Genomic DNA, 55,158 nt, shown 5'->3' with positions numbered 1-55,158 from the left:
CTTTGCGCCGAGAACCTACCCTATTTCACGCGCTCCCCTGCGGCGCGAACGCCTTGTCTCACGAGTTCAACCAAGCCTTTCCCTGGTCAGGCTAACCCTGTCACGATTCGTTCCGTTTGCAAGCAACCGTCCTCATCTAGTCAGGCTAAGCCTTTCAAGGGAAGGGTCTTGTCCCTTCGGGTCACGGTAGGGCTTTCTTCGCTATGCGTCTGAAGCGACGCGCTGCGCCTCACTGCGTTCGTTGCTTTCTCCGCTTCGCTGCGCCTCGTCGTGCCTCCTCGTAGCCTTACTGTGTTCATCGAAGAGCGAGTAAGGGGCGTTTTCTTATGCGCCGATTTTCCTTTCAACTCGCCTCACATTATGGCGCGCGCAGGCTGTAAACCGTGACCTATCAGAACCTCGATAACAAGGGTGAAATGCACGCTGTCGCGCCCTTGTTATCGAGAACCATGAAAGGTCATCGGACAGCCAAGCGGCTCCATAAAAGTGATACTCAAACAGAAAGGAAACTCCCGATGGCGCAACAAAATTCCCCCCAAACTCGCTCTAACGTGAACTCAGCAACCAGCGTTTCGCCGCTGGGCCACGAAAGCTCACCAAAAAATGATAGCTCTAAAGGCTTCACCGTAGCAGTGGGGAGTGAGATCAGTCCAAAACAACTTGCGGCCTACGGTTTCCAAATGAACAACTTTCAGTTCTTCCCGTCGAGTATTCAGAAAGTGGAATCACTATTGAATACGCGCATGGCTTGTTCTCGAATTAAGGCTGCTCGTTTTAGGGTTGAAGATAAATCTTACTTTGGCCAAAGAATCTATTACATCACAAGTGTTTAATTAAAGGCAGGGTGCATCAATGAAATCATTACGACATTATATCGACGAAAGAATGACTCAGTTATTCAATGAAAATGGGGCTTTCTTTGCGTTTTCAAAGAGTCAATATGACGAACAAAAAGAAGAGGGCTTTCAATATGTTTCACTTGGTGCGGGCTTAGTCGTGCCAAAACAAAATGCAAAAAAGGTGGTCGATGGTCTAGATAATATTACCGAAGAAGGAATCAAACTAGACATTGAGAAAAATGGTAGATACGCCATTATAAAAAGGGAGTTGTTCAATTTGGAATGCATTTATAGTGGTGATATCAGTGATTGTGTTGATTCAATGAAAAGATATGGGTTTTCTCAGGATGAAGTGAACGAAGTTTTCAATCGAGTGAGATTGGAAGAAGAACTAGATTAAAAATAGCCTCAATATATCGGCTAAATGAATATTGAGGCTAAGCTCATCAATTATATAAGACAGGATAATCGAATGAACGTTAGCTATGTTAACTCAGCTCCAAAAGAAATTAAAGCACAAAATTATACATGCACAGCTATTCCCTTTGAAATTGGGGAATTAATGTTAACTTCTGGAGTGTATCATCATTTGAAAAACAATATCGGTGCTAGCTTGGATATTTTTATTTACCGACACAAAAATGGAGACTGGGGCGAAGTGAGTATGGAAGAAAGAACGTTGAATGATGAGGCGACTAGAAACGGTGGACGGATAATGTCTGTTTACACAATCTGTAGTAAGAAGGTGTGGATTATCACAGAGGCAGACAGAACCCTGACTACTGTATTGTTCCCGATAGAATATTGATGAATTAAGGATAGCTACTATAATAGAGGTCAAACACGACCTCTTTTTTATTATGAAAAAATACTTCACTCTATTATTAGTCTTGCCCAGTGTGGTGTCTGCATTTTGCTTTGATGAAGCAGGGCAGCGATATAATGTTGATCCAGATTTGCTCAAGGCCATTGCGATGCAAGAAAGCTCACTAAATCCCAATGCAACTAATATAAACAGAAACCAGCATGGTGAAATAGTCAGTCGTGATTATGGGCTGATGCAGATTAACTCAGAATGGTTTTCCACACTGGCTCAATTTGAAGTGAACGAACTTACCGTTATGGAGCCGTGTTATAATGTTAACTTGGGGGCGTGGGTTTTATCCTCTAATTTTTCGACTCATGGGTATAACTGGAATAGCGTTGGTGCTTATAATGCTGGGTTCAAAGAATCCTCTCAAGCAGCGCGAGATCGTTACATCATCGAAATAAAAAATAACTACCAAGAAATCAAAGCCAGTAATAACCAATCTAACCAAGATAGAAACCGTGTTTTCATACGGCGTTCTCTAATTGACTAGCACCCGCAGAAGTCGCTGACGACTTCTGTTGTCACCCCCAAATCTTTCATCCTTCAGTCGCCATCATGAGCGGCTTTTTTTTGTCTCGCGCCTCCCCAGGTTCACGTTTGAGTTTATCGATCGAATCCTAACGTTTCGCGCAGTCGGTTGGATTGGAGTAGCACCACACACCACGGCGCATTGAAATCAATGCGAATGGTTGTCTGTTGAAAATATAAAATCATTTAAAACAGAGTCTTAGCTAAGTTCAAGCTAAGAAAAACAGCCTTTTAAAAATTTTCAATATCTCAACTAATTAGCCGATTTAATTGGAATTAAAAAATATGTAATATCAATAAAATGATATTGACGCCTTTTGTTATATGGCTTGGTGGAAGGTTTCAATGGCTTCTTAATGGGTTGTAATTGAATGTTGATTTATCCATTTCTTAGTAAAGGCTGTGAGCGATTTTGTGAGCATTGATTCAATGAGATGTTATTGGTATATTATTGTCATTCATTGGAGTTGTCAGGAGAGAATAATGGCTCGTTCTTACCCTTTGCAAAGCTCTTTACAAGGAAAGTTAGAGCAAGATTTTAAAAAGTTTCGAGACAGAGAGCGGTTAAGTGATGCCGAAGCGGCACGTCAACTTTTGACCTTGGCACTGCGTATTAAGCTTAATGACAGTGACGACGATAGGCCGTCTAACCGTGAGTTGATGGAAGAGATGTATCGTCGTATTCGGCAGATCCAAGGGACGAGTAATTTGACGCATACCCAAAGTTTTGATGGCGCGGCTTTTTATAAAAATAAGCAAGAAGCAGGAGAGATGCGTAATTTAGTGACAGCCGATGTCAATAATAAGGTGGACGCTTTTCTTGAAGGCGAAAAAAAAGGATAGTCCGTTAGGACTATCCTTTTTATTATGGCTATCTCTCTAATTCACGGTCGATGGTTTTCTCTGTTGAGCCATGTTTTTTATTATCAAAGTCTAATTCTTGTTGCTTAGGATAGGCATGAGGCTCGAATTGTTCTAATGCTTTACTGTCTTTTTCTTTACTGTATTTTTCTATATTCTCCTCTTTGATTGGGTGCGAGTTATCGATGGGTGACTCTGACTGATGCAATTCATGTTTGTTGTTTAGAACATGGTGATGGTATTTGTCTATGCAGGATTGGATTTCACTGTTGATGTTTTCAGGAGCAATGAAGTTAATATCCCTTCCTGAGAAGTTCGCCATGATTTTTTCAATGTTGTTGGGGTTTAAATCGATGTTTCCTTGGCTCAGTGCAATAATGACATTTTGACGTAATTCATCACTGGATAGATTCTGAATGTCATTTTTGTGGTTCACATTAATAATGTCATATTTCCCTTTAAAATGTTGGTTAATAATAAATGATTGTTCAATTGAGGTGCTGATAATGGTCGTGTGTAAATCATTACCTTGATGGAAATGAGTCATGTTCTTGGATTTTGTCCCTAATGTTCTCGGGTTGATGTCAAGTTTGTTGTCCTTATTTCCTTGATGATCCAAATACGTCACTTCAATCGCTTTAGTTTGTCCTTCCTTATTATGAATATTGGTTATCATGGCTGGGTGAAAACTTTTATCCTCCGATGAATAAACGGCTTGATGAAAGAGGACTTGTTCACTTTTCGGGTTTTCTATACCCAATTTATTGAGATAGGTTTGGGCAAGAGTACCTGTAATGGGCTGGCTGCTTTGTACATATTCTTTGGCTCTTTCCTCAAATTGAGCAATATGCCTTGGTGTGGATTGACGTAACTTCTCGTGCTTGCTGTTCTCCTCCAATTGATATTTTTCTGGCTCGTTTAGCATATTATGAGCTTCATTCATTGCCTCTTTGTACGTAATTTCTTTATGACTCATCATCAGGTTAATTAGCGAGCCTTTTTCGCCAGTGGTGTAGTCTTTAAAATAGCCTCGATACTCCCCTGTGAGTGATACTTTTATGGCTGACTTTCCAATGACAAACGTTAAGTAATCACGGTCGGATTTGGAGTGATTGGGCTTACCCAGTAATTGTGTGGCTAAGCTTTCGGTGTATTTAGGGAGCGTGTTATTGATGTGCTCTCTAAATAACTGGTAATCAAAATCACCATTTTGATTTTGGTAACGACGGTCTTCATGAGGCAGGGCGTGATGATTAAAATAGGTGGTCGTTTGTGGTGGTGTCTGATTTAACGTTTCCATAGCGCTGGCTTTGTTGTCCTCCTTTGAAAGCCAGGTTCTGACCATGCGCTGAGTGTTATCTGTGTAGATCCTGGCGTGTTGTTTGGCCCGGGTTAAGTCAATCCCAACTCGGCGAAAACTGGTCAATTGTCCCTTTGAACGAATGGTGGTGATGACATGGTCATAGGTCGCCCCTTGCGCCATATCGGCGGTCCGAGTGTAGGCATAATCCCAATGGCCATCTTTGAGCTGATTTGGGGTGATATCCAGCCGGTTCCCCTCTTTCGACAGCGCGGTGATGCCTTCATTGGAGGCGTGTTGGATTTGATACTCCACATTGGCTTTGAGCCCTCGCTTTTTATCGGTAAAGCGTGTGACGATTTTATCGCCCGTTGACAAGGGCTTTTCTGATGTTGAAAAGAGCGTGGTGAACTTATGGTCTTTGTTATGGGGTAAAAAGGCTTTCTCGATACCGGTGTCATGGTTTTTGACCATGACCACGCCATGCTCTGAATCTACCTTGGTGATGGTGCCGTACTCCCCTGGTTTGGTGCTTAAAATCAGCCCTTTTTGATAGGGCATCATGGTGGAGAGTTCTTCCTTGCTTGAGTTGGTTGAACGAAGGCGAGTCGTGAGAATGTTTTCTTTGCCTAGCTCCTGATTTTCTATCAGACCTTCACGGATATGCTCTGTGATTTGGTCGCGTTCTTCGTTGGTGTACGCGATGATGAGCGTGTGATCACGCGTCTCAGGGGTGCGCCCCAGATAATCTTGCGCGGCAACGTAGGGGAGCTTGGCTGTGGCGATTAACTGTGCCTTGGCTTTGTCCTTTGCGTTGTCATCCAGTGTTGAAATCACATGTTGATTCAGTCCCTGAGTATCTGCGCTTTGTTTAGAGAGTTTGTCTAACGCACTGTCTGGTTGTTTGTCTAGCACGTTCTGAGCGGCCCCTAGGAGGGGCTTGGTTTGCTGACGTATCATATCGGTCATGTAAGCGATATCGATGTTGCTGTGATTCATCACCAGCTCAAACGGCTTACCGGCACTTTGTGATAAGAGCTGCTCTCTATCCCCGAGTAGGGCCGATTTGGATTGGCTTTGCAGGATCAGTTCGCTGAACGCCTTGGCTTGATGGTTACTGACCATGGAGCTTTCATCAAGAAAGAATAAAGTGCCCTTGTAGTCCTGCGCTGTCGTTTCTCCTCGTCGAAGGTCGGTCAGCAAACTTTCTAGGGTTTGCGCTCTGACCCCTTTGTTTTCTAACTCACTGACCGCCGCGTGTGTCGGGGCCAGTCCGATGACTTTCTGCTCAGGCAGTTGATTGGCTTCTTTAATGGATTGAATCAAATCAATGTTGGATTCAAGCATGGTGGATTTCCCTGTACCGGCTAACCCTTGCACCGCCACAAAACTGTCTTTGGTGGTCGAGATAAGGGTGACCGCTTCCTTTTGGCCTTGTGTCAAACGGGGCTGTGTATCGAGGTAGCGTTCAACCTGGCGTGAAGTGGCAAAAGGGGCGTGTTGGTCTTTGCCTTGGTCAATGTTACTTAAGATGTGTTTTTCCGTCTCAAGCGCTGCTTGAGTGGTCCAGCGTGTGCCGTCGCTGTATTCCGCGGACAGCGCATCACTGCGTTTATCGAGCTCTGCTTCAATTTGTGCTTTGACGATCGGCTGGTTGGCTTCTTCGAAGGCGTAGCGAATGGCTTCAATGACAAGCGCCTTTTGCGTAAAAGCGGCTTCTCGCTCAGAGAGGTGATGTAAAGCAAAGTTCACCGCTTTTTCTTGAAGGGACAGGTTCTGCTCTTTGGCAAGGAAGTGCAGGGCTTGCTCAATATCATGGCGAAGGGTGGTTTCCGTTGCGTTAGAGAGATACCGGTCATTGATGCCTTGCGTTTCTATCACGCGCTCAACGGCAGAGAGTTTGACTTCGCTTTTCTCGAGTGTGGATTGGGCTTTATCCACGTTGTCGGTGAAGACATCGATGCGTCCACTCTTTTCTGTTAAGTCATGAAAGAGCTCTTTTGAGAGCGTGAACGCTTTGCCTGAAATCAATGTATGGGCTCTCGGCTCGATATGACTGACCGATTGCACGTAGTCGTATTTCAGTGGCGCGTCTTTCAGCTTGTCTAGGGTTAAGGTTTTTGACTGGCCTTGCACATCGGTCATGGTTAGGGCGTCTTTGGTGATTTCTGTGATCACGTAACGCTCGTGGGCGTCTAAACCGGAAGGAAAGTGCTTGCCCGTCGTGGTAACGCGCTCGCCCTGACTGATTTGCAACGCTTCGGGTTTGAATACTTGCACATTGAGGGCTTTAAATTCGGCGGAGGACGGGGAAAGCATGGTTTCCTGCCCATCGTTTTTGCTGAGGACGTACAAGCGGTTTTGGGCGACGTCAGATTTTGAAACGATCCAATCTTGAGGTTTGCCATCCTGCCAGTGGCGAAGCGTCATCCCGGGCTTGTAGTGTTGTGCGAGCTCTTGTTGTGGTTTGGATAGGTAGTGAGGTTGCTGCGTCAACAGGGTGATGCCGGTTCGAGTCAGTTGGCCATCGCTGCGCATCGATGCGCGAATGGCATCGGTTAGCCGGCGTTGCTCGACGTTCGACGTGACTAAGACCTGAGCTTCCTCCTTGTTCGGTAAGTGGGTATAGGCGCTGGCTAACGTGTTGGTGTCGGCCTCATGCAAGGCCACTTTGCTGTCGCTGTGTTTCGTGTCGACCCAGGAGTGGGACACCACGTTGCCTTTGCCGTATAGGTCGATGGCGTTAGACGCTTTAAAACCTTGGCGGCTGGAGGTGTGACTCAGCAATATCAATTTGCTGCCAGATTGCTTGGCTTTATCGCTTAATGCCAGCAATTCACCGGCACTCATTTTGTGGGCGCTATCAACCAGCAAGACATCTTTGTTGGTCATGGGCGCTTCGGAGTGAAGCAAACCCTGAACAGAGTGACGCTGCTCAGGGATAAACAGGTGTTTTATCCATGTGGCGACTGTGTGACTTTGTCGTTCGATGGTTTGGCTATGGCGCTGTTTCTCTTTCGCGTTTTGTGAGATGAGGTGGACGCGTTTCCCCGCATGGTTGCCCACGTTGAGTAGGTTTTGTGCGATTTGCTCACTGTTGCCAAAGACCTTCACCACGTGGAACTGTTTGGTGGATTCAAAGATGTCGGCGACTTTTTCACGGTTGCTTTGAGTGAGGTTCAGTTTGTCGAGTGTTTTGTCATCCACTGGCGTGCGCATGTTGTGGGTGCGTCCCTTGGTGATGTCCATCAAGGCGTGTTCATTATCGATCATCGCTTTGGTGGTGTACTGACCTTTTTCCGCGAGTGGGATAAGCGCTCCCTCTTTGACCCATTGGTCTGCCACGACTTTGAGATCAATCGCATTGGCTTGACCGCCCCCTTTGGTGAACTCTGAGCCCGCAAGTTCAATGATTTTTTCTAGCTTCAACGCCGTGTTGTATTGTCCAAGGTGTTCGACGGCGCGATGAAACGCCTCTTTGGCCACCTGCTCTGGGTTGTGTTCGTGTTTAGCGACGTTTAATGCGTTTTGAGCCAGTTCTTCGGGCTGATAGCCTTTGTCTCTCACGGTGTTTTGCCAGCGAGCGTTCAGCGAGGCATCACTCTCATAGGTTTTGGATTTTCGGGTATCCAGGGCCGCGGTGTCTTTCGCCGCGCGTGAGTCAAAACCTAAATCCAAGGTTTGTTGGTTGATTTGTTGCGAACGCGTGGAGAAGCCTTCTGTCACGGCCTGAGGCACTCCTTCAATATCAAATTGGCCCTGACCTAGGCTGCGCATTTGGAAGTTCAGGGTTTGGCAGTCTTTGGCCAGCTGACTTTGGTACAACATGCCATAGTATTTTTGGAAGTTGTAAATGCGCTCACTCGATCCATTGATGACCCCGCCTTTTTGTTTGATGGTCGACGCGAGGGTACGTAACTGGCCTTCTTGATCGCGTGTCATGTTTGACGCTAAGGCATGAGAGTGGATCTGAGGCTCGTTTTCACGGCTGGTTTTATGGCGTACTACCGCAAAGGCCATGTTTTCGGTGTTGATGAACTCACGCTCGCCGCTTTCGTTGATCGCCGTGACTTGAGCCACGTCCTTTTCGATTTGACTGAGGACGTACTTAACGGCGTTATCGTGCGCTTCAATGAGGCGTGTGTCGCCACCGACCAAAGCGATGGTGCTGACGCCTTTGGGGGCGGAAAAGGTCAGGTCGAGCCCGCATTTATGGTCGTTTCGCTTGCCTTTGATGGTGTCACCGCCCAGGTTGCCGGACAGGACGGACTCTAAGGTATCTTGCTCTACTGGCTTGCCTAGCAATCCGGCATCGATGGCCAGCTTGCCATGCCAGAAGGTACTTTGGCCTTGGCTTTTTTCTTTGAGGTAGTAGTTGTCGTTGGCATCTTTCTCCAGTGACGTATCGGGTAGCGCTTGGGTGTTTTCTTCGTTTAGGTAGTAATCCGCAGCTTTTGAGGCGGATTTTAGTGGGCTGATGGACATCATGGTGGTGTTTTCCTTGTGTTGGACATCACCCAAAGTAGCGAGGGGGCTTTGGTACGGGCAGCCAACGCTCAAACACTGAAGGGTTGAGCGCTCAGAAAAGGGGGCCAGACTTGAATGTGGTGGCTACTTTGGGTGAAGAGTCAATGACGTGGAACGTGCTGTTCAGAGGTTTCACTTTCGACCGTCAATCTGCAAGTTCTCCGATATCAGTGTGTTGAGCGATAGCGGCTTCTTCCAGTTGACGCTGCGCTTCTTCTCGACCAGAAGAGGGGGCAGCGGGTTGAGTCGTCGACTCTGGCTCACTACGTTGGGCATGCTTCTTCAGTTGATGGATGGTGTTACCTTTCAAAGCCGCATTCATTTGAGAGGCTTCAATTTTCATTTCATCTTCACTTTCAAATTGCGACGCCTGGATAGCGCGTAAGGCATTTTGCTCTGACTCAGGCAGGGCCATTCCTGGTACCACTGTTTCGAGATACACGGCTTTTTCATACGCTTCTAACATACCAGGGGAAGGCGTGAACTCACGCTTGATGAAAGGTTCTGCGATGTTTCTCATTTGGTCATAGATGAGGTCGAGCTTTGTGATATAGGAAGACCCAGGCACACGTAGATAGCATTCCAGATCATCGAGCGCCTGAAGCTCACTTGGAATGACGATACGTTGAGTGCGGGTTTCGTGGCCAAGTGAGACGCCATCTCTCAGTTCGTTGGCACCATAGGAAATATTCTCTTTCGAGAGCTCAATTTCCTGCTCGCCCAAATCTTTTGATGAGATTTCTGCCATCGCATTGGACGGTGAGCGGAAATAGAATCGGGTATTGAGTAAGTCGTGGATGACTTCCGCTGCGTTCTTGCCATAGGTCTTGGTTAATTGTGCGTAAGATTGAAGACCAATCACGTAACAGCCGCCAAATTTACGCACTTCCGAAATGATTTCCCCCAGTTCTGGCAACTTATGCAGACTGGGCATTTCATCCATGATGACCCAGATACGACGATCTGGATTTTCTTCTAATCCTAAGATGGCGTTGGATGCGATGGCCAACCAACTTGAAATGAGCGGTCGTAAAGAGGCGTGTTGGCGAGCCGCACTGGATAAGAATAAAAAGCCGCGTTGATTCTCATCTTGTATCCAGTTTGTAATCGAAAACTTTTGGCGCGCTGGCTGGCCATCTTTGCCGATTTGGTTCAATCCATCAAGAAAGCGTAGGCTTTTGATGTAGGTAGCCAGAACGGATTTGATAGAAATCGCTGTTTTCTGGATCTTGTCAGAGACGAGCGAAGCGGCTTCGGTGCCTTTTAAATAGCTGCCTATCTCTTCAAGCTCTGACGTGAGCATGAGGTTAAGTAAACGTTCAGTGGTTCGCTCGCCGCTTTTGTCATTTCTCATGCGGTAGCCGGTACTGGCGAAAATGGTTCGCGCAGAATCGACCCAGAACGGATCCCCTTCACCGTGCTGGGGTATCAATGCGTTGGCCATGTTGTCAAAGTCAGGGGCATCGATGGCGTCACACCAGATATCCCAGTCAGCGCAGCGTGCATCAAAAGGGTTGAGGATGATATCTTGGCTTGGGTCATAGAATTTACCGACAAACGTGCAACCTTTGTCGTAAATGATCGCCTTATCGCCACGTTTGCGTATCCAACGCAGCAGTTTTCGAATGGCCACGGATTTACCCGCCCCGGTCGTTCCTTTGATGCCTAAGTGTTGCACTTCAAAATCTTGTTTGAATAGGGCAATGTCATCAATCACAAAATCGGACAACTTACCGTTGCCATTGCCGCGCTTTTTCTTCTCCTTTGCCCGTTTCTTTAAGTCGTTGCTCATTGTTTTGGGGTCGACCAGTTGATAGCCACGAATGTGTTTGTCCTCACTTTTTTTCTCACCTTGTGCTTTGAAATAGCGAGTGGCCAAGATGAACAGGGCTAAACCGGCAAAGAGCGCGATGAGAAAGTTGATTTGCACCTGGTGAATCACAGAATCATAGAGCGTGCTGAGTTCCGTATTGTTCAGTTGCTGGCCCAGCGTACTGACGTAACGTTGGCCATTCCAAAACGTCGTGACAGTGGTGCTTTCTTGCATACCAAAGCCTTGGTATAAGTGATTTCGGGCGGTGTAGAAGAGCGCCCACCCTGCATTGTCAGGGGCTCTTAACCAGGTCAGGAGTAAAGTCAAAGCCGCAACGGCATACGTCATGTATCGGCCAAGTTTACTGTGTACCTGGAAGAACATGTGAATGGCGTGGAAGGTGATCTGTCCACCGCGAGTAATATGATTACTTGTGTGTTGAGAACTCATAAACGAATCCTATTTGCTATTCAATAACGAAAAAGCGCCTAAATAGGCGCTTTCGGATAGTGGTTGTGTTGTGATGGTGAAGAGGCAACACAGCCACCATAAAGGTGGCTGATGGGTAGGTAGAATGATCAGGTTATTTGGGACCAAACGAACTTCATTTGAGCCTGTACTAGGAAAAAGTTCGCTTTAACCGCCTAGTATTTAAAGGATTTAAATTGAAGCTGCTTTGGTATCGGGTCAAAGCATGGGTATGTCGTCTGAAGGCCATACAATACTAATCCATTTATGGACCCCATAAACGCCCCAGCATAGTTATCTCTGCGATACTTTTCTGGATCGTTATTGGCCACCTTCTCTAAGGTTGACCAAATCAGTTCCTTCAAAAAGTCAGGGTGGCGCTTCGGATTCATGATCATGGTGTCTCTCATGCAAAACCACGTTGGCGCGTTCATCTGGCGCTGCATGTTGACGCTGTCATAAATGCCGTTGTGTAGGCCCGTGAGGTAGGCGTCTAGTTTGAGTTTTTCTGGCGTATCTGCCTCATCAATATGTAAGAGAAAGTAGGGTAGCTTACTTATGTCTGCTTTGTCTTTGATGTCTATGGGTAATAGGTCGTCCCGCTGATATTGAGTGTTAAGCTCTGTTAAAAGCTGAGTCAGTGCTGGAGAATGTGCCCAAGTGGGTAGACTGAGGCACACAGTGAGTAATGTCATCAAAAGTCGCTTCATAGTTCTTTCCTACTGATCATATTTACACTGTTTATTTTAACAGCATTTAAAGAGTGCATAAAGCTTTTTATGCACCCTGATTAATATATTTACGTGGTCGATGTTTTGTCGGAAGACAAGCTGGACATCTTCATTTCGTTGCCTTCAGATAAGTCAAGTTCATCTTTGGATTGATAGCGAGCGTAAGACTCGGACACACTTTCCGCAGAGCTGGAATTATCGGGCAGATCTGAATGGTGCTCCTGTATTGTTGGTTCATTGTTCAAGGATGCGAGCGAGCTGGAGTCCTCTTGGGATTGATTGACTTGAGATTGAGGTTCTTCATTCCCCATTGCCAGGGAAGAGGTATTGTCCAAGTTTCGCTCTTGGTGGACGGCTTCTTGTGATGCCCAGTGAGAGTGTTGGTCAATTGGTACTGTTTGTTCGTCAGGCTTTGCTGTCGCGATTGTGTCTGGAGGGGTACTGCCTTCCAGTGAGTGGTGGTGAGCATGTTGAGTGCTCATCGCCCTATCATGTGGGCTCGGCATCGCATCACCGTATCTATCCATGCTCATTCCAGTGTCAGTGGTTTCATTTCTATTCGGCATTCGAGAAAGGGAAATATCCCCCATGCTTTCGGCGACCGTTATCGGCTTTTCCGTAGAGGAAAACGCTGGGCTACTTTCGTTTATCTTGTCCGCGTTTTCAGCTATCGAGGAAGCGATAGCGGGTATCGAAGCGCTTTCTAAAATGAGATTGTTGTTGGCAGGGCTAGGCGAGCCCGTTTTTGGGGCAACCTCGTCGTGAAGCTTAGGAGAAACCAGCGTCTCCGGTACTTGCTTAGATTGATGGGTAGCTTGTTCCTGTTGCTTTTGGGCTTGATTGGACACCTCGTTGAAACTCTGGTCATCAAACAGTTCCCAAGACTGACGCTCGGCCATGTTGGTGTCTCTGTCTAGGTTGGTTTTGGCCTGGCTTATCACTTGCCCCGCCTCCATTAAATAGCTCTGGCTATCGCTCATTTCTGGGGCCATATGCTGTGTTGGTTTGCTGACGTGATACTCATCTTTTAGCTGATTTGCTGACTGGCTTTGTGATGAACCCACGCCGGTTAGTTCTTTAAACGCTTCGGTTTGAATATATTTGCCATAGCGGTCTTTGACCTCCTGAAGGTCTTCGGGTTGATGGGCGGTCATCAGACGCTGAATATCATTAGGGTTATCCATATTTTCTTCCAAGAAGTTCTGGAAGCCCATGATGTGGTTGGCCGTAAAGGAGGCCGAGTCGTTTTCCATTCTCGATAGAGCGTGACTGTAGGCCAGCATATCCGATTCGCTCTTAGTAGCTTGCGCCGCGAGCTGTTTTCCTTCGTTGTAGTTAATCGCGAAGTCGTTCGCGTACTGCTCAATCTCGCTTCGATTGTCTTTGTTGTCGGTCTGCTCTGCCGCACGAGTAATCGTGTTTGCCCCCTGGGTGTATTGGGCGGTCGCTTGGTCAAGTACTTGCTGGTTTTCGTTTACCGTCTTACTGTATGATTCTCTGTCGTCGTTCGACCAGTTGACGCCCGCATTCGCGTTAAGGAATTGCATGATGCCCATTCCACCTTTGCCAGCACCACCATGCTTACCTCCAAAGCCTATCCCCCCGCCTACACTCATGGTGCGCAAGTAAGATTGTGACTGGTCTTCTGTCCAGCCGGTGGCTTGTGACACGCTCTTAATGGCCGATTGGATATCGCTCATCCCTTCGCTGACTTGTGCTTCAGTGCCTGTAGTATGACCGCTTCCATAAGACAGTGAACGGTTTTTGGTTTCTCCCCATCGGTCAGTTTGAGCCATGCCTGTGCTGATGTTGTTGCCGAGGCTCATCGACTGCTGAGCGAGCGATTGTTCAGTGCGACTCAAATTATCTTGGATACCCTCCTGGATAGACTGTTGCGCCGTGGTCTGGAAGGTCGATTGCGTGATGGTTGGGGTCGCATTAAACGTGCGATGGCCATCAGCGTGGTCGGTAGTGACAGACCCGTCGGCGTTTTGGGTATAGCGGTGGCCCGTATTGGTTAACGTGTTGTCATCGAACTTGTTGGCGGAGGTATTGTTGTAGCTGTGGCTATCCATCTGAAGGTTGCCAAAGTCTACGTTACCACTCGAGGCGGCGGCAGACGCCCGGGCGTTGGTGGAGTTTATCATACCGGCAAGCTGGTAATTCATGCTGGACATGACGGCGCTTCCTCCTTTCAGGATGCCGCCTGCAATGGCAGGCACGCTCATCATCATCAGCCCGGTCATGTACGAAAAGCGGCTGTGCAGCTCTTCCATCGGGTTGGCATTCGACAAAGCCAGTCCACCAAAGCGACCTGCTACGGTGTCACTCATTTGCTCTAAGCCCCAAAGCTGAATGGCATTGAGGATGGCAAACAAGCTTGGCCAGGTCGCCAGATAAGCAAAGGTTTTGGCGTAGTTGGACAATACGGTCCATGTGAGCCCGGGGAGCATCGCCGCACCGGCAATGAAGAAAGCCAGGCTACTGAACATTAGGAACATGATGGTGTGAAGCATCGGCAAATACTCTCGGGCCATTAACCCGAGTGACGCCCACATGGACGTCGTATGCAGTTTGTTGGTGGTGTAGGCGTAATTCATCGCGGTTTGAGCGGGGTCTGCCGAGTCGATGTCGTAACGAATCGCGTTCATCACCATGTTTTGTTTGATGATGTTTGACGCATTGATACTGACGCCGACAAATTTAGAGTAACTGCGCTGTAGGGACTGCTCCGTTTGAGATTTGTAAAGCTGGGCGTTTTTGCCCCACAGGTGTTGGGCCAGAAGGTTCAGGTCCTCGCCCGCGGCATCTTCAAAGGCTTTTTTGACGACAGGATACGCCTCGGCGCAGGTCTTAAACGCATTATCAATGTACATCCCTCTCAGTGGGCTTTGGCGAACGCCATCGAGGAAGGTGAAGATGTCCTCTGCCCCAAACAGTTCGTCCCACGAGTACTTGTTGTTGATTTGGATGTCCATAAAGATGCAGTTTTCAAAGTAATCATCCCACTGTTTTTGCAGCTCAGCGGTGCGCACATTGGCGTGGCGAGACAATTGAAAGAGCTCAGAGCCAAAGAGCATCCCCGTCCGGCCATAGCGCTCATCGTCGGAGGTAGTGAAGATGCCTTCGACACCTTCCGTGATGCCAACCATCATCCCACTGAAGAACCAGGTGGGCAGGGCCACAAGGTAAGGCACATTGTCAACGTTATACACGCGCCCGGGCTCGGTTTTATCGACAATGAGCATGGTGCCTTTCATGTTGATGAGCATGAGAGGGACTAAGCTGTAGACGGCCATCCATTTACCGATTTCGCGATGGTCACGTTTGAGCATGAAAATAAAGGTGGTCGCGACCAGCCCGAGCATGATGCAAATTTGTAGGTAATCGGCAAAGGTTTGGGTTTTGAAAAAGGTGGCAATGGCATTGAACACCTTCTGGGCCACAGGCCCAGCGGTGTAGGTGTAGTATTCGAAAACCATGGGTTACTCCTGGTATTCCTGATGTTGAGGAAGCAGTTTGGACAAGCCTTTTCTGCCAGAGAGCTGTTTTTCCTTCTCTGCGGCGATGAGGCTATTTTGTGCATTGATGTTATTGAGGGCCTCGGTCGTCAGGCCGTGCATAAACTGTCTGGCTCTGGCGATGTCCGTTTTAATGGCCTCGATATTCTCTAGACTGCTGTTGGACGCGGACAGAGAGTGTTCAACCACACTCAATGTGTTGGTCAGGTATCGGTTCAGCATTTCGATGGCCAGCATGTTGGCGTACGCGGGGGTGTTAGGCGTTTGGCCCACCACGGCGTTGTCGAACAGAAACTTCAAAATGGGCGTTTGTACCAATTCGATGAAGCCTTTTTGTTTGGCGCTGAGTGACTGGTCGCCCAGCACGACTCGCCATAGGTCATCGAGCTCTTTCTGAAGACGCACTTTGAAGGCACTGTTTGCTGGGATGGTTTGTTCAGTGATGGAGAGTGTCAAACAACCCTCAGCGGAAGTGTCCCCACACGTATAGCGGCGTATTTTTCCGCCGTTAAGTAGGGCATCCACCATGTTGTTGTCATCTTTAAGCAGGCTGGCGTAGAACGCGGGTTTGCCATCTTTGTCGTAGACAAACGTGCCAGAAAGGCTCATGGCAAACTGCGCTAAATCCGGGTCACTCTTAAAGTAACTGTTCTTCATGATGGCGGACCACGCAATGTTGTGACTGCGCATGGTCATCTCATTAAGGGCGGGGTCCGTGTTGGCCGCATCAAGCTGGCCATTGACCGTCGCATCGTTATTACATTTGGACTGCGCTTCCACCCAATCAGAAAAGGCGTTGCTTTGTGTTCCAAGCGTCGCGCAGACATGTTTTTTAGTGGCTGGCGCAGCAAAGGCGGCGAGTCCACCGACAGTTGCTTGCGCTGCCTCACAGGAGCTGATGGATTGATTGAGCCATTTATCGGCTTTGGCTTGCAGCTTGTCCATGTTTTGTTTGAGCTGGGGAGCCCAGGTTTGAAGGGCCAGGTCAACAATAAACGGTGGCGCGTTATGAATGATCGCTTTACCAAATTTAGACAGCTCATCGGAACTGATGTAGGAAAAGCCGCCCATGAATAAGTCAATACCGCTACAGCCGGCTCCTATCTTTGGGACGGTGACGTTGGCCAACGATGCATTGACGACATTGGTACGCAGAAATAGTGAGCCTCCACTGTAGTAGTTGGCGCTTTGGCCTTGATAAGCAATGGGGTTGGTGACGTTGGCGTTATAGCCTGAATTGTCGAAAAATTGCTGAAGAGAACTCCCTGTTCCTGCCTGTGTTTGCCCGATGGATAGGAGCCCCGTGAGAGATAAAGCGACGGTGGCTTTGGTTCGGTTAGAGGTCATTGCAGTGCCCCCCTGACTTCTGGGTCATATAGAGCGTTAGACAGTGCTTGATAGAAGGTCGGGTAATCAATAAAGCCTGATGAGATGCGGGCAAATTTACGGCTGTTGACGTTAATCAGAAATGTGGCGGGCACCACATTGCTGCCGTTTGGTCCCTTCATGAACGTTTGGTGAATCTCTTGGGTTGCTGGATGGGAATGTCGAAGCCAGGAATGCCGTCGCCATCGAGCGTGAACCCATAAACAGGCAATGACAGTTCGCTCGCAGCCCTTATGACAGAAGGGGCAAACTGATGACAGTATGAGCAGCTACCTTGGAAAATGAACACAACGGCGTAATTGTCCGTCATTTTTGCAAAGGATGTGGCGGTGAAAAAGCAGAGTAAGAATAGCGTAATACGGTGCATGTGATGACCTCATTGTTCAGTAATTGGAGTCTTTAAAGTCGGTGGCCACGTTATAAAAGCGGCTGAGGAGTTTGGTTTGGGAGATGAAGCCATAAGCGAGGGGTTTCATTTCTCCAGAGTTTGGATTAACCAGTAAAATGGCCGGTGTAAACGCGGCGGTGATCTTGCCCTGGTTGCTTCGGTTTTCTCGGATGCCTGGTGCAAAGACCTCATCATTACTGATGCCCAATAAGTCCAGTTGATAGCGGTCGGCAAATTGCTGAATGGAGGGCGCGAGCTGAGTGGCGAGCGCGTCCTCTCCCTCATACACGAAAAACAAACCCCAGCCGTTTCTCATCATTTCACGAACCTTGTTTTCTTGCTTCGCCTCGATGGCGGCTAAGTAGGTTTTGCGGGCCGCTTGTTCGGTTGGGTGGTCCTTGGTGTATGACAATTCTGGATTCTCAACAAGTAGCTTTTTAAACGTCATGGCCGTGATGTCGGTTTGAGACGTAATGTAGCGATTGAGCTCCATAAAACGCTGAAGTTTTTCATTGTTATCAGGGTCAATGAAGGTTGCGGCTTTGGCTTCGTTCCATTGTTTGTGAAACCAGGCCATTTGCTCCGTCGCGCTCATGACTTTGGTTGTCGTTGTAGCGGGAGTAGCGGGAGGGGCAGGCGGTTTTGGTTTGATGGGTTTAGGTTCTTTGGGTTCGTTATAAAAACGCCACCCGGGCGGTGTGCTATCAGCTAGTGCTGGCAGCGGCATGGTCAGTAACGACGAAAGCACCAAGGCGACAATCGCCGCCAGTGGTGCTGCTGTATAGGAATCCATGATATTTCTCCACTGGTGTTAACCACCCACTGCGCTTTGGATGCGCTGTTTGATGATGTTGGGATCGGGGAGGTTGATGTTGTCGTGCAGTTCTGGGTAGAACTCGGTGAAGTCAATGTGGTCAAAGTTGATGTCAGACAATTCTTCCGGTGTCAAAGGGGCACAGGTCGGGTTTTCGGCTGAGCCGAGCGTTTTTCCTAACTGATTGAGCGCGCCTTGCTGCTGGATGATTTTTCCCAGTTTACTGTCGTAGGCACAGTAGGATTTTTTCTTTCTAATGCAGACACCGAGTATCTTTTCAGCGCAATACTCACCAACATAGATAGTGAGACCTTTTTCTTTGGCTTTGCCTACCGCTTTGTCTTCTTCTGAGCATTGCGCTAACCCAATGTCGGTTCCCCAGCCTCCATCTTTGCAGCAGTCTGCGATGCCCACTGGTTTTTTCGAGCATTGCATGGGTTTGCCTGTGAATATCTTTGGTGGGTCTCCAAGTCCTTTAGCTGCCTCACCCAGTCCAGCAAGGGCTGCCGCTGATCTATCAAATTCATCATTACGCTTTGGAGTGCTATCGTAACAATCACCATCCAAGCAGAAAGATTGTTCACCACACTGCAACGTCACTTGGCGACAGGTCTTTTCGGTGCATATTTTGGTAATTTTTTCTTCTATACAGACGCCATTTTGCTGCAAGCTGCATTCTCTCGCCCCTTCTCTGCATTCAGAAAATTGCCCACAATTGTCGGGGAGTTCGCAAAGGTGGTTAATTTCGTATTTCCAGCAGGGTAGCGTCATAGGAACACCATTGATGGTTCGTGTACCACCTGGTTCGACGCAGGTTTCGGAGATGGCTTTGCATTCCGATATGAGGGTGCATTGTGTTTCCCAGGAAACGTCATTTTTAACACAGTTTGCACCGGATAATGCATAACCAGAGGTACATTGAGGTATGGCTGGAGTAGATTCAGTGACGTACCCACAGATGGTGTACATCTCGACATAGTTTCTCTCACCCAGTTCCCTTTTACTTTGTAAGGGCCCTTTCCATTTTCCGCTGCCGTGGTGGACACCATCCCAAAGATAGATAGTGACAGGAACGGTATCTCTCCCGTATCGGCGCTGAACGTAGTTGTATCTGCCGTCAAAACGACACTCTACGACAGGGCGAGTACAGTAATATCCCTTCAGTGTCCAACCAGAATTGCATTTGTAACCCGCTGGCCTGACGTCAGGCGTAAAGGAAGGGACTTTGCTGCACGGAACTGGGGTGTTCGTCGGGGCGTGACAAATCTTGTCGTAGTCGTCAAATAAGCACTGTTCACCAGAATCGCAATTGACGTATTTGTTTGATACATCATGGCTGATTTCATAGGCGTTTTCCTGTCCAATTAATGCGTACCGCATCTGCTGATCATTCTTAAAGTCGGGCCTCTATTTGTTGGTATTGGCTTGAATGCCTTGAGCCAGTTCATCGTTGGCCATAGCTTCGGCTTTCTTGTCCTCCATGTTGCCATCATTGAGGCTTGTTTCTGATGGATTGGCGACTTTGCTTTGGCAACTTGCATCTTTGCAGTAGTCATTAATGTTCAGGGGGATACTGTTCGGTGTGAGCATGGATTGAGAGGTTTGTTTTGCCCAGTTCGCCGTATCGTTAAAGGATTGTTCTTGGTTGGCCATTGCCTTTACACACAATAGTCCAAGCATGCTCACCAGAATGATGTTTTTCATCGTTGAAGCCTCTTATTGACTAGGCGAGCATTTTCTCCTGCGTCACCTCCTTCAAGGATGTTGAGGGCTTGATAAAGCGAGATATTGCCGTAAACAACGTCATAGTCGTTGGCACTGCAAGGCTGCTTAGGCAGGCAATGGCCATCACGAACAGAGACGAACGCGGGTACGCGCTGAATGTTGAATTGCTGGAACCATTCAGGACTGATGGCAAAGCCTGATTCAATCGGCTGTTTACTATTTTGCCCGATTAGGTGACTAATTCGGCTTGTCGTTGCTGGAAAGCCTTGAGGCAAAACACCACGGATCACGAGCGGAATTTGTGCGTGGGCACTTTGCCTTAAAAGTTGTTTCAAGGCTGTGTCAGGCATGGTCAAGGAGACGAATACCATGATGCCTTTCGGCGCTCGATTCGGGTTTTTTGTCGGTTTCGGTGTGCCAAGTAGCTCTGTGATGGCGTTGGGCTTTACGAGCGCTTGAACGGTGGTGCCTGTCTGGGTGGCGACATGTTGCTGCTGGCGTGCTCGATTCCAGACTTCGTCAAATTGCTCAGTGGGTTTAATTTGTGTCATCGCCTGTTCACGTTTGGCGAGTGCTTTGAGTTCATCTTCTGTGTAGGAGAGAGCGGGTGTGCTTAGCCAAAAGGCCAGCACAAATAGTAAAGCTTTTGGCATGGGGTAACCTATTGTCGTTGTTAGCACGGTGCTCGCGATGGTGTGAGCACCGCAAGGGAGGTTATGGGTTGGTATGGTTTTTGGCGCTGGTAAAGGGCTCAATGGAGGCAAGCCCAGTCAGTGTTTTTCCATTGGCGAAGGTGACGGTCGCGAAGGTGACGGTCCATTGATGGTTATGGTACTCCCAGTTAGCGCCGCTCAGTTGGGGTTCGGTGAGGACAATCTTGCTTCCCAGCGACTGGCGAATCCAATACCCAAGGTATGAAGTCCATGATTGCGGTTTGACGTAATCCACATAGAGGACATAGTGAGCGGGGTCGCCAGGTTTTATCGGTGCTCGATACTTGTACAGTCGTTTTGAGGGCGCAGCACTGGATACACCGACAGCGAAAGGAAAAAGTAACCGGCAGGCGGCGGCCAGTATGAGACCCAGTAGATAGTACGACGTCAATAGTCGGTAGACGTTGTCGGTCGTGTACGTCGCGGATTCTTCAATGGGAATGGCTTTGACCTCGGAACCAGGACACAAGTGTTGCTGGCCGATCACCTCATTTCTATCGATAGAGGTATGGTTTTCACATTCATAGACACGGATATAGCCTTTAGGTGCAGTGCCAAGCCAAGCTGCTTGTGCGACCCAACTGACCACGGTTTGGGTTGCCCAGGGAACGCCGCCCAACGCGGTGGCGAGGGCCGCCAACCAAAAGCACGCTACCGCGGCTTGAGTGGTGAGCAGATGAAAGAGCGAGTGGAACAGGTTTCTGGCGCTTTGCCAGGATGGGTAGGGATAGAATCGGTCCATGGGATGAATCCTTATGTTGGGTTGAGAATGGTTGGTTCACGCTTTGCTCCGCTATTTCTGAGCGGAGTCGGTATCAAATGGTGCGATTTGGGAGGCCTGGCTGGCTTTGTTTTTGAGTATCTTGTTAAGACAAAACGCCATGCCCACGATAAGAAGTATCTTAATGGTCACCGCCAGTGATCCTTCCCACATGGTTATTAATCCCTGCTGCCATTGCTCGGTGCTATTGCTTTGAAGCTTGAGCCAGTGCTCAGAGAGCACAAGGTAGACCCAAAAGACAAAAACGAGGCATTGCGTGGTCATCGCAGCAAAGACTAGGCCGAACAAGAAGAGTAAACCTTGAAAGGCTTGGTGAATGTGTGTCCATCTGAGTGCCATGATGCTGAGCTCCTTGCTATTCGAAAAGGGATAGAGGCCATGCAAGAGACAACCAAGATTTATCGCGGTTTTGAAGGTGGTGAACGAGTTGGTCTGCATTGACGCTATATCCACAGTCGTACAGGGACATCGGTTCCTTTAGGGTGGGGGCTTCTGATGAGTTCGCTTTGTTGGCCATGCGTGTCTCAAAGCAGCGCTTAATAAACGTCTCAGCGGTCGAAGCTTGCTCAGGGTGGCTATCAATCCATTCATTGACTTCATGGCGTTGATGGTCCTTTAGCGTTTGTAAGAACTGGGAGGCTTGGCCGAGTAGTAAAGCCCCAAAGATGACAGAAAGAAGCAAAGTAAACTTACAGAATTTTCGAAGAGCCATGGGTGTTATCCTTAATTAATTTCCACGCAAGGCGTGGTACTCCTTTTCTCTCTACAAGCGCGATGCGCTTATAGCAGTCAAAAGCGAGCTTTGTTGAAAAAAGAAAGAGGGTGCGGGGTGTACCGTGGAGCGTTAAAGACCAGCCGATAAGCTGATTTAGTGTTTTTCAGTGACGGGAAAATGGGCGTATGGTTTGCCTATTGACATCGAGAACACATTCAAGGCAAGCGCTAGGGTAAAGCCGACAGCTGCTTGAACAATGTTGTCATATTGTTCCAATCCGGCCACGAAGGCAGTGGCAAAGAGGAGTGCGGTGCCAATGGCTTCGAGTCTCGGCTTTCTTACCGCTTTAACTCTATGGCCAAAAAGCCTCGGCGCGATGTTCTGAGCGATTAGAAAGAGTAGTGTGAACACTCCCCAAGTCAGCCAGTCAATGTGTTTTTGGTCTATCTGAAGGAGCAGTAAAACCGATGCGGCGGTCAAGACTGTTTGAATGCCTAAAGAGTGAAAAGCGGTAAGCCGGTGCATTTTCATGGGGTGATTTTCCTTATCTGTTTACAAAAATACGCAGTTGCGTTTTCGCCACTGGACGTAACCAAAGTTGTCGCCCGTTACGGGGTTGTCATGGCCAGACTCCCAAAGTGTGGTTGTGGTCGTATAGGGGTGGCACCAACCAGCATCAGGGATGGGGGCTGACATTTGGTATCGGTAGCGAGATTTGGGCAGGATGGGCATAGGCGTCTGGTAACAAACGGCTCCATCTTCGCCGCGACTTTCGAAAATCATGCCTTGCCGGTGCAGTTTGTAATTCAACCTCTCCATAATGAGCGTGGCGGCTTGAATGGGCGTGTCGCGATAATTGGTGGTGCCTGTCAAAGGATAGGCGCTGCCTTGCGACCCCATACACCAAAAAAGTGCATCGAGTGGCAATGCGCTGTTTGTTGATGTCAACATGGCTTCGGGTACACAGGCCATTTGCGCAAATAAATTACCAAACAGGAGACTTTCTGGGTTGAGGACCAGTGACAGTTCATCGTCATCCCAGAGTGGGTCAATCTCGGTCATATACGCGATGTCAAAGTTATCGGTAGCCATGCAGGCGGTGGATTGAATGAGTTGTAACCACCAAATGACGGGGTATTTATACCAGTGCGCTTGATAGAACCCGCCGTCGCTGCTGTCACCGTCGCGTGAGGTCACTCGACCTCCAATTTTCTGTTCGTTCGCCCCGCCCATTTGAATACCCATGTTGACCATACAATAAGGAACGCGAGTAACGTCAGTCAGTGCATAAGGTTCCCAGTAGCCAATGTTTAAGCCGATTTGTAAAAAGATGGGTGGGGGCTTAGGGCAAAACGAAATCGGCATGGAAGGGTTGGGCGTATCTGGATAGCTGGATGGAAACACCGGCACGGAGCCGATGGTCATGGGAAACAAACAACTCCAGCAAATGTCGGTAATGGGATTGATAAACTGACTCACGCAAGCCGCGCTTTTTGCGTAGGTGTTTGCACTGAAACACAGCAATAAAGGCAGGAGCCAGGTGACTTTACACTTTCCTGTTGGGCGCATAAGTGTTCCTTGTTATGTGACATTGTCACTCTGTGGGGTATTGAGAGACATCGACCTCATCGATACGCCAGCGAATACCTTCTTGATAAGCGAGGGAAGGGACATGCTGAATGTGGAGCTTGTCGATGAGGTGGCCTTGTTGATCAAAATAGATGCGGGTTTCAATCGCCTTGGCCATGGTGTCGAGATTGCCACCGGTTAGGATGACTTTGACCGGCTTTTCATGAGTAAAGCTTTGAGCGAAGGCTCGTTGCTTTGGGTCTCTTGCATCCAGGAAAAGCAGCACTTTCGACAGTTCGACTTTTGGGAAGAGGTCCCTGATTTCTTCTGGCCAGGTGGCGGTATCAAAAGGGTTGATCGTTTGTCCTTTTGCCGCGAATAATCGTCCGGTATTTGGGTCGCGAATATCGGTCGGGAAGGTCACGCTCGGATTGACAAAAAAGGTGTTGGGTGAGGTAGTCGTTCCAATGTTGAGAGGGGTAGGGTTACTCACCTTGTGTCTGACTCGCGACTGAAATTCTTCCTGCATATCCGCTAGCTTTCCAGACTGCTCAAAGCCCTTTAAACGGGCGTCAATCCATTTGAGCATATCGACTTCACCAATTGGGAATGTGGTGCCGTGCAAGCCAAAGTTTTTAGCCTGAATTGGGCTTGCTATAATGCAAAGCGCCAGAGTGGCGCCTTGCATTAGGCTATGTAATGTGGGATTCAAATTCACGGATTTCATCTCCATAGAAATGCATGGATGTGCGGTCAATGGCTTCCATTAATGGGACGCCCAGATTGACCAAGTTTTCACAATATTCATATTCATTCGGCTCGGTGGAATACATGGCCCGTTTGATGGGGTCAGCAAAGAATCGGTGCCAGGATACGTGCCCCCCTGCTTTGATTCGAAGACAGCTGTAACCAGCGATTGAGGACTTATCGAAGCGCTTAATTAATTCCTTTTCTAGTGGCGAGAAGGCGTTAGGGTTTTCCATGAGGTACTTATCAAAGCCTTCGCCTTGGCGCATAACAACATGAATATCGGAGTTGTTGTAACAAGCCTTGGCTTCTTCGTTGGCAAAGAAATCATCAATCCCTTGAGTCACGGTACAAAACGAGCCGCCAAACTTACGAGCGGTGCGATAGCCAGTGTTAATGAATTCCTGGGCTTGCTTATTGCTGCCAGAAAGTAGGCTCCATGCTTCTTCGATGATGCACATCTTAGGCATGGAACGTGTGCCCGATAGGTACATTTGTTGGTTGATGGTCACGATGAGCGCGAAGATGACACTGCGTAGCACCCCCGGGGCAAAACCGTCGAGCTCTAACGTGGTGAAATGCACATCCGGATCGAGTAACGAGGGTTTGTTAAACAGTTCGCCATGAATGCCGTTTACGCAGTATTTATCGAGCTGCACAGCGATATCTCGAATTCGCGTATCGTTGAACTCTTTGTATCGGGTGTATAGCTCTTCCTGAACATTATCGACGAGCGTTTTGGTTTTGTGTTTGTCCCAAGCAGCCACGATGGCGTCACCAAGAATGTTTTGCTGATAACTGGTCAAGGGTTCATAGGGAGAAGCGATGGTGGCAAACAGGGCGGTAATGTTGTCTAGCGCCTCGGCCATTGGGTTAACTTCGCTGCCGTCATCATCTTGAAAAACACCGCCTTGTTCAATTTTTCCGAGGTGGGTAAACGGGTTGAGGAAGATGTTTTTGTGCGTCATGTAGGTGCCACCGAGCATGAGCGTCAGCTTTTTATAACTGGACCCTTTATCCAGTATCCACACTTTGCCCCCCATGGCGTAAGTGCCCCGGGCGATTTCCTGAACCAGGAAGCTTTTTCCCGCCCCTGAGCCGCCGGTTAAGGCAATGTTCTGGTTGTCACTGCCACAGGTAAACGGATCAAAGAAAGAGATTTGCTGGCGCATCGTGGGCAGCAATATACCAGGCCTCAGTCGTTTGAAGTCGAGAACCAGTGGAAAGAAATTGACGAGATTGGAGCTTTTGACCTTGCGAACGCGACCGGCTTTCACGGCGTCTGACCAAAATCCGTCACTCATCATAAAAGGTAAAACTGAGAGCAACGATTGTGATTGAAGCATGTTCATCTTGATGATGCTCAGCCCTGCCCCCTCAAACGCCGTGGAAGCGGCTTGTACATCTTGACGCTGCTTCGCTTCGCTGGTGAATAACGTCAATGTCAGTGCCATCGAGGTGATGCAAAACTCTTTGGCGTTCATGCCCGTTTGAATCTCTTTGCGCTCGGACAGTTCTTCTTTAGCGGTAGGCGCAAAGATAACCATTTTGGATTCGACGGTTTTGGTTAAGTCATTAATTTTGCTGTTGTTGGCCGCTTCCTCTTTACCGGTCGGTTCACATCGGAAATTGAGGGTCAGCATATGAGGGCAGATTAATGAGCGACTGATGTTGCGTATAGAGGTGAAGCACTCAGGTAGACCGTAAAGACGAAAATCTTTAGGGAGTTTAGAGAGTCCCATGCTGACCACGCGACCGTGTACATCCTGACCATTCTGCGCGGTGTGTCGAATGGCGAGGTGGTCTCGTCTGAACAAACATTCGGTATCCGGTGACATGGCCTGAAGGTGCAGTGAATCTAGCGGGTTATAATCTCTGACTAACGGACGATCTTGTTTCGGATTGAAATTCATGATGTCGCCCACGTGCGTCAGTAAATCTTCTGGGGCCACGGCCATAAAATCAAACCCAAGCTGGACCAAGGCAGTTTCAATCTCGCAGCGCACATCGCGCAGTGCTTCTAAGTTTGAGCTGGTTGTTGACACAAAGAAATAGGCGTCGTAATCGCGCAGGTCGAAGTGGGTGTTTTTTTGGTTGTGAAAGTAGCCATGTTGCGCCGCATAGTGGGCATACTTAGCGTCTCTTTCGGCCATCTCGGCAAGCACCCCGCCACGCTCTGCCATCTTTTCTTTGTTCGCTTCGATGTAATGACCGACGCGGTTATGACCCATAAGTTGGAGTTGATAGTCCCACTTTTTGCCTTGTGGCAAGGTCATGACTAATCGGTTGAGCGAAACGATGAGTTGGTCGTTCGCACCACCCAGCACACTGAGGCGAAGGCCAAACCCGCGAGAGCCTTTGTTTTCAAAAAAGCCTTCGGTGAAATCGTACTTGCGATAAGGCAATTCCGTGTGGAGGTGATTCTGATGTTTCTTTGCGTCAGCAAAGATGGACGCCAGCCCCTCTTTGGACTGGCGAAATGATGAAAGCAGCATGGTTTAATCCTTTTTTATGGATTGAACCGGTTTTCCGGTCCAATGACTGTCATCGAGAACGAAGTAAATATCTATCGTGTCGACGTAGTGGCTAGAGTCCGTGGTGGTGAATGGAAAAATGGTAATGGATTTGACTTCATCTTGAGAACGTGCAGGCTGACCATGCCTGTCGCGCCGAGGGAGCGTGATGAACGCGTTGGGGGCCGCTTCAGAATAACTGATGGGGCTAGTAGAGGTGGTTGGGTTGGCGTACGAGTCAATATTGATTCGTATCTCGTTCATGCTGGTACAGCCTGATACACCACCCACTTTGTCACAGCTGAAATCTTCTCCAAGACCGGCGGCGCATCCCGTTAGCAGCAAGCTAAAGGCTAAGAGAGGTAACGTTCTTAACATGGTTCGTTTCCTAAAGGGTTAGCAAAAGGGCGCGTAGAGTGTGTGGCCGTCTTTAAAGCTGACAGACTGAACCTCTTGTTTGTTGAGCGCTCTTTTTTGTTGGTATGTCAGTTCACTACTGAGGAATTGACAGAAAATATGCTTACTGACAGGAGTGGGTAAGCAAGTGAAAGTGGTTAACTCGGCCAGAGAGCTCAGAGAAACCAGTTCAGGTTGAAAATCGGGCGGATAGAGTTTGTCTGTGTTGGCAAACTTTATCCAAGCCACCGACTTCTTGCTGAGCAAGCTAAGGAGGTAGTCATCTCGGCTGTTCATGGGAAAAGAACAGTGGATGCGCTTACCACAAGCAATGTCGGTTTTAAGGAAGTCTTCCAGGGAGGAAGATTGGGAAGCGAGGAACAGGTCAGACTCGTCCACGGCTTGAGTGTTTTTTAACATAGGTTTTTGCCTCTTGTGTTGCAAAAGGAAAGTCGGACTCTCGCCCTCTGACGTTTTTAAGCACTGACGCCGCTGCGCTTTGTCTGCTTCACACTGCCTCTACAAGCTGCGCTTATAGCAGTCAGCGCGAACCTTTGTTATTTATTGAAGGCTGCCAAATTGGGAAGGGGATAAGCCTTCTTGTACCATTTTTTCGGCCAGTGGATTGACCTTAGAGGCGGCTGCAGGGAGGTTAGCACCACCAAGAACGCCAATAAGCTGGCTGCCTGGTGTACTTTGGGCGGCTTGTTCTTCTCGTTTCACTTTGGCTTCATAGTCATCCGCTAAAAGTGGGTCGAGAGGAAATCCTTCAAGGAATACAATGTTGACGACGGCGCCAGGATTGACCTCGACAATAGGATGGTAAAGTTCAGCCAATTTGATGTAGTAATCGGCGAGTTTACTGCCTACGCTGGAGGTGGCATTACCAAGCAAGTTAATCAAAGCATCGCTGCCGTTCACCGTTTGTGAAGGACCAAGGGCCGTTGGGGTGGTGGTTTGAGACAAGGCTTGCCCTGTTTCACCTATTCCCGTCAAGATGCCCGAAATGCCCGCCATTTCAACAATGTCACCATTTTTCAAAATAGTTGTCCCTCGGATGCCGTTGCGGCCAAAGTTAAAGGCGGTGGCTTTCACTGGGATGTCGAGTATCCCACCATCAGGCTGAATACAGCTCATTCGGTGTGTGCGGACGATTCCGCGACTGGATGAGATTTCACCGTAGGTCGAACCGGTGATGGTACAGTCATTCAGTTTAGACTTCTCGCCGTTGGGTAGAATGCCCTGGTTGACGGTTTGAAAAACGATAGGAGCGGTATCCCCTTGGCCTGATACCCCAGCATTCGCATCGGCACCACCGGTGACGACCGCAGTGACAAAGGTGCCAGTGGGAACGTAATTATCAATCGTTCGCTTGGCTCTCGCTTCTTCCTCCGTTGCATCCCATCGAAATTCGCTGACTTCAAACGTTGCTGTGTTCACTACTTGATTCTCGCGCTGATAGTCGAACTCATTTTGTTGTGGGTTGTCATTGGAGTACTGAGCGTTAGGAGGAGGTGGAAGCCTTCGGTCGTAGTCGCCGAACTGTTCGCCGCGTCCGTTGACTGACGGTGGGTTGTCGGTCCCGCTCTCTAGCTGTGACTTGAGTTGCTTTTTGAGTGCGTCTACCTCACTTAAGCTACGCTGCAATTCTGATTTCAAACCGTCGAACTGAGATTCTGTATTACGCTTCTGTTCACTTTGAATACTATCAAAGCCACTTTTAATCGACCCTTCCAGTGACGAAATGTCGCCGCCGAGCGTTTTTAGTGATTTACGCAGCGCATCAATTTCCAGTTGTTGTTGACTTAACGCGCTCTGGTTGTCTTTCGCGGTAAAGGTACTGTCAACCACCTGGCCAAACTGAACGGGTGTGGGGGCGTCCTCGCTTTCTTCAACGGTTTGGCTTGGGTTGAGCATAAACCAAAGAGTGACACCGCCGCCGACCAGAATCGCGAGCCCAAGATGGGTGATCAGGCCGTTAAGCCGGTTCGATTGCGCATTCACTGCCGCGCCTTGTTCAAAGTCACCTTGCGGCTCACTGAATTTACCGGCAAATTTTGCAATCAGGTTGCTGATGGGATTATTTGACATGGCCAACGCCTCCCCCAGTGATGAGATAAAGCGTGGTGGACTCACCTGGTGCCAGCACCAAGCTATCCAGTGACGCACTCCTGGCCGCGTAACTATAAAATTGTGACCTGGTTAGCGTCTTGGTTTGGCTTGTTTGGTTGGTAACTTGGTAGATGATCCCTGAATAGTCTTTGCCAGAAAAGACCACTTGAGGTGTGAGCGGAAGTGGCCCTGTATCTTCGGGTAGTGTGTCCGGATCGACATAATGAACTCGAAAACCAGGCACTGGCGTTTTATCGCGTTTCCAAAGCATCATGGCTTTGGTGAACTCGGTCAGCGCTTCAGGATAATCAAACTGGCGTTCAAAAATTGATTTCTGATCGAGATGCGCCTGTGCATACGTCAATTCAACGATTTGTCCAGGTGTTGCCTTAGGGTTGATAAGTAGCGCAAACAAGCGTCCTTTCTCTGTTGTGACTTGAGCGGTAAACGGCGCTTGTATATTGACCTTGATGGCTACAGAGCCCGTTTTATCTTTGGCGTTGTTTTGGTTGGTGCAAAAACCCGTTGGGCAGATGATAGAAATGATGCGATCTGACTTCACGCGAATTTTATTGACATCCAAACTCGATAGCGGCATTGAGATGGTGTCGCCATCTTCAAATGTATACGTAGATTGCTTGGTGTTGTTGGCGGTGGCCAACATGGGAACAAGTAGTCCCACCAGAGCGATTAGCCTTAGTGTCATGGGGTTGACTCCACTTGTAGGATTGAACGAACAGAAATTTCACCCACATAGTTCATGGAAACAACGTATGTGGTGGGTTCTGGATCGAGTGGGCGACTGCCGACGTGCTTTTGTAGAACGCCACTAAAGCGAACCTCTAAACGGCTGAGCGCAATCGCTACCTCTTCAACATCGAAGCGACTAGAGATGTTTTCTGCTTTGATGTACTCGGCTTCACGGAGCAAGGTGGGTTGAACGTTTGGCCAGTCTTCCTCTGTCACATAGTCCAGAAGTATTGAGTATTTACGGTGGACACTGGCGGGCGTGACGTTCAGTTTTAGGTTAAGAAAGTATTCTCCCATTTGTTCGAGATAACTTTCATCGACAGTTGCATCCGAAATGGTGAATGCCTTTGATAGGGTCGGCGGTGTCATTGTGCGACTTTTGTGTATCACCAGCTGATAAACAGTTACGCCGAGTCCTAAGTTCACAATGAGCATAACGAGAAAGCCAATTAAAAGCCCAGCGTTGAGTAGGCTTTTAAGTTTGAGCTTTTCTTTTTCAATGTAAGAGTCCAAGAAAACCTCCTAGAAAATCCAGTAGCGCTTTTGAGCAGCTGGGGTTCGATGGAAATAAGTTCGGCTTAACCAAGCTTCAGCCCACCAATAAAAAGTCAGGGCGATGATGTTGTCGCCGTATTCCACTTTGACGTAACGAAGGCCACCAAACCAAGCAAACGCGAGGGCCATTCCTAGCAGGGGAGCGCTCTGCCAGTAACAAAACCCAAACAAGACGGCTGCTGGAATGATTTCGTCTCGCGGAAAGCCCGCGAGACGTTTGCCTTTGTTCAAATGGCTGGGTACACCAAAGAAAAGGCGAGGGTCGTCCATTAGGCCAGTCCTACCAATGGCGCGCCCACTGCCCACAAAATGTTGCCGCCCACAAAGCCGCCTGCTGCGCCATACCAGTTTCGAGTGGTAAAACCAGTAATAATCGCGCCAATTAACCCCGTACTCAGCATGGCGGTTTCCACCATCGAGTCCTTACCTGCGCTTTCCTTGATGGCGGTTTTACCTGTCGCAAAAATGTCAGCGGCAATAACCGGTTGCGTGGTGAGTAGAGCTGAAAATAGGGCCAGAAGCAGGCAGAATCCAACCCGTTGTTGTGTCGATGTCATGAGTGTTTCCTCTTTAAAGTGAATAATGCAAAACAACAAACGCAAAACAGCGCCAGAAGGCGCTGCTTTGAGAAAATCGTTTCGCGGTGGATAAAATGAGATTGGCTACCCGATGAGCATCAGGTAAAGGTGAATTCGTTAGTGAGAGTCTGGAGACTCGTTGTGGCCATGGCTTGGCATTAAGTGGCTTTCTATCAGCATATCTAGGCGAGATAGCTTTGCATCATCATCGATATAACCCATGTGTTTTAGTGGGTCAAGCTCAGGAGCGAGTGAACGACAGTTACTCAGGGCTTTTTCAATCTTACTCCGCTTTCGGGAAGCGCTGAGAGAGTGAGCATGCTTGTGCGGTTTGGTGCTCCATACCCGACCCGTCGTGGTGGCGTCTGTCAGTGAACGGCGCGGTCTGCTCGGCTCACAGTGACTCGAAGAAGCTGATGCTTGAAGATTTTGAGCATTTTTCTGCTGCTGGACGACGGCTTTAAGTTCATCAATCGATTTCTCTTTGAGGAGTCTTGACGTTTCTTTGCTTGATAGTCCGCAGCGCTGCAATTTTGTCCGATACAGACTAAGCAAGCACTCTTCGTTTTTGCTGTTCTGTGTTTGTACATTTTGGTTCAACATTCTTTTTATCCTTACCAACAGTTGATGTCCTATCACATTAATTTGGTCGGACGTTCCAAAGCCCCTGCCTCGTTTGCTAAACGTGGGGTGTGGTTGACGAATTATTGTGGGCATTCGTCGTTATAGACCTGAAGTATCACGCTCTACGTTTACCAACGTTGAGGTGTGAAGGGTCTATAGCCATGGCCATGTTGTTAAAGCGTGCGACCAAATTTGAGGTGCACGAAGCCCTACGCCGAAGCGCAAAGGCATGGAATATAAGGAAATTGAATTGCTGTTGATGTGGTAAGAAACCTTGTATCTAGCACGTCAGTGAGTTGAGACGGTCTTCAAAGAGTGCTGCGGGACACAAGAACTTCTTAGCCAAAATACGGTTCTCTGGTGTGCAGAGTAGTTGGCAAGTTCTTTATATGGGGAAACTGATACACACAAGAAAGGTTTTGAGGGCGCAATTATCCTGTGTAATTAAGCCTGGGAACACAGGAACGCCGCATAAGAATAGCGGTGTGCATCAAGTAAGATTTTAAAGAGCCAACTGAGACGTATATCGTCATAGCCCATCAAGGGGCTTTATATTTTGTGCGGGAATGTATTTGAAGAGTCGAGGCAATGCAATAATGCAATTAGTTGCTTGATTTATGAGATATTTGTCTTCGCTAAATGCAGGAAGTCGACTATTTTTCGTTTTTTCATATGGTTAGAATGAAGGTTCTAATTTTGAGACATTGTTTCAGAATTTTTCATTAAATCATTGATTTGTGATTTATTTCACAATCAGTGTGTCCTATCACTTTCATCTGGTCGGACAACCAGAACCCTTGCCTCGTCTGCCAAACGTAGGGCGTGGTTGACGAATTATTGTGGGCATTCGTCGTTATAGACCTGAAATATCACTCTCTACGTTTACCAACGTTGAGAGGAGAAGGGTCTATAGCCATGGCCAAGTTGTCAAAGAGCGATTTTAATCAGCAGGTCCAATTGTTGGACCTAACGCGATAAAAAATTTTTACTGCGGTAATTTTGTTTTCCCAAGCCAATAATCACGTTCGGTTTCTGGCATGGAATAAAATGCATTTAATACGTGGCGAGCATGTTTTCTTTTTGAACGGCCATATTTCAGGCTATCTCGCTCTAGTCCTTTATTGACATCCGGGTCTAACTCAAAGTGAATGCCAACGCTTTTCTTTTCTGTCACGCATACCCCTTGGTTTTCCGTCAAATGCATGATCGTTTGATCAGTATGTTAAATATACTAGATGTGATAGTTCTCATCAATATGTTTGTATAGTTTATGAATAAGAAAATATAGATCTAATTTGAGACTATTTGAGGCAACTAAAATTAACTCAATTTTTTAATAATGCCTTCTGATACCGTTGGTCAAAAAATTCAGACACTTAGGAAAAAAATGAAAATGTCTCAAGCTCAGCTTGCTGACAAAATTGGAGTGGCTCCGGTAACAGTATCTAAATGGGAGATTGATACATCCAAGCCAAAAGGACCAAGTTTATTGCGCCTGTCTCAACTGTTTAATGTGCCAATTGATGCATTAGTCAATGACGTCTCGCCTCTAAACCAATCGAGGGAACAGGTCGAAATACCTTTCTATCCAGATATTGAGGTTTCCGCCGGTGGAGGATGTATTTGTGAGCATGAAGTCAAAGAAAGCTATCTGATAGATAAGGCATTTATTGACACACCTAAAACAACGATTGCAATGCGTGTTCATGGGGATTCCATGGTTCCAGTGTTCCAAGATGATGCTGTTGTCTTTATCGACATGGAGAAAAACAACGTTTCTGACGGGAAAGTTTATGTAGTCGTGCATGATGGGTTAACTCGGATGAAACTGTTGGAAAAAATACCCAACGGCCTTCGACTCAAGAGTTACAACCCGACATACCCCCCAGAAGACATATTTTTTGACCAAGAAACTATAAAAGTTGTGGGCCAAATCGTTGCACAAATACAAAAGTATTGATTTTTTTTCTTTTGTATATATTGGCTTTTGTGCTTTTAAAAAGCCGTTCATCATGTATAATTACCGTAGTTCTGATACCAAAGTGCATTACATAGCACGCTACTACATAGTTTTCTATGTAGTGTATTTTTCAGAGCTAAGAATGTGTTAGACCCTCAATCTAACTACATAGCATTCGCAAATAAGCCGCTTATCCGTCGTGAGCGGCTTTTTTGTACCTGAAATTCAAGAACTTGATCTTTTTGCGATCTTTATATAGATTACATAGTGAACGTTTGGCTTGAGACCCCAAACATTTTTCAATACGACGGAAATCATTATGAACGCATACCTTAGAGGCTTGCTGAGAGCCTATATACATAGATACATACTCTCTTTGAAACACGATACGCGATCCAGCGTCGTCGAGCTTTCGATTCGGAGAAGTATGTGTCATGACCTTCTCTAGTTTAGATTCCTACACTGACGACATTAGAGAGCAAAAGAAGCTCAAAAATGCCGAGTATCGGGCCAAGCGTAAAGCGCATAAGCGTAGCCTTATCGATATTCATCACTCCGTTGTCACTGTTGAGCAAAAGAAACTTCCTAACTTTGAATTTGGTTTTAAGGCAAGGCGCTTGTTCCCGAACGGGGAGTGGACGTACTTACCTGAAGAGTTTGGACGCATTTTTAAGGCATTAGAAGAGTTCATTGATAACCCCAATCGATTCCCAGCTCTTAACGCCTGGGCTGGTTCAGCTATCAATAATATTCAATGCCGTCGTTTGATCGCGAAAGTATTGGCTTGCATACTACCGAATACTGACCTTATTGGTGGGCGCGTGGGGTTGCCTACTGAAGCTGGGCTACAGACGCTTAGCTATAATCAGTTCCAGGAAGACTACGCTTTACGTTGGGGTGAGTATATCTCTCCAAAGTCCTTTGGTAAGGTAGTTCGCTATCTTAAATTGGCTGGGTACTACTCTTCAGAACGCATCAATGTTTGTGTTGATTCGAGTGAGGGGACCGTTCGCAGTGCAGCAGCTTATAAACAGTTCACAGAACGTTTCTTTACTGACCTTAAGATTGTTCGCTACAAGAATATTGCAGACCTCATTCTGGCCACTCGTGAGCGACAAGAAAAGAAAGGACTACGTTTCACCTGGATGAGCTTTAGAACGATAGCGTCAGGGATCCAAGAAATGTTTAACGCCTCTACACTGAATCGCTTTGCTGATACTACGGCCAGACTATTCCTTAGTAAGCAACTGCAACCCCGCCTCCTTCCAGACTAACGCATATCAATGTATCCGCGAGAGCGGAGGTTTTCGCACGCTTGAATAAAATAATTGACTGTTTTTTGTACAGTTATTCAACGGTGTCCTTCAAATGTCAGCGCGTTATTGGCTTATTTGAGAGCTAGGAGGTCGTGTTTGGCCGATGTTTTTCAAAAGGTAGTGTTAAAAAATAGATTTAAAATATCGTGTAATTAGGGTTAAGTCTTATTGAAAATAAATACTTAAATAAATAATGAACTAAATACTAAAGAATAATCAGGGTTCGCGCTGACTGCTATAAGCTTTGCTTGTAGAGGCAGTGTGAAGCAGACAGAGCGAAGCGGCGTCAGTTTCCACCAACAATACTCGCGTTAAGAGACAATATCATGATACCTCCCATAAATGGCCATTAGCTCTACAGATCACAAAAGTAATCAGGCCATTTATGGGCCCCAAACGTTACTAAACAGCACAGCGATAAACACTGTGATCGTGATATGACCGATCGCACTAGGGGCGCAAGCGCCCAATTCTAGCAGGAGGAAGGGCAAGTTTTATGCCCGTTTTTAATCAAATTCTCAACTGAACCATATTACTTGTGGGGAGCCTGTATCTTACTCGCTGCGCGAGCGCGTTCTAGCATTCGTCGCGCAACTCCTCATAGAGAATTATTCTTTGGATAGAGAAGCTTAGCTCCTTGAATTACTGTGGAATAGTCTTGAACTTTCCGAGTGTATGGCTCGTTTGGTTGAACTGGTTCTGAGATCACGACCATAGTAAACACAATGTTAGAGTCTGAACTATATTTTGCGATTTGCACATCGTATGGATGGACGCTGATACGCCAATGTTTTGATGAGGTTTGGCACTCATAGGTCGCTATATAATTATTGGCCTTGGCATCGGGGTAGAACCGAGTGAATCGCTGATCCATCTTGATGGGACTATGGAATTTTAGCTGACCTCCATTGTGCTCACAATACGCCTTTGCATCAGAGATTGGTTTGGTCATATGAGTTTGATTCGCCAACGTAACGTAAGAACGAAAATTAATGAAATCAGATTCAGGAAACGAGTGTTCTAGTTCTTCAGACAAAAGTTTATCCTGTTCGAAGACCTCCATGCCGAATAAGGTCTGATCTAAACGGTGCTTCATGAACGAATAAGGAGTGGAGTAGCTGGAAAGCTCCGCTTTGTCCGGTGCTACTGCCATGTTGCTACTACAGCCCATAAGAACGATGGGCAAGACGCTGACTGCTGACGTTAATTTTGTTCCTAACATATCTCTGTATTCTTCTTTGTTTTTAAATGACTGTCTGTTATTACACATAGTTTGCTGCTGAATTTTGCATGCAAAATTGCTAGCTTTCATCCCAATGATGCCTTTTTGAGATGTAACCTTGGATTGGTTGATGTCACACCATTAAAACTGCGAAGCACTATGAAAGACACTATTACTTTGTTTCATTACACCCGAGCTTACCCGAGTAGAATAGCAGTCCAAGGGCTTGTTGCTCGAAGTCCGTTGGAGGTCAGGGCCGATTTCTTGCGTGACCATAAACTGCCTACTCAGATCGTCGAAAAATTCAATTCAGTGTGGAGTTTGGAGAGCGATGACGCTCCAGAAAAGATATCGCCTTCTATCTACTTTGTTGCCTCAAGACCAAGAGAGGGTTGTGCTGGTATCAGACCGTTGATCGGAATGTATGGAGGAGAAGCGATACATATGTGGGGTATTGCGCACATTTCCCCGAAAAGTTCATTCTCCGTATAGATGTTCACACGAAGATTGGGGAAATATTGCACATCAAAAGTTTAACTAGCTATTTTTAAAGAGAAAAATCAGGGCTGTCAGTGCTGCTCTTTCTTAGGTTGGTAGCTCTTTCTTTAACTGCGTCTAGGTTGATTTCAGATGGAAAGTACCTTAATACTCTTTGATAACAGTGCTTTCTTTGTTCATTCGTAGCTGTTGGCCAACTGCCGTATCGATAACCATCAACGATCTTATATGCTGCTGTTTTCCCTTTTCCTGTTTTGATCAGAACCCCAACACCCTCCCATGCCCCCAGAAGAGCTGCCGCCTGAGATTGATGGGTCGGTGATCCTATTCCCTTTAAGAGCCTAGATTTGGGCAGGGGCGTATCTATTGCCCAGCAAAGGAGTGTATTAAAAAGTAGCCTATGAGCAAGCGTATGTGGAAGCATTGCTTGATTGGGGGCCCTTTCTTTATTTGCAGGAATGATCGGGTATGAGAGTTCACCTGACCAGTCCGACGAGGCACTCCACCAAAGTGAACTGTACAGCAGGGGCTCCCTAGAGCCATATCTAACCATTTTATCTTTCGGACGTATGCTGAACCAACTTCTCGTAATCAATGGAGTGGCATTCGCCAAGGTTCTCGTAGCACCACTGCCGATTCTTGCTGGTATCTGCTTTTTTGCCAAGCCACCAAGAAACATCGATTCCTGCACGTCGATAGTCATTCGTTCTTTCCTCTAGCTCTTCAGGCGTGATTGCACTTAACTGAACTTCGTGGGCCACAACCCAGCCATTGGGGAAGATGAAAGCCACATCAATGATCCTTTTAATTGAGTCAACAGGACACTCAATCTCCACTTTTGCACTTTGGTACTCTTTCAGATCTTCGGCTAAGTCTTTAGCCAGTAGCTCTTTAAAGTACAGGTGTTCTGGACTCTCTGGGTGATGCTTATATTCACTCTTGCATTCATTGGACAGGTGCATAAAGTGAATTTTCGGGACACTGGAGTGCGAGTTTCCCCGAATGACCATTTCTTCTTTACAGTAGCGGCAGATAATCTGCCCCCTCTTGAATGACTCTCTCGGAGAGTCATAATCCAGAATATTTACCCGCCTGTTGTTTTCCGTGTCATGTCCAATGAATGGCATATTCTACTTACTCTGTAGTGTATTCTGGGGTTAAGACCTCAGGTGTGGGTAGTGCCGCAGCCAAGCAATCAGATATATCGAGAACATTCTTTGCTCGTGTTGCCGCCACATACAGTAAGCGGCCTTCTTCCTCACTGTATTTACTGTGTCCCTGGCCTCTGAAATCGTCCGCTAGCCTGACAATATCCCACTCTCTTCCTTTCGCTTGGTGAGCAGTTGTCACTACGATATCTGCGTGTGCTTCTGTTATTGACTGCACCCGGTACAAGAGATCTAGGAGCTAAGGAATTGAGTACTGCTCCACGAGGTTTACCATTGTCCTTAGGTGGACACCCTCATCTGTCTTGGAGAAATTGACAACCTCAAACCAATCCTTGAATGGAATGAAGTCAGGGTGCTTTGAACGCCGACCATCGAAGAGTTTCTGTGCCTCTTTCAGGTCACTACTCAAGGCTCGTACATCTGCGTTGACAGATACTTTCTTCTTCTCGATATAGGTTTGGTATGCCACCTCGGCGATAACTGCAAAATTCGACCGACAAATAACCGCATCGGGTTCAAACTCATCAGAAAGAGCTGACTTTATTCCCGGAAAGCCTTTTATATCTGTATTGTCTCCGAAATGAACGCCGAGAAGACTGTTGCAATACTTTGCAATCTCTTCACCGTACCTGTAGGACTGCGTGAGAGAGCAACGGGTCTCAATATCAATGGTCTCTAGCGCATTCTGTGCCCCTCTGAATCCATAAATCTGCTGATATTTATCGCCCACCCAAATCTGCTGTAAATGAGACTGCCTTGATAGCAAATCGATGACAACGGGATTTTGATCCTGAGCTTCATCTACAAGGATATAGTCGTACTTCAGCTGAGGCTCCTTCAGTGCCCAAAGTTTCAGATATACAGAAGGGGTGATCGGGAGGTCGCTGGCAGAATTGTTGAGAAGCTCCCACACTGCATTTATAAAGTACAGCAGGGTTTCTCTGAGTTCACCGACACGCTCTGCATCTACACCTGCGAAATTAATGCTGTTCAGGTGTTGGCGCGTGATTTCTGTATCGGCAGAGTGGCAGTATGCTTCTATTCCCGAAAGAATCATACTGCATACGCGGATAGGCGGCACGCCGAATAAATCTGGGCTGCCTTTTAATATCTTATCGCACAGTATCGATGCATTAAGGAATTGCTTCATACGGCCAGCCCTCGCGTACTTCACACCAACATTTCTGTATGCAAGCGAGTGAATGGTTCTACACTCAACGCTCTCAGGAAATGCGGTTGTAGCATCGTCAACAATCTTTCTGTTGAAAGCGAGATAAAGACCTTTCTTGTCAGATAACGGCTTGGATGCCAGTGCGCGAAGCGTGAAAGTTTTCCCGGTTCCGGCAAACGCATTTATTATAAGGCTTTGGCCTGATGATGCTTTCTCCAAGATGTTGCACTGTTCCTCAGTGAGTGTCTTTCCATCAAACGAAGGAAGAGGTTGTTGAGACATAATGCTCCTTGCATGGGTCAAAAGGTGAGTTAATTGCTTTATCGAGTGGTTTAGCGCTTTTCTCGGGTATGCCAGATACGAAGCACATACAGGGTATATTCCTGTATTTCATATCGCATTTCATAGTTGCTAACCAAGAGCCTGCGAACTTCCCTGGGCTCAAAAGCATCAAGCCGCTCCCCCAGTCTTGGCTGATCTGACAATATGTCAGGCGCACTGGTCAATGAGCGAACTGTCTTTGCCGCCGCAGTGGTATCTGCGGCGGCAAGGAATTCATAGAGTCGGCTTAAATCGGAAAGGGCTTTACTGGTCCATTTTATTTCCATTACCTTGGCACGTCCTTGGGAGACTCACTCCCCAAACTTTCAGCCCAGGCCTTAACAGACTGGTGATCAGTAACCCGGCCATTGTCAACGTCAGCCAACGCCTCCAGTGTCAGTTTATGACGCTCTTCTTCCATGACGATCCAATCCGCCAGAGCCTGTTTGACAACCCAGGCTTTAGAGCGTTCGAGACGTTGCGCTAACTCATCAACTTTATCAGCTAGCTGTAAAGGAACATGTGCAGTGACAACCTTGGTATTCATGATGTAATCCTAATCACTATGATTCAAAGTTAATCATAGTAAATCTTGTTGTGCTTCACAATACCCAGTCAACATAAGGTATACCCTATATTGACGTCAGGTAGGCAATAAGAAATATGTCAGATTAGGATGCCTTTTCTTGAATGTTGACACAAGAAAAGGCACCTTTAAGATCCTATCTTGACACTTTGAGGAGGAAAAACCGTGAAAGGACAGAGAATTGGATATATCCGGGTCAGTTCATTTGACCAGAACCCAGATCGTCAGCTTGATGGAATTGCCACGGACAGAAATTTTATCGACAGGGCTTCCGGAAAGAGCATCGAAAGACCACAACTCGAAGAAATGCTCCAGTTCGTCCGAGAAGGCGACACCATCATTGTCCATAGCATGGATCGACTCGCAAGAAACCTCGATGACCTTCGTACCCTAGTCAGGAACCTGACATCGAAGGGAATCGATATCCAGTTTTGCAAAGAGCAACTCACATTCACCAACAATGACTCCCCGATGTCCCAGCTTCTGCTCTCAGTTATGGGGGCGTTTGCAGAGTTTGAGCGTGCCCTTCTCAAGGAGCGGCAAAAAGAAGGGAGCGAAATAGCCAAGAGACAGGGAAAATTGACAAATACATCTATCAAAGAGAATGAACATCGATATTCTAAAATTACATCGATTAATGATAATAACACCCTTCTTATAAGTTTATCGTAAATCGTATTGAGAGAGAAAGACCTTCCAGAGGAGCTTGTCGGGTTGGGAGAATAAGCAGGGCAACCGCATGAGTAGATTATTTGTAAACGAAAACCACTCTCTTTGTTAAATAACTATGAGTTGAGCTGTATAAGTCCAGATTTATGCGGTCAAGAAACAAACAGGGACAAAGAAAATGCGCCTTTATATAATTATCTCACGGTTAATGATTTGTGAAAGTTAACATTAATTCAACTCATGCGCTCGCCCTGGGAGAATAAGGGGAGGATAAACTATACAAACGTTTAAGGCTCGAAGATGCTTTTCTAATTTGGACGAAGTACTTTAGGGAAAAATATCTAAAGCGCTTGTATCCAGAAGCGTTACAATCGTCACTTTCAAGCACGAAAAAGAAATGGACCCTAACGGTTGGACACATAAACTAGTTTCTTAAGTGGTTGATCCAGCTTATGCAGCGTATCTTTGCTTGCCGAAGTGGGCTTCATCAGGAATGAGATCATTGAGTCCTTGATGGTTATGCTCTTCATTATAAAACACCATGTAATTGCCGATTTCAAGCTCGGCTTCACAAGGTGTCGTGTAAGCTTTTAAGTAAATCTCCTCATATTTCAGGCTACGCCATAATCGTTCGATAAAAACGTTAATGCAAATTTAGCCGTTTATGGCTAATAGATGGGAATTAGCCCTTTAGGGCTAAACGGTTCATGTTCCGATTGGGTCGTTATTAAAAATGCCCAGCAAGTGCTGGGCATAAAATGTAAGGCTTAGCGCATGTTATTAAGATTTTTGTGATACCCAGAAATAAGCGGTTTCATTATCATCTTGTATCGGCCCTGGCATTGTCTCCCCTTCCTTGATAGAGGTAACGTCTGAAGTCAGGTTAGATTGCCATAATCCAGTGACTGGGCAAGGTGTGTCAGGAAAAGCAATGTAAATGGGTGGTAGCTTATCTTTCGATAGACTTTTATCAAAGCCCTGTTTGCGTGCCTCTTCTACCCAATCTTTAGGGTAATAAGGCAAATGGTTATAACTGCTATCATCCAAGTTAAACAATAAAGTCACCATGGCAGCTTCCAGCGACCAGTAACCAAAAAAATTAGCGACAGGTCTTTTGTGTCTGCCGTACCAATAGCAATCTTTCATGCCTTTATACCAACCACGAAGATAAGCTTTGACACTTTCTTCACGCTCTTTTTTGCTTGGTTCGAGCGGCCCTATTTTTATCGCATTGTACAAATGCTGATAGCTTTTAGGGAAAACCAATGCCTCTTCACTGCTGTCAGGAATTCCGTGAACATTAAACAAGCGGAACAACTGCGCCATACACGCTTCACCACTGACTTCTGGAGACGTACCATACATGCGCGTGATGGTTGATAGATACTCTGTTTTGCCCGTTAGCGCGACAAAACTTAAGCACCATAGCAAGAACTGGAAAGAATCGGGTTCCCAAAAAAGATAATTTACGTCGTTGAAATCTTTTTTATGCCTCTCTAACTCTTTTAGAGCAAGCTCTGCAAGTTCAATCACTTCTGGCATCAAACATCCGCCAGAGTAGTCTAAAATTGCATGTTCAAATCGCTCAAGCGCTATCATCCAACTGATCCCCGAACGGTGATCGATATCTTTAGCTTCATCTTTAAGGGAGCCATAAGGCGGTTCCTCTAAAAAGAATTCTTCCTGCTCAATAAACTCATCATATTCAAGAAGTGCGTCTCGTCTAGAATGAGCAAATTTCATTTCGTTTATACTCACATCTCCACCTTTTCAATGGCGTTTGCATGTTTATCTAACTTCGTAATGTTAATTACCTTGCCAGAGTCATCAACAATCATCAACCAACGCTCATAGCCCTCGTCATAAAAGCTTCTAGCTTGTCGATTATTTAACTCATCTTTTACCCTTGGCTTGATCCAATTATCACTCATTTGTTTCGCAGATTTATAGCCTTTGCTGCCTTTCGTTGTACTTAACATGGTATCTTTCGCAATACCATCGCCATCAATGTACTTTCCTGCTTCTGTTCGATATTGGGGTTTTGCGCCCATTTCAGCGATAAGTCCAATGTGACTGCTTCACCCCTTATCCGTAAAGGCATTGCAGTAAATCAGCTTCAACAGAATAATCAGGTTAATACCTATGAATTTGTGAATCCAAGTAGGCATCACCCTTGCCATTTAAGTTATGACAATGGTAAGGGTGACAAATAAGTAATGACATATGATGTTTTTAGACTTAATAACGGCTGTGATCTAGAAGTACACTACAAAGTCACATCGTTTTTGGTACAAAAAGCGTGCAATAGAATCATTATTTTAGGATTCATAATTCCGCTAGACCTTACAGGGCATAGCCTGAGAGCTAAGTCTGGACTTTCTGCTGAAATGGGCACAAAACCCCAGAAAAGATATCGCCTTCTATCTACTTTGTTGCCTCAAGACCAAGAGAGGGTTGTGCTGGTATCAGACCGTTGATCGGAATGTATGGAGGAGAAGCGATACATATGTGTGTCGATGGTGACGAGGAGGTGGAAAACTTCCTTATGTCTCTGGGAACACCTTTAGAGGTCGTTTGCTCAATCGCTAAGGATGATGGAGAGCTGATCAGTTTCGGTGGCCAAGAATTCTGCTTAACACGAAGCGTGCGCCCTGATGAAATAGTAGAATTAAATACATTGAGCTTTTTCCCCAGAACCAATACATGGCGGTATTGAAACAATAGAGGTTCCCTCGTATGGAAAACCCATTTATCACCAATAAAGATTATCTCGTGAATAAGCAAATTGAAAACCGCTGCTCACTTCACTACAGTGTGGCGGACTTTGCTCTCGCGTTGTTGTTTCCAGACCATCAAGATGTCGATTTGCCACAAATGATAGAAAACACATCTGAGGTAGATCTAAAAATAGCGTATGAGTTGATGGTGTGGCACAAACGCAGCCCGAATGACGGCGACAGTCTTGAGGTAGGCAAGGCCATTATGAAGGCTATGAACCAAGAAAGTGATCCTTTGAACAGTGTGGCCGAACTGTTTAGTCACTACCGGACATTGAATATTCTGATTGGCGAAACCGCTAAAGCCGCGGTCAAACAAGTGCAGCCTTTGTTGGATGAAGGGGCTGTTTTGCGACCCTTTCCAGCGCCAGGGGAAGATCATAACGGGATATTTGGCCACCATATCATCCTCAATGGTGAGGTGCATACGCAGCGATTCGCGGTCTGTACCCATCATGGTAATAAAAAGCTTTCTTTTGGCAGCAAGTGGTAGGGAAATTTATTCGTTGTCTCAATATGTTGGCTTGATGATGAATTTACACCTCCGTGTTGTTTCAACGACTTACACCGAGTTTTTTCAGTAAGTGATTGAAAAATTATTGCAAACCTCATCACAAAGCATATACTGATATCAGTTTGATCGATGCAACAAGCATTAGCTGACCGACCACCAATCAGTCAGCAACAAATTAGCCGCCATACCAAGGCGGTTTTTTTGTGCCCAAAATATAAGCAAACGAATAAAATCAGTTAGTTATTTTTATTCAATAGGCTTATAATTCACGGACTTAATTGTTTGATCTTCAGCAATTCAGATGCCCTTACAATAATTCTTGCTGTGTATTATAAGGGCAGGGATACCTTGCCCTTGCGAGACCGGATTCTCAGATTGGTACTCTGAGCTCAGCTTCATATCCGGCTGTGATTTGGATTGCTCTTGTTGCATCGATCAATTTTGCAGCAATTGTTTTTTATCGGTTGGCTGAGTGGCCTTTGAAAAACCGCGATCCTTCTTTCTGAAAGGAGGTATGCGTAATGAGCAGAGCTATTGTTGTTCTGGAAATTATTGCAAGGATTCTTGAGGCGATTGCCCAGATCCTAAGCAGCATCATTTAATTGCAGTCCATAAAAACTAACGTTTTTGCCCGTCCTTGTGACGGGCTTTTTTTTGCCTTCAGTTGGGTCGATCTGAATCTGTTATTGCGCACTCTTGTAAAAGGGTGTGATTGGTGTCCTATATTCTTCACATCGTATTTTCTTAAACCATACATTCTTCATGGTGATGATTGTTTCCTAATTATAAAGTTTATATACTGTCTAAAAAAACAGTAATGCAAAAGGTTTCTTTCATGAAAAAAACGTTATTCGCCCTAAGTGCATCGACTTTGTTACTCGGTTGCTCATCCATCTCCGATCTCAATGCAGGCAGTGAAGCAAAGATAGTCAATAAGGTCGAGATTGGCACCAAGGAGGGGGCGAGCAGTGTGATTGTACTGAACTATCATCGGGCCCACTCGGAGCCCCAATACCAGCACTACGATGTGTACTTATACATTTCAAAACTGCCAGAACAAAGCGACTTTACGGTCTGTGAATTTGAATCCTCAATTTGTAATAGCGCTTACTCGGTATGGCAAAACATTTTGCGAGATGATCAGAATGGGGTGTGGTTCAGCTCGGAGTTAAAGTTCCCAATGCACTTTAGTCCTGACCAAGATGTGCCGTCGGTACAGATCAAAACGGTGGCCACTCAATCTTTCCTGGAATGGGATAAAACTGAGGATTTGTATAAGCAGAGTCAGTACGTCTCTGGGCAGCTAACAAAGCAAGGTTCGTTATCGGCAACAGCACACAAACTACGATGATGATTTGCCTTGGGTTCTCACCTCAAGCGAAGTGACCAAGGCGCATTGAATCATCAATTTTGCATGCAAAATTCTTTCAGTCGAGGCTGAGTATTCAAATCGGTCTCAATATCTTGATGTTAAAACGAGTCATTATGAAATTTGGAAAACACTTTTTTCTGCCAGTAGCCCTTAGTGCTTTGGCTTTAAACCTCACTGGGTGCGCTGGTCAACCTGAACAGACGCTAGCCACAAAAACCGATCACACGATCACCGCATCCTATTACTCTGCCCGTAACGATCGGAGCGATACGCTGTCTCAACGTTTTAAACAATCTTTTGGTTTACAGAACAAGGTGAGTGAGGAAGGCAGTTACTACAACGCTCTATTGGGACAAGGCGTCGCGTTGATTTGTTCCAATGATACAGAGTGTGCCCAGTCGTCGAACCTGGCCACGATGACTTACACAATAGACCGTGATGGGGAAGGGTTTATTCTTCGAGGTAAGTTTAAGCATGACATGGGAGCCTCGACTAAATCCAAGGGGCCAGCAGGTGAGCTGACATGGAGTATTAACGAGGGCTCCCCCCTATATAAGGAAGGTCAATCGGTTCAAAACTTTGAGCTGCCGTTAAGCACAGGAAAAACGATATCAATGATAGGGCCGTTGGGTGACAAACTGGTCATTGTCGTCGAATAAGGATGCTTTACCGTCAGTGTAAGCATGGAGCAGCAGAAGAGGCTGCGTATTAAAATATGAAATGTATAAGGAATGATAATGAGCCCAGAAGATAAAATTTGCGACCAATGTGGTCAGAACGGTACTTGTTGTGAGTGTCCTACTTGCGCAGACTGCGGGGGTGTTGGCGATGAATGTGAGTGTGAAGAGTAAAGGTTACTAGCCTAGATTGAGTGCGCTTGTCAATGAGCGCACTTTCATAGTAAGTATGATTTGCTAGGAAGAATAATGAATACAACAGCGAATGAAAATCAGAGTAACCCAGAGCTAGCGCAAGCCTATACTGCAACTATATTCGCTACTCTCTATGAGTCTTGGCCAGTGCGTGTTCCTCTTACAGCTCAACAAATCACGGGACTCGAATATGACTTGGATCTGTTGTTTAACACGCCACCTACACCAGTGCCAGGAGAGTGGACCGTGTGCAGCGAACTGTTCGTGTGGTTGGAGAAAGAAGGCTATATCGATACGCGAGGAGCGAGGGGCAATATATGGTCATTGGGTAGAACTCAACTGACGCATAAAGCCATAGAAACCTTAAAGTCGGTTCCCGACCCAGTAAACCCAGGTAAAAAACGAACAATGATTGATGCGATCGTGGACGCGTCGAAAGAGGGCGGAAAGCAAGCGAGAAACCAATTAGTAAACTTAGCGATGACCGCTTTGTACCAGGCTCTACACTGAAGGAGACAACATAAATGTCTTTCTCTACCGTATTGATGCCTTATGCTCGATGCAATGAGACCGAAAACATTGTGAGCATACAAGACGTGGCCAGAGGTAATCAGTGCCAGTGTCATTGCTTATCGTGCCATACACCAGTGACCGCCAGAAAAGCGGACATAAACCAGTGGCACTTCGCGCACAGAACCGATATACCCAACACCGCAAGCGAATGTGAATTCTCTCCCGTTACAGCCATTGCTTTGATTCTTCGCCAGCAGTTACCACGATTACAATCTTTTGATCTCGATATCTGGTCGTTTGACGATGTGTTATGGGAGATCGATACCCACATTGATGGTGTGAGAGTTGATGCGTTCACTCAAAATTCCAAAGACAACACTTCACTCGCTATTGAGATCCCCTTCGCGGTTGATAAAGGGGTAGAGCTTGAGCAATTGGCGTCAGTGGCAGACATAGTGTTGAGTATTGACACCCATTTGATGGTGCGAGACTTGTTTAAGTCTAACGATAAAGTGACACTGTATCGCCCGGAGGAAATCTTGGATTTGTTACTCACCCATTGGAACCAATGGGTGACCATCGAATTCCCTGACCTACCAGAACCAGAACCAGAACCAGAACCAGAACCAGAACCAGAACCAGAACCAGAACCAGAACCAGAACCAGAGAAGGGGGTGATATCGACCCTTGAAGCAAAGGATTCCATTTGTGTATCGTGTAACGATTACCCGGGCAGTTATGGTAAAGGGCTATTGTGTATCGGTTGTGTGAGGCAGCAAGTGGGAATTAAGTTCCCTAATCTCACGGAAATGATTGATTTTTATAAGAAGCCATCGTGAAGATTTTTGACCGGCTCCCTTACACGTATTTGTGCTCATTTGAGGGCTAATTTTCCCATGCAACTGACGATTCACGCTTTTTGTTTGTTACTTGTTCCTCTACTCATCGCTTTTCTGGCGTTTAATGTTGGGCGTGGGCTTTGTATTAAGCCCATCCATCGACATCCTCTTGCTTGCCGTGTGTATCATTGTTTTGGGCTGGTCGGTACGCCGATTCACGAATTAAGTCATCTGGTCATGGCTTTGTGTTTTGGACATAGGATCACTGCCGTTAAGTTGTTTTCCTGGTCTACGCCAGCGTATGTGTGTCACTCGTATAACCGCCTATCTACAATTCAAGTAGCGGGTAACTTCTTCATCGCAATGGCCCCATTTTTGGTCACCATGGCTCTTGCCTATTACTGGGGATTTCGTGACATCGATTTATCGATTAATTTGGAACGCGATCCCATCATGACCTTAAAGAAGGCGGTGATCATGGGACCAGACCTTCTACAGACATTATGGATACGAAGCCAGTGGTGGGAGGTAAGTTGTCTGATCATGTTGTCATTTTATTGTGTTCCCAGTAACGCCGACTTTAAAAATGCACTTCAAAGTTCGCTGCTGGTTGCACCGATTTTCTTTGCTCTTGTCTTGGGAGGAGTCGTTTTCTTCCCTGGAATGGCTCAGTTAGTTGGGACGGTGCTGTTTATGGGGGTTCTCAGCACAATGACGGCCATCATATGGTGGGTGATCCTCTATCTCCTAACTTATGTACCAATGAACGTAGATAACGTTTGAGTGCATCGACACTTATCCACTATTTCGGTGGACAACCAGTGGGGCCACGACCCCACACCCCGTTGCTCCTTATGGTCTCTACAAGCTGCGCTTATAGCAGCCAATAAGCGAGCCTTGATTTTTGCATGCAAAATTTACTAATGGAGTACACCGCTCTTACCGGTTACGAAAAAGGACTCGTTATTCATGAACTGGAAACAACCCAATCACACATTTACCCCGTTAAAGAACGCTCAACTGGTTGATTACCACTGCCGCTGTCAGAAAGGCGTTTTCCATGTTGACCGTTCAGAGAAACGTCTGGCTGAGCACAACCAAATTCCGCATCGATGTACAGCGTGTAAAGCATTGGCTTATTTCACGGTGCCTTATCCGATGGTCGTGGTGAATGAAGAGCGTTTTGTTCACTGGGAGACGATCAAAGGTGAGCAGATTCAAGAGAATAAGTAGGCGCCTATACACGGTAGTGCGGCCATTTGAAACGGGGAACCATATGCCAGCTTTACAGTAAATGCCATCGGAGACTTCCTTATGTACTTCACTGCAACTATTGACCTATTAGCTTACAATCTGGAATCACATGGTTTCCCAGTTTTTGGCCAGTCATAGGGCAATATTTACAAATATTCTGTCCCTCATAATCTGGTTTTGGATGGTCGATCCAACGATGTGGTCCAGCACAACTATTAGCTCGTGCACGATACGTTCGCTTTACAGTATTGTTGTGTCGGTCAAATGGTGATGTCATTGCCACCCTCTATTCAATTACTCGTATTGGGTGCCTAGGAATACGGCTTTATTCTGAAGCGTCTTTAATCGATTGGAGGGCAGTAGTGCCGTATGTGGTATGTCTAGGTAAGTCGCTTCCTTGTCTAAACAAAAATTTTGCATGCAAAATTGAACCGTTAAAGACTTCATTTTTGGCACTAAAAAATCTCCAACAGCACGTCCAAAGCTTGCTTACCCGTAGAGTGCGGATCATGTGCGACTCTGTATGCTTTGTCGTGCCAACTTAAAAGCCGTCCGTTTGTTTTTTTCCAAGCGAAAGGCATATCGGTCGTGACTCCGTACCTGGCGTTATCAAGGCTTTGTGTCAACTCATCAATAGAGCTGGCGCACGTCACCCACTCGCGTATTATTTTTACGATTCTGACCATTTCCGCCTTAATGGGAGTGCTGTCATCTTCATAGGTCAACTTTTCTAATGCTTTGAATTTGGCTTGATCAATGGGCATTCCCACGATTGCTTCTTTTGCTTCTTTCACAAAAGTTCGGACGTGCTCAATCGCGTTATTTGTCGAACCTTCGTCTGATATTAAATTGTCTTCTATTGAGTTCACAGCGGTGACTAACTGCTCGACGAGGTAGTTCAAGTCAAAATTGTTTTTAGCCCCTGAACGGATGATGTTTTTGTTGGTCATTCTTGTTCTGATGTCTGTGACTTTCTCACGGTACTCAACCGTGTCAATAGTCACACCTTCAAATACCTTTTCTAGCACGGTGATCACTAGAGGCTTCAAGCTTTCGCTATAGTGAATCACATGGCGCCTGTGTTGTGATTTACTGACCGGGCGCTTCTTTAGGGTGCGAGAATGAAACTTTGGTCGTCCATTGATGCGTATTTTAATGGCCCCTAACTCAACGGCTGTTACGGCTTTGAACTTTTCTTTTTTTATCTTTTTCGAGGCTTTGTTTAAGGCCATCTTGCTTCCTTGCGAATGTGAAGTGACTCTAATATCTGCATTGATACGGTTCATTTATTCAGATGGTCGTTTTATCCCATTCGATAAGTTACTTGTATTTGTAAATGCAACATTATTCATAATGTTAATGTATTTGTCGTATTGATGTTTGAGGGATTAAGCACAATTTCAATAATCTGTGCGGCTTGGCCAGAGTTAATAACCAGGCTCTTCAGTGGTGAGTTGGCCCGCCTTATCGTGGGGCATTCAGATTAAAGACTATCTTTCATTGAAACCAAGTAGTACAGGAACTAACTAGGGTAATAGGGACAGCAATCGGTTCAATACGGTTGGCCATACATAAAGAAACATACGATCCCTTCTTGTAGGCTGTAGGTAATGATGCCCGGGAATCATTACGTAGGGGCTGAGAAAAAAACGGCAAATAACGCCGTATAAAAAGTTTAGTACTGAATTCGTGGATGCCAATAGCTTGTCTTATAGCAAGCTATTGGCGTGGTGGGGAGTTACTTGCTTGGTGGCGGGTTGAAACGGTCGAACAGAGCCACGAGAATTTGAATAATAGGCAGTATTTTACCAACCAAATCGATCAAGTGGGTTAGGTCATACTGATAGAGTGATTTGTACTTTAGCATGGTCTTTCCTCCGTGATTGTTGAGGGGGATACTAGAGGGGAAATATTTCAGTAATATTTCACTTTTGTTACTACCTAAATGTGTATTTAAGTTATTGTTATATAATGTTTTTGTTTGCTTTATTAACGCGTAATCAGGCGTTTTTAACTCATTGTTTGATATTTTACTTTCGTTATTTTCGTTAGTTTATCTGATATGGCTCGGTTTTTACGAATGGAACGGTGGGCGGATTTTGGGACTCCGGAATAGGATGCATGGCGCACTCCTATCCTCAGTTTTTTTAATTCCTCGTTTTCCCCCAAAGTACCGTGTTTATTTGTGCTATGCTGTCCAACACGACTCAATTCGTGATGTGTGTTTTTTCTCTCAATTAAAGGAAATACACACAATGCCTAAATCAAAATCCAAGGCGAAAAGCATGTCACCCAATCAAACCCGCAAGTTGCTTGCTCGATGCCTACTCATGCAAAATCCAGAGCTAAAACGTGTCGTGTTGGCTTTATCCTTCTCTACGTTACGCGTCAGTGAGTTAGCACAAATTACTGTTGATGATGTTCTTACACGAGCAGGCTTGATTAAAGATGAGATCTATCTGAGAGCTTCACTGTGCAAACGGAGAAAGCCACGTTCAATATGGCTAAGTAAGCTTGCAAAAAGCATGATTCAGGAATGGGTTGATTATCGTAAGGCTAGAAATTGGGCTACTAGTTTTGATGCTTCTTATCAGGGGCTTAATCCACGTAGCAAACTGGTGTTGAATAACAGAGGCCGAAGCTATTCAATGAAGCGTAAAACAAGAGTTAACCAAGCAGGTGAGCGGGTAGACTATCAGGCCTGTGATGTGCTAGAGCTAATGATTCGAAACGTGTATCAACGATGTGGGTTTAAAGGCTGTTCGTCGCACACGGGGCGGAGATCATACGGAACAACTATGAATGCTTTAGGGGTTGAATTAGTGGCTATCCAGCGCGCTCTAGGGCATTCAGAACCAAGCATGACATTAGAGTACATTGATGTATCAGATAGCCAAATAATGAAAGCGGCTGAAATAGCACTATGAGAGAGGGTGCAAGACAATGTGAGCCTGAAAGGTGGCCTCGTTCCATTCCTTCATTTCAGCCGAGAACCAACCTTGATGTTTGATAATCGCTTCCAATTGTGGTGCTGATTCTGATTGGATCAGCATCGAGAGAGGCGCGATTTGTTGGTTATCGGTATCAAAACAATGCTCTATGTGATCCCCTAGCATGTAGAGAATTTCCGGCTCTGGTTCGCTTCCTTCTTCAAACAACCGAGATTCAATACCGTGCTTGTCGTACAGGTATGAAAGAAGAGAATACAGCCTCTCTGCTCCTTCAATCTTAGTGTTATTGGCTTTCTCGTTGAGTTGGTAGAGCTTCATTTCAAGGTTGCCATTGCGGGAACGGGCAACATTGAGCATTAGTTTGATGTCTTTCTTGATGTCTTTCTTGATGTTGGCCAAGTGTCTGTCTTTGGTCTTAGCCTTTAAATACTTCACCAATATTTCGTTACGCTTGGATGTAGGGACATAGCGTTGACTAGCTGACACCTGGCACAGTAAGTGAAGGAGCGCATGGGTTACAGTGTGGTGTAAGTTGTGGTAGTACTCAAAATCTTTTCGAATCTGCATAACGGGATGATTGATAGCAACGACCGTTGTGATATGGGGATTTATTAACCATTTTCAAGTGAAGAGGGGATAGAGAAAAGGCGCTCGAAAGCGCCATTTTCTATTTATGTATGATGCAGTAATCAGTAAGAGCCATTGATATGTCTTGGCGCTGCCGTAATAAGATCAATCCGTAGACTGTATTATTATCAGTAACTTCGTAAAGAAGCCGGAACCCTGATTTTTTGTACTCCCTGATATTGGTTACTCCTAATGAGACCAACTCAGGACACCTAGAATACATGAAGGGGTTTTGAGTTACGTTTTCCTCAAAGGCATCTAAAAGGGACTCAACACCTTCGACAACTCGATGTATTTCATCCCATTGACTCAGATAGTCGATAGAGTCATTTAATGAGTTTTCAAATGTTTCAGTATATTGGATCGAAATGCGATCATTCATAATCAACTGCTCTTATTTTCGGGCAGCTAACCTACTTTTCAAATCACCAGAAGACATAACACGACCTTCGTTGACGTCATTTTTTGCAAAACTGATAAGCTTCAGTAACGCAATAGCATCTTGACGCTTCTTATGATCTTCGAACGATTCTACAACGTAAGCTGGTTTACCGTTCTGTGTGATAGTCAGCGGCTCACTTAAAGGTAAGTTGGCTGCATTTTTTTTCAGGAAACTTACTGTTTCCACGTTCGATGTGCAAAGTTCCGCCATAGTAGTTTTCCATTGAATTGCGTGTAGCGATTAAGGTGGGATTAGAATTATGTAAGCCCTCCACCAATAAGGGACACGTTAATTCTATACCTAATCTTAAGTGAGTTCAAATAAAGACTTAATTTAGTCTTTTTTTGTATTTATAGCAAGGCTATAACCTAAGAGGTCGCTATAAGCGCCTCGATTTTTTATTCTGGCAAGGTAGAGGAATGCTCATCTCAACGTCACTATCCCTACCCTGCTGGCCGGAGTACACGCTTTGAGTCAGTACTGACCTCCACTACCCGCTGATCCCCCTCTATATAGTGCAGTAGCGCACGTTCCTCACTCGTTGATATATCTCTAAGGTTTCGCTTCGCTTATCCCTACGGGGTTTGTTTCGTAAGTCACAATGTGTATAGTGTAAATTATACACTTGTATTACTTGTTTTATGATGTGATAAAAATGACAACTGATGATTACAAAACGGCGCGTACAGATTTAAATCTGACGGTTTCAGAGTGGATAGAAAAGCTAGGAATATCTATTGATACGCATAAGAGCTATAACAGTGGGCGTAATGATGTACCGCCACAAATAGCAAACCACATCCAAACGCTGCTCGAATTAGATAGAATTAAAAAAGGTGTATTAGATACACTTAAATAGCTTGCGTTAGTGTATCTGATACACTATAATTTACTTATCGGTTAGGAAAACAACGGTAAGTAAAAATGACAACACAAGATATATGTTCAATTGGTGCCCTCAACGCACACGATGGTAGTTTTAATCTTGCGGCTTGCTTTCGTCATGGTAGCGGTCATGCGACGTTTGTTAACGTATCTAAGCAAGCGTGCAACGAATGCAATGGAGAGCAAGAGTTATTGAAACAGCTTTTCATCGACACATACAAAAAATCAGGCCCTATCAAGTTGTATTAATAATAAAGGCGGCTTTTAGGAGTCGCCCAACTTCTAGGAGAGATGTGATGACTTTTAAAATACTTGGTGTTGATGAAAAAATTGTTCACGTAGTGGCTTATAAATGTTGGGTTGAGGAAGAGAAGCGCGAAGTCATTATTACGGAACCACAAAAGATTGAGCTGTTAGCTCAAGGGCATAAATTCAAGTAGAGGGAAAATTCATGCACGTAGCAAAACCAAATTTCGCGGCAACAATTCATTTTACTGTAGGTATCAAGAAGAGTGCTGCAATCACTAAAGTTGAAGAACGTTGGTTAAGTTCTCTTGAAGATTGTGATGTGTTTGAGAATGACCTCATCGATGAGGGCGCAACAGCGGTCCTAGAATGCGTTGGCATTGATTTAGATGAAGAAGGTTCGTTTGAGGTTGAAGTGCTTGGAGTAGCTAAATATGAAGAGTCGCCCGACTACGAAATCGTAGAACTTAAACCTGTAGCAGCGTAATGAGGGAAAAGGGAGCAATGTTTGATTTTACAGAGTATATGGAGTCTTGGCCTAAAGCCGTAGCAAGATTAATGTTCTTGTTTGTTGGCGGTCATTTGGTAGCAGTTTTGTTGGGAGCTAGTTTTCTGTCTATCGGTACTACGATTGGTAGCTTGGTTGTTCCTGTTGTTGTCGCAACGATTGCATACCAACAAAAACGAAAAAAAAGACTTAATTAGAGGGCGAAAATGGAAGAGCAAAAAAAAGTAGAATTATTACCGGAACGTCAAGCAGTACTGAGCGTTGTTATAGCTGTCATGTGTGTAGTAGCTCTAGGGACTTTTATCATTCCAATGTTTGATAAAGAACTAGCTATTAGTATGAATCATATGATGATCTCATTCCTTCCTGGTAGTTTTGAACCATTGAAATTTGTGAGTGACGATCTCGATATATCTCAGAAAGGTCAATTGGTTTTTAGAAACTTACCGTTATTGCCTCTAGTAATCTTCTATCCGGTATCTTATCTCATTGTCTTGGCTACTGCTAAGAAGCGCCTGTAGTGGTCAATTAAAATTGGCCACAGTTTTGTAAGTTTCCCAGTAAAGCCTTTCCGACTCATTCGGAGTTAAGCCACCGTTGTACTGGTGCGGCCTGACTTGG

Annotated in this window: 63 protein-coding genes and 1 pseudogene; 23 read left to right on the top strand and 41 right to left on the bottom strand. The window is 46.1% G+C overall.

Features of this window, described 5'->3' with window-relative positions; translation table 11 throughout:
• The first annotated feature begins 515 nt into the window (after positions 1-515).
• The 5 genes from IX95_RS10335 to IX95_RS10315 all read left to right on the top strand — a co-directional run bounded on the left by IX95_RS10335 (position 516) and on the right by IX95_RS10315 (position 3,081).
• Entirely contained in the window at positions 516-833 is a 318-nt protein-coding gene (locus IX95_RS10335) for a hypothetical protein (protein ID WP_038159549.1), read from the top strand.
• 19 nt (positions 834-852) lie between these two features.
• Positions 853-1,239 carry a DUF7659 family protein gene (locus IX95_RS10330; RefSeq protein ID WP_038159546.1) on the top strand — a complete coding sequence of 129 codons (387 nt, stop codon included), beginning with the start codon at positions 853-855 and terminating at the stop codon, positions 1,237-1,239.
• Between the two features lie 72 nt (positions 1,240-1,311).
• Complete coding sequence (locus IX95_RS10325; protein WP_038159588.1) at positions 1,312-1,647, top strand: hypothetical protein; 336 nt, start codon at positions 1,312-1,314, stop codon at positions 1,645-1,647.
• A 52-nt stretch (positions 1,648-1,699) separates the two neighbouring features.
• A complete protein-coding gene (locus tag IX95_RS10320) occupies positions 1,700-2,200 on the top strand; it encodes a lytic transglycosylase domain-containing protein (protein ID WP_051912532.1) in 501 nt (166 codons plus the stop codon).
• Positions 2,201-2,721: 521 nt separating this feature from the next.
• Complete coding sequence (locus IX95_RS10315) at positions 2,722-3,081, top strand: hypothetical protein (protein ID WP_038159542.1); 360 nt, start codon at positions 2,722-2,724, stop codon at positions 3,079-3,081.
• A 28-nt stretch (positions 3,082-3,109) separates the two neighbouring features.
• On the opposite strand, the gene traI is transcribed toward IX95_RS10315, so the two are convergent.
• The 27 genes from traI to IX95_RS10190 all read right to left on the bottom strand — a co-directional run bounded on the left by traI (position 3,110) and on the right by IX95_RS10190 (position 32,999).
• Positions 3,110-8,887 carry a conjugative transfer relaxase/helicase TraI gene (gene traI, locus IX95_RS10310; protein ID WP_038159539.1) on the bottom strand — a complete coding sequence of 1,926 codons (5,778 nt, stop codon included), beginning with the start codon at positions 8,885-8,887 and terminating at the stop codon, positions 3,110-3,112.
• A 184-nt stretch (positions 8,888-9,071) separates the two neighbouring features.
• On the bottom strand, positions 9,072-11,189 hold the full coding sequence (traD, locus tag IX95_RS10305) for a type IV conjugative transfer system coupling protein TraD (protein ID WP_038159536.1): 2,118 nt from the start codon (positions 11,187-11,189) through the stop codon (positions 9,072-9,074).
• 194 nt (positions 11,190-11,383) lie between these two features.
• Positions 11,384-11,917 carry a hypothetical protein gene (locus tag IX95_RS10300; protein ID WP_038159533.1) on the bottom strand — a complete coding sequence of 178 codons (534 nt, stop codon included), beginning with the start codon at positions 11,915-11,917 and terminating at the stop codon, positions 11,384-11,386.
• 89 nt (positions 11,918-12,006) lie between these two features.
• Positions 12,007-15,420, bottom strand: a complete 3,414-nt coding sequence (gene traG / locus IX95_RS10295; protein WP_081885424.1) for a conjugal transfer mating-pair stabilization protein TraG — start codon at positions 15,418-15,420, stop codon at positions 12,007-12,009.
• A 3-nt stretch (positions 15,421-15,423) separates the two neighbouring features.
• Positions 15,424-16,806: a conjugal transfer protein TraH gene (locus tag IX95_RS10290; protein WP_038159531.1), complete on the bottom strand. Its 1,383-nt coding sequence runs from the start codon at positions 16,804-16,806 to the stop codon at positions 15,424-15,426.
• Positions 16,803-16,967 carry a hypothetical protein gene (locus IX95_RS26845; RefSeq protein WP_235202614.1) on the bottom strand — a complete coding sequence of 55 codons (165 nt, stop codon included), beginning with the start codon at positions 16,965-16,967 and terminating at the stop codon, positions 16,803-16,805. Before IX95_RS26845 ends, IX95_RS10290 begins: the two co-directional genes overlap by 4 nt.
• A complete protein-coding gene (gene traF / locus IX95_RS26840) occupies positions 16,964-17,212 on the bottom strand; it encodes a conjugal transfer protein TraF (protein ID WP_235202613.1) in 249 nt (82 codons plus the stop codon). Before traF (IX95_RS26840) ends, IX95_RS26845 begins: the two co-directional genes overlap by 4 nt.
• 16 nt (positions 17,213-17,228) lie before the next feature.
• Positions 17,229-18,026 carry a type-F conjugative transfer system pilin assembly protein TraF gene (traF, locus tag IX95_RS10280; RefSeq protein WP_038159529.1) on the bottom strand — a complete coding sequence of 266 codons (798 nt, stop codon included), beginning with the start codon at positions 18,024-18,026 and terminating at the stop codon, positions 17,229-17,231.
• An 18-nt stretch (positions 18,027-18,044) separates the two neighbouring features.
• On the bottom strand, positions 18,045-19,427 hold the full coding sequence (gene traN, locus IX95_RS10275) for a type-F conjugative transfer system mating-pair stabilization protein TraN (RefSeq protein WP_327196125.1): 1,383 nt from the start codon (positions 19,425-19,427) through the stop codon (positions 18,045-18,047).
• Between the two features lie 27 nt (positions 19,428-19,454).
• A complete protein-coding gene (locus IX95_RS27005; protein WP_327196124.1) occupies positions 19,455-19,751 on the bottom strand; it encodes a hypothetical protein in 297 nt (98 codons plus the stop codon).
• Positions 19,748-20,425, bottom strand: a complete 678-nt coding sequence (gene trbC / locus IX95_RS10270) for a type-F conjugative transfer system pilin assembly protein TrbC (RefSeq protein WP_038159526.1) — start codon at positions 20,423-20,425, stop codon at positions 19,748-19,750. The genes IX95_RS27005 and trbC overlap by 4 nt, the downstream gene beginning before the upstream one ends.
• 61 nt (positions 20,426-20,486) lie before the next feature.
• Positions 20,487-21,227, bottom strand: a complete 741-nt coding sequence (locus IX95_RS10265; protein WP_038159523.1) for a hypothetical protein — start codon at positions 21,225-21,227, stop codon at positions 20,487-20,489.
• 51 nt (positions 21,228-21,278) lie between these two features.
• Positions 21,279-21,605, bottom strand: coding sequence for a hypothetical protein (locus tag IX95_RS10260; protein ID WP_038159520.1), 327 nt, complete (start codon positions 21,603-21,605; stop codon positions 21,279-21,281).
• A gap of 16 nt (positions 21,606-21,621) precedes the next feature.
• On the bottom strand, positions 21,622-21,978 hold the full coding sequence (locus IX95_RS10255; protein ID WP_038159517.1) for a hypothetical protein: 357 nt from the start codon (positions 21,976-21,978) through the stop codon (positions 21,622-21,624).
• Positions 21,979-22,134: 156 nt separating this feature from the next.
• The gene (locus tag IX95_RS10250) at positions 22,135-22,512 is read right to left on the bottom strand and encodes a hypothetical protein (protein WP_038159514.1); all 378 of its coding nucleotides are present in this window, start codon (positions 22,510-22,512) and stop codon (positions 22,135-22,137) included.
• A 21-nt stretch (positions 22,513-22,533) separates the two neighbouring features.
• Complete coding sequence (gene traU / locus IX95_RS10245) at positions 22,534-23,550, bottom strand: conjugal transfer pilus assembly protein TraU (RefSeq protein WP_038159512.1); 1,017 nt, start codon at positions 23,548-23,550, stop codon at positions 22,534-22,536.
• 25 nt (positions 23,551-23,575) lie between these two features.
• Positions 23,576-24,277 carry a type-F conjugative transfer system protein TraW gene (gene traW, locus IX95_RS10240; RefSeq protein ID WP_081885425.1) on the bottom strand — a complete coding sequence of 234 codons (702 nt, stop codon included), beginning with the start codon at positions 24,275-24,277 and terminating at the stop codon, positions 23,576-23,578.
• Positions 24,243-26,792: a type IV secretion system protein TraC gene (traC, locus tag IX95_RS10235; RefSeq protein ID WP_038159509.1), complete on the bottom strand. Its 2,550-nt coding sequence runs from the start codon at positions 26,790-26,792 to the stop codon at positions 24,243-24,245. The genes traW and traC overlap by 35 nt, the downstream gene beginning before the upstream one ends.
• A gap of 3 nt (positions 26,793-26,795) precedes the next feature.
• Complete coding sequence (gene traV, locus IX95_RS10230) at positions 26,796-27,188, bottom strand: type IV conjugative transfer system lipoprotein TraV (protein ID WP_038159507.1); 393 nt, start codon at positions 27,186-27,188, stop codon at positions 26,796-26,798.
• An 18-nt stretch (positions 27,189-27,206) separates the two neighbouring features.
• Complete coding sequence (locus tag IX95_RS10225; RefSeq protein WP_038159505.1) at positions 27,207-27,626, bottom strand: hypothetical protein; 420 nt, start codon at positions 27,624-27,626, stop codon at positions 27,207-27,209.
• A gap of 141 nt (positions 27,627-27,767) precedes the next feature.
• Positions 27,768-29,297 carry a TrbI/VirB10 family protein gene (locus IX95_RS10220; RefSeq protein WP_038159503.1) on the bottom strand — a complete coding sequence of 510 codons (1,530 nt, stop codon included), beginning with the start codon at positions 29,295-29,297 and terminating at the stop codon, positions 27,768-27,770.
• Positions 29,287-30,024, bottom strand: coding sequence for a type-F conjugative transfer system secretin TraK (gene traK, locus IX95_RS10215; protein ID WP_038159500.1), 738 nt, complete (start codon positions 30,022-30,024; stop codon positions 29,287-29,289). Before traK ends, IX95_RS10220 begins: the two co-directional genes overlap by 11 nt.
• The gene (traE, locus tag IX95_RS10210; protein WP_038159499.1) at positions 30,021-30,581 is read right to left on the bottom strand and encodes a type IV conjugative transfer system protein TraE; all 561 of its coding nucleotides are present in this window, start codon (positions 30,579-30,581) and stop codon (positions 30,021-30,023) included. The genes traK and traE overlap by 4 nt, the downstream gene beginning before the upstream one ends.
• A gap of 9 nt (positions 30,582-30,590) precedes the next feature.
• A complete protein-coding gene (gene traL / locus IX95_RS10205) occupies positions 30,591-30,893 on the bottom strand; it encodes a type IV conjugative transfer system protein TraL (RefSeq protein ID WP_038159496.1) in 303 nt (100 codons plus the stop codon).
• The gene (gene traA, locus IX95_RS10200; protein WP_038159493.1) at positions 30,893-31,180 is read right to left on the bottom strand and encodes a type IV conjugative transfer system pilin TraA; all 288 of its coding nucleotides are present in this window, start codon (positions 31,178-31,180) and stop codon (positions 30,893-30,895) included. Before traA ends, traL begins: the two co-directional genes overlap by 1 nt.
• 138 nt (positions 31,181-31,318) lie before the next feature.
• Positions 31,319-31,804, bottom strand: a complete 486-nt coding sequence (locus tag IX95_RS10195; protein WP_038159490.1) for a hypothetical protein — start codon at positions 31,802-31,804, stop codon at positions 31,319-31,321.
• 1,006 nt (positions 31,805-32,810) lie between these two features.
• The gene (locus IX95_RS10190; protein ID WP_038159575.1) at positions 32,811-32,999 is read right to left on the bottom strand and encodes a hypothetical protein; all 189 of its coding nucleotides are present in this window, start codon (positions 32,997-32,999) and stop codon (positions 32,811-32,813) included.
• Positions 33,000-33,164: 165 nt separating this feature from the next.
• Here IX95_RS10190 and IX95_RS10185 point away from each other — a divergent pair, with 165 nt between their 5' ends.
• Entirely contained in the window at positions 33,165-33,785 is a 621-nt protein-coding gene (locus IX95_RS10185) for an XRE family transcriptional regulator (protein ID WP_038159487.1), read from the top strand.
• Positions 33,786-34,219: 434 nt separating this feature from the next.
• The gene (locus tag IX95_RS10175; protein WP_038159479.1) at positions 34,220-35,059 is read left to right on the top strand and encodes a hypothetical protein; all 840 of its coding nucleotides are present in this window, start codon (positions 34,220-34,222) and stop codon (positions 35,057-35,059) included.
• Positions 35,060-35,699: 640 nt separating this feature from the next.
• Here the strand turns inward: IX95_RS10175 and IX95_RS10170 are convergent.
• Positions 35,700-36,323 carry a hypothetical protein gene (locus IX95_RS10170; protein ID WP_152562024.1) on the bottom strand — a complete coding sequence of 208 codons (624 nt, stop codon included), beginning with the start codon at positions 36,321-36,323 and terminating at the stop codon, positions 35,700-35,702.
• Positions 36,324-36,482: 159 nt separating this feature from the next.
• Here IX95_RS10170 and IX95_RS10165 point away from each other — a divergent pair, with 159 nt between their 5' ends.
• Positions 36,483-36,815 carry a hypothetical protein gene (locus IX95_RS10165; RefSeq protein ID WP_038159473.1) on the top strand — a complete coding sequence of 111 codons (333 nt, stop codon included), beginning with the start codon at positions 36,483-36,485 and terminating at the stop codon, positions 36,813-36,815.
• A 560-nt stretch (positions 36,816-37,375) separates the two neighbouring features.
• On the opposite strand, the gene IX95_RS10155 is transcribed toward IX95_RS10165, so the two are convergent.
• From IX95_RS10155 to IX95_RS10140, 5 genes are read right to left on the bottom strand one after another with little or no spacing between them, the layout of a single operon-like run.
• The gene (locus IX95_RS10155; RefSeq protein ID WP_038159470.1) at positions 37,376-37,948 is read right to left on the bottom strand and encodes a competence protein CoiA; all 573 of its coding nucleotides are present in this window, start codon (positions 37,946-37,948) and stop codon (positions 37,376-37,378) included.
• 7 nt (positions 37,949-37,955) lie between these two features.
• Positions 37,956-38,207, bottom strand: coding sequence for a 3'-5' exonuclease (locus IX95_RS26835; RefSeq protein WP_235202611.1), 252 nt, complete (start codon positions 38,205-38,207; stop codon positions 37,956-37,958).
• Positions 38,208-38,228: 21 nt separating this feature from the next.
• On the bottom strand, positions 38,229-39,443 hold the full coding sequence (locus IX95_RS10150; protein ID WP_235202610.1) for a UvrD-helicase domain-containing protein: 1,215 nt from the start codon (positions 39,441-39,443) through the stop codon (positions 38,229-38,231).
• 50 nt (positions 39,444-39,493) lie between these two features.
• A complete protein-coding gene (locus tag IX95_RS10145; RefSeq protein WP_038159467.1) occupies positions 39,494-39,769 on the bottom strand; it encodes a type II toxin-antitoxin system RelE/ParE family toxin in 276 nt (91 codons plus the stop codon).
• On the bottom strand, positions 39,769-40,029 hold the full coding sequence (locus tag IX95_RS10140) for a CopG family ribbon-helix-helix protein (protein WP_038159465.1): 261 nt from the start codon (positions 40,027-40,029) through the stop codon (positions 39,769-39,771). Before IX95_RS10140 ends, IX95_RS10145 begins: the two co-directional genes overlap by 1 nt.
• 204 nt (positions 40,030-40,233) lie before the next feature.
• Here IX95_RS10140 and IX95_RS10135 point away from each other — a divergent pair, with 204 nt between their 5' ends.
• Positions 40,234-40,740, top strand: coding sequence for a recombinase family protein (locus IX95_RS10135; protein ID WP_366667742.1), 507 nt, complete (start codon positions 40,234-40,236; stop codon positions 40,738-40,740).
• Between the two features lie 447 nt (positions 40,741-41,187).
• Here IX95_RS10135 and IX95_RS25855 read toward each other — a convergent pair.
• The 3 genes and pseudogenes from IX95_RS25855 to IX95_RS10125 all read right to left on the bottom strand — a co-directional run.
• Positions 41,188-41,382: pseudogene (locus IX95_RS25855) on the bottom strand (integrase core domain-containing protein); the annotation flags it as partial.
• Positions 41,383-41,517: 135 nt separating this feature from the next.
• Entirely contained in the window at positions 41,518-42,495 is a 978-nt protein-coding gene (locus tag IX95_RS10130) for a PoNe immunity protein domain-containing protein (protein WP_051912529.1), read from the bottom strand.
• Entirely contained in the window at positions 42,492-42,788 is a 297-nt protein-coding gene (locus tag IX95_RS10125) for a hypothetical protein (protein WP_038159463.1), read from the bottom strand. Before IX95_RS10125 ends, IX95_RS10130 begins: the two co-directional genes overlap by 4 nt.
• A gap of 685 nt (positions 42,789-43,473) precedes the next feature.
• Here IX95_RS10125 and IX95_RS10115 point away from each other — a divergent pair.
• From IX95_RS10115 to IX95_RS10085, 7 genes are all read left to right on the top strand, one after another.
• Positions 43,474-44,007, top strand: coding sequence for a hypothetical protein (locus IX95_RS10115; RefSeq protein ID WP_038159456.1), 534 nt, complete (start codon positions 43,474-43,476; stop codon positions 44,005-44,007).
• An 856-nt stretch (positions 44,008-44,863) separates the two neighbouring features.
• Positions 44,864-45,379 (top strand): hypothetical protein, encoded by a 516-nt coding sequence (locus IX95_RS10110; RefSeq protein ID WP_038159452.1) that lies wholly within the window; start codon positions 44,864-44,866, stop codon positions 45,377-45,379.
• A 134-nt stretch (positions 45,380-45,513) separates the two neighbouring features.
• Positions 45,514-46,059 (top strand): hypothetical protein, encoded by a 546-nt coding sequence (locus IX95_RS10105; protein WP_038159449.1) that lies wholly within the window; start codon positions 45,514-45,516, stop codon positions 46,057-46,059.
• Between the two features lie 267 nt (positions 46,060-46,326).
• A complete protein-coding gene (locus IX95_RS10100) occupies positions 46,327-46,782 on the top strand; it encodes a hypothetical protein (protein WP_038159446.1) in 456 nt (151 codons plus the stop codon).
• Positions 46,783-46,796: 14 nt separating this feature from the next.
• A complete protein-coding gene (locus IX95_RS26620; protein ID WP_038159442.1) occupies positions 46,797-47,624 on the top strand; it encodes a competence protein CoiA family protein in 828 nt (275 codons plus the stop codon).
• Between the two features lie 57 nt (positions 47,625-47,681).
• Positions 47,682-48,407, top strand: coding sequence for a hypothetical protein (locus tag IX95_RS10090; protein ID WP_038159439.1), 726 nt, complete (start codon positions 47,682-47,684; stop codon positions 48,405-48,407).
• Positions 48,408-48,593: 186 nt separating this feature from the next.
• Entirely contained in the window at positions 48,594-48,857 is a 264-nt protein-coding gene (locus IX95_RS10085) for a hypothetical protein (RefSeq protein WP_038159436.1), read from the top strand.
• A 476-nt stretch (positions 48,858-49,333) separates the two neighbouring features.
• Here the strand turns inward: IX95_RS10085 and IX95_RS10080 are convergent, their stop codons facing one another.
• Together IX95_RS10080 and IX95_RS26940 are read right to left on the bottom strand one after the other, a co-directional pair.
• Positions 49,334-50,110 carry a hypothetical protein gene (locus IX95_RS10080; protein WP_038159433.1) on the bottom strand — a complete coding sequence of 259 codons (777 nt, stop codon included), beginning with the start codon at positions 50,108-50,110 and terminating at the stop codon, positions 49,334-49,336.
• 506 nt (positions 50,111-50,616) lie between these two features.
• On the bottom strand, positions 50,617-50,745 hold the full coding sequence (locus IX95_RS26940) for a hypothetical protein (protein ID WP_268745322.1): 129 nt from the start codon (positions 50,743-50,745) through the stop codon (positions 50,617-50,619).
• Positions 50,746-51,133: 388 nt separating this feature from the next.
• On the opposite strand from IX95_RS26940, the gene IX95_RS10075 reads away from it, so the two are divergent.
• Positions 51,134-51,805 (top strand): tyrosine-type recombinase/integrase, encoded by a 672-nt coding sequence (locus IX95_RS10075; protein ID WP_038159430.1) that lies wholly within the window; start codon positions 51,134-51,136, stop codon positions 51,803-51,805.
• Here the strand turns inward: IX95_RS10075 and IX95_RS10070 are convergent.
• From IX95_RS10070 to IX95_RS10060, 3 genes are all read right to left on the bottom strand, one after another.
• Positions 51,800-52,396, bottom strand: a complete 597-nt coding sequence (locus IX95_RS10070) for a DUF2913 family protein (RefSeq protein WP_038159428.1) — start codon at positions 52,394-52,396, stop codon at positions 51,800-51,802. The two genes, IX95_RS10075 and IX95_RS10070, sit on opposite strands and share 6 nt — an antisense overlap.
• A 100-nt stretch (positions 52,397-52,496) precedes the next feature.
• On the bottom strand, positions 52,497-52,838 hold the full coding sequence (locus tag IX95_RS10065) for a type II toxin-antitoxin system RelE/ParE family toxin (RefSeq protein ID WP_038159426.1): 342 nt from the start codon (positions 52,836-52,838) through the stop codon (positions 52,497-52,499).
• Between the two features lie 12 nt (positions 52,839-52,850).
• Positions 52,851-53,108, bottom strand: coding sequence for a prevent-host-death protein (locus tag IX95_RS10060; RefSeq protein WP_038159423.1), 258 nt, complete (start codon positions 53,106-53,108; stop codon positions 52,851-52,853).
• Positions 53,109-53,553: 445 nt separating this feature from the next.
• Here IX95_RS10060 and IX95_RS10055 point away from each other — a divergent pair, with 445 nt between their 5' ends.
• The 6 genes from IX95_RS10055 to IX95_RS10035 all read left to right on the top strand — a co-directional run bounded on the left by IX95_RS10055 (position 53,554) and on the right by IX95_RS10035 (position 55,058).
• Positions 53,554-53,757 carry a hypothetical protein gene (locus tag IX95_RS10055; protein WP_038159422.1) on the top strand — a complete coding sequence of 68 codons (204 nt, stop codon included), beginning with the start codon at positions 53,554-53,556 and terminating at the stop codon, positions 53,755-53,757.
• Positions 53,758-53,822: 65 nt separating this feature from the next.
• Positions 53,823-54,032: a hypothetical protein gene (locus tag IX95_RS10050; RefSeq protein ID WP_038159419.1), complete on the top strand. Its 210-nt coding sequence runs from the start codon at positions 53,823-53,825 to the stop codon at positions 54,030-54,032.
• Positions 54,033-54,079: 47 nt separating this feature from the next.
• Positions 54,080-54,223 (top strand): hypothetical protein, encoded by a 144-nt coding sequence (locus IX95_RS26515; RefSeq protein WP_160174998.1) that lies wholly within the window; start codon positions 54,080-54,082, stop codon positions 54,221-54,223.
• A gap of 11 nt (positions 54,224-54,234) precedes the next feature.
• Positions 54,235-54,516: a hypothetical protein gene (locus IX95_RS10045; RefSeq protein ID WP_038159416.1), complete on the top strand. Its 282-nt coding sequence runs from the start codon at positions 54,235-54,237 to the stop codon at positions 54,514-54,516.
• Positions 54,517-54,533: 17 nt separating this feature from the next.
• A complete protein-coding gene (locus IX95_RS10040) occupies positions 54,534-54,734 on the top strand; it encodes a hypothetical protein (RefSeq protein WP_038159414.1) in 201 nt (66 codons plus the stop codon).
• Positions 54,735-54,743: 9 nt separating this feature from the next.
• On the top strand, positions 54,744-55,058 hold the full coding sequence (locus IX95_RS10035) for a hypothetical protein (RefSeq protein ID WP_038159412.1): 315 nt from the start codon (positions 54,744-54,746) through the stop codon (positions 55,056-55,058).
• Positions 55,059-55,158: the final 100 nt, after the last annotated feature.

Origin of the sequence: Vibrio sp. B183 (genome assembly GCF_000740665.1) — a bacterium.
Taxonomy (GTDB): Bacteria; Pseudomonadota; Gammaproteobacteria; order Enterobacterales; family Vibrionaceae; genus Vibrio; species Vibrio coralliilyticus.
Note: the sequence above shows the minus strand (reverse complement) of the source record. Positions and strands in the feature narration are given on the sequence as shown.

What these genes read in the sequence shown, in the direction of transcription:
- IX95_RS10065 (WP_038159426.1), bottom strand. Translation starts at nt 52,838, where the DNA reads ATGAATGATCGCATTTCGATCCAATATACTGAAACATTTGAAAACTCA.
- IX95_RS10060 (WP_038159423.1), bottom strand. Translation starts at nt 53,108, where the DNA reads ATGGCGGAACTTTGCACATCGAACGTGGAAACAGTAAGTTTCCTGAAA.
- IX95_RS10320 (WP_051912532.1), top strand. Translation starts at nt 1,700, where the DNA reads ATGAAAAAATACTTCACTCTATTATTAGTCTTGCCCAGTGTGGTGTCT.
- IX95_RS10115 (WP_038159456.1), top strand. Translation starts at nt 43,474, where the DNA reads ATGGAAAACCCATTTATCACCAATAAAGATTATCTCGTGAATAAGCAA.
- IX95_RS10265 (WP_038159523.1), bottom strand. Translation starts at nt 21,227, where the DNA reads ATGGACCGATTCTATCCCTACCCATCCTGGCAAAGCGCCAGAAACCTG.
- IX95_RS26845 (WP_235202614.1), bottom strand. Translation starts at nt 16,967, where the DNA reads ATGAAGGGACCAAACGGCAGCAATGTGGTGCCCGCCACATTTCTGATT.
- traF (WP_235202613.1), bottom strand. Translation starts at nt 17,212, where the DNA reads ATGCACCGTATTACGCTATTCTTACTCTGCTTTTTCACCGCCACATCC.
- trbC (WP_038159526.1), bottom strand. Translation starts at nt 20,425, where the DNA reads ATGCCAAAAGCTTTACTATTTGTGCTGGCCTTTTGGCTAAGCACACCC.
- traN (WP_327196125.1), bottom strand. Translation starts at nt 19,427, where the DNA reads ATGCGGTACGCATTAATTGGACAGGAAAACGCCTATGAAATCAGCCAT.
- traW (WP_081885425.1), bottom strand. Translation starts at nt 24,277, where the DNA reads ATGAAATCCGTGAATTTGAATCCCACATTACATAGCCTAATGCAAGGC.
- IX95_RS10070 (WP_038159428.1), bottom strand. Translation starts at nt 52,396, where the DNA reads ATGCAGATTCGAAAAGATTTTGAGTACTACCACAACTTACACCACACT.
- IX95_RS10250 (WP_038159514.1), bottom strand. Translation starts at nt 22,512, where the DNA reads ATGAAAATGCACCGGCTTACCGCTTTTCACTCTTTAGGCATTCAAACA.
- IX95_RS10225 (WP_038159505.1), bottom strand. Translation starts at nt 27,626, where the DNA reads ATGTTAAAAAACACTCAAGCCGTGGACGAGTCTGACCTGTTCCTCGCT.
- traA (WP_038159493.1), bottom strand. Translation starts at nt 31,180, where the DNA reads ATGACATCGACACAACAACGGGTTGGATTCTGCCTGCTTCTGGCCCTA.
- IX95_RS10085 (WP_038159436.1), top strand. Translation starts at nt 48,594, where the DNA reads ATGAACTGGAAACAACCCAATCACACATTTACCCCGTTAAAGAACGCT.
- IX95_RS10335 (WP_038159549.1), top strand. Translation starts at nt 516, where the DNA reads ATGGCGCAACAAAATTCCCCCCAAACTCGCTCTAACGTGAACTCAGCA.
- IX95_RS27005 (WP_327196124.1), bottom strand. Translation starts at nt 19,751, where the DNA reads ATGAAAAACATCATTCTGGTGAGCATGCTTGGACTATTGTGTGTAAAG.
- IX95_RS10170 (WP_152562024.1), bottom strand. Translation starts at nt 36,323, where the DNA reads ATGTTAGGAACAAAATTAACGTCAGCAGTCAGCGTCTTGCCCATCGTT.
- IX95_RS26515 (WP_160174998.1), top strand. Translation starts at nt 54,080, where the DNA reads ATGACTTTTAAAATACTTGGTGTTGATGAAAAAATTGTTCACGTAGTG.
- IX95_RS10300 (WP_038159533.1), bottom strand. Translation starts at nt 11,917, where the DNA reads ATGAAGCGACTTTTGATGACATTACTCACTGTGTGCCTCAGTCTACCC.
- IX95_RS10330 (WP_038159546.1), top strand. Translation starts at nt 853, where the DNA reads ATGAAATCATTACGACATTATATCGACGAAAGAATGACTCAGTTATTC.
- IX95_RS10110 (WP_038159452.1), top strand. Translation starts at nt 44,864, where the DNA reads ATGAAAAAAACGTTATTCGCCCTAAGTGCATCGACTTTGTTACTCGGT.
- IX95_RS10075 (WP_038159430.1), top strand. Translation starts at nt 51,134, where the DNA reads ATGCCTAAATCAAAATCCAAGGCGAAAAGCATGTCACCCAATCAAACC.
- traV (WP_038159507.1), bottom strand. Translation starts at nt 27,188, where the DNA reads ATGTTAAGAACGTTACCTCTCTTAGCCTTTAGCTTGCTGCTAACGGGA.
- IX95_RS10140 (WP_038159465.1), bottom strand. Translation starts at nt 40,029, where the DNA reads ATGAATACCAAGGTTGTCACTGCACATGTTCCTTTACAGCTAGCTGAT.
- IX95_RS10145 (WP_038159467.1), bottom strand. Translation starts at nt 39,769, where the DNA reads ATGGAAATAAAATGGACCAGTAAAGCCCTTTCCGATTTAAGCCGACTC.
- IX95_RS10100 (WP_038159446.1), top strand. Translation starts at nt 46,327, where the DNA reads ATGAATACAACAGCGAATGAAAATCAGAGTAACCCAGAGCTAGCGCAA.
- IX95_RS10290 (WP_038159531.1), bottom strand. Translation starts at nt 16,806, where the DNA reads ATGACCTCTAACCGAACCAAAGCCACCGTCGCTTTATCTCTCACGGGG.
- IX95_RS10315 (WP_038159542.1), top strand. Translation starts at nt 2,722, where the DNA reads ATGGCTCGTTCTTACCCTTTGCAAAGCTCTTTACAAGGAAAGTTAGAG.
- IX95_RS10080 (WP_038159433.1), bottom strand. Translation starts at nt 50,110, where the DNA reads ATGGCCTTAAACAAAGCCTCGAAAAAGATAAAAAAAGAAAAGTTCAAA.
- IX95_RS10125 (WP_038159463.1), bottom strand. Translation starts at nt 42,788, where the DNA reads ATGGGCGCAAAACCCCAATATCGAACAGAAGCAGGAAAGTACATTGAT.
- traC (WP_038159509.1), bottom strand. Translation starts at nt 26,792, where the DNA reads ATGCTGCTTTCATCATTTCGCCAGTCCAAAGAGGGGCTGGCGTCCATC.
- IX95_RS10090 (WP_038159439.1), top strand. Translation starts at nt 47,682, where the DNA reads ATGCAACTGACGATTCACGCTTTTTGTTTGTTACTTGTTCCTCTACTC.
- IX95_RS10255 (WP_038159517.1), bottom strand. Translation starts at nt 21,978, where the DNA reads ATGGCTCTTCGAAAATTCTGTAAGTTTACTTTGCTTCTTTCTGTCATC.
- traU (WP_038159512.1), bottom strand. Translation starts at nt 23,550, where the DNA reads ATGCGCCCAACAGGAAAGTGTAAAGTCACCTGGCTCCTGCCTTTATTG.
- IX95_RS10195 (WP_038159490.1), bottom strand. Translation starts at nt 31,804, where the DNA reads ATGTTGAACCAAAATGTACAAACACAGAACAGCAAAAACGAAGAGTGC.
- traL (WP_038159496.1), bottom strand. Translation starts at nt 30,893, where the DNA reads ATGGACGACCCTCGCCTTTTCTTTGGTGTACCCAGCCATTTGAACAAA.
- traF (WP_038159529.1), bottom strand. Translation starts at nt 18,026, where the DNA reads ATGGATTCCTATACAGCAGCACCACTGGCGGCGATTGTCGCCTTGGTG.
- IX95_RS10040 (WP_038159414.1), top strand. Translation starts at nt 54,534, where the DNA reads ATGTTTGATTTTACAGAGTATATGGAGTCTTGGCCTAAAGCCGTAGCA.
- traK (WP_038159500.1), bottom strand. Translation starts at nt 30,024, where the DNA reads ATGACACTAAGGCTAATCGCTCTGGTGGGACTACTTGTTCCCATGTTG.
- IX95_RS10155 (WP_038159470.1), bottom strand. Translation starts at nt 37,948, where the DNA reads ATGCCATTCATTGGACATGACACGGAAAACAACAGGCGGGTAAATATT.
- IX95_RS10045 (WP_038159416.1), top strand. Translation starts at nt 54,235, where the DNA reads ATGCACGTAGCAAAACCAAATTTCGCGGCAACAATTCATTTTACTGTA.
- IX95_RS10035 (WP_038159412.1), top strand. Translation starts at nt 54,744, where the DNA reads ATGGAAGAGCAAAAAAAAGTAGAATTATTACCGGAACGTCAAGCAGTA.
- IX95_RS26620 (WP_038159442.1), top strand. Translation starts at nt 46,797, where the DNA reads ATGTCTTTCTCTACCGTATTGATGCCTTATGCTCGATGCAATGAGACC.
- IX95_RS26940 (WP_268745322.1), bottom strand. Translation starts at nt 50,745, where the DNA reads ATGCTAAAGTACAAATCACTCTATCAGTATGACCTAACCCACTTGATC.
- IX95_RS10150 (WP_235202610.1), bottom strand. Translation starts at nt 39,443, where the DNA reads ATGTCTCAACAACCTCTTCCTTCGTTTGATGGAAAGACACTCACTGAG.
- IX95_RS10055 (WP_038159422.1), top strand. Translation starts at nt 53,554, where the DNA reads ATGACAACTGATGATTACAAAACGGCGCGTACAGATTTAAATCTGACG.
- IX95_RS10050 (WP_038159419.1), top strand. Translation starts at nt 53,823, where the DNA reads ATGACAACACAAGATATATGTTCAATTGGTGCCCTCAACGCACACGAT.
- IX95_RS10165 (WP_038159473.1), top strand. Translation starts at nt 36,483, where the DNA reads ATGAAAGACACTATTACTTTGTTTCATTACACCCGAGCTTACCCGAGT.
- traD (WP_038159536.1), bottom strand. Translation starts at nt 11,189, where the DNA reads ATGAGTTCTCAACACACAAGTAATCATATTACTCGCGGTGGACAGATC.
- IX95_RS10220 (WP_038159503.1), bottom strand. Translation starts at nt 29,297, where the DNA reads ATGTCAAATAATCCCATCAGCAACCTGATTGCAAAATTTGCCGGTAAA.
- traG (WP_081885424.1), bottom strand. Translation starts at nt 15,420, where the DNA reads ATGGTTTTCGAATACTACACCTACACCGCTGGGCCTGTGGCCCAGAAG.
- IX95_RS10185 (WP_038159487.1), top strand. Translation starts at nt 33,165, where the DNA reads ATGCCTTCTGATACCGTTGGTCAAAAAATTCAGACACTTAGGAAAAAA.
- IX95_RS10105 (WP_038159449.1), top strand. Translation starts at nt 45,514, where the DNA reads ATGAAATTTGGAAAACACTTTTTTCTGCCAGTAGCCCTTAGTGCTTTG.
- IX95_RS10260 (WP_038159520.1), bottom strand. Translation starts at nt 21,605, where the DNA reads ATGGCACTCAGATGGACACACATTCACCAAGCCTTTCAAGGTTTACTC.
- traI (WP_038159539.1), bottom strand. Translation starts at nt 8,887, where the DNA reads ATGATGTCCATCAGCCCACTAAAATCCGCCTCAAAAGCTGCGGATTAC.
- IX95_RS10175 (WP_038159479.1), top strand. Translation starts at nt 34,220, where the DNA reads ATGACCTTCTCTAGTTTAGATTCCTACACTGACGACATTAGAGAGCAA.
- IX95_RS10325 (WP_038159588.1), top strand. Translation starts at nt 1,312, where the DNA reads ATGAACGTTAGCTATGTTAACTCAGCTCCAAAAGAAATTAAAGCACAA.